General features: G+C 71.0%; 51 protein-coding genes, 2 tRNA genes and 1 pseudogene (2 of these 54 cut by a window edge). 26 read left to right on the top strand and 28 right to left on the bottom strand.

All coding sequences use genetic code 11. The annotated features are described in order from the left end of the window. Positions 1-30, top strand: partial view of an FAD-dependent monooxygenase gene (locus JIG36_RS25280; protein ID WP_203378881.1) — the 3' end only. 1,077 nt of this gene lie to the left of the window's left edge; the window shows 30 of its 1,107 coding nt (coding positions 1,078-1,107); the start codon falls outside the window, past its left edge; it ends in the stop codon at positions 28-30. 137 nt (positions 31-167) lie between these two features. Further along, a complete protein-coding gene (ctaD, locus tag JIG36_RS25275; RefSeq protein WP_203378880.1) occupies positions 168-1,922 on the top strand; it encodes an aa3-type cytochrome oxidase subunit I in 1,755 nt (584 codons plus the stop codon). A gap of 5 nt (positions 1,923-1,927) precedes the next feature. Here ctaD and JIG36_RS25270 read toward each other — a convergent pair whose 3' ends face one another. Further along, positions 1,928-2,914 (bottom strand): ArsR/SmtB family transcription factor, encoded by a 987-nt coding sequence (locus tag JIG36_RS25270; RefSeq protein WP_203378879.1) that lies wholly within the window; start codon positions 2,912-2,914, stop codon positions 1,928-1,930. A 55-nt stretch (positions 2,915-2,969) separates the two neighbouring features. Here JIG36_RS25270 and JIG36_RS25265 point away from each other — a divergent pair, with 55 nt between their 5' ends. Further along, positions 2,970-4,205 (top strand): MFS transporter, encoded by a 1,236-nt coding sequence (locus tag JIG36_RS25265; protein WP_203378878.1) that lies wholly within the window; start codon positions 2,970-2,972, stop codon positions 4,203-4,205. Here the strand turns inward: JIG36_RS25265 and JIG36_RS25260 are convergent. From JIG36_RS25260 to JIG36_RS25240, 5 genes are all read right to left on the bottom strand, one after another. Next, a complete protein-coding gene (locus JIG36_RS25260; RefSeq protein ID WP_236048207.1) occupies positions 4,195-4,875 on the bottom strand; it encodes a TetR/AcrR family transcriptional regulator in 681 nt (226 codons plus the stop codon). The genes JIG36_RS25265 and JIG36_RS25260 overlap by 11 nt on opposite strands. Then, positions 4,872-5,138 carry a DMT family transporter gene (locus JIG36_RS54805; protein WP_236048253.1) on the bottom strand — a complete coding sequence of 89 codons (267 nt, stop codon included), beginning with the start codon at positions 5,136-5,138 and terminating at the stop codon, positions 4,872-4,874. The genes JIG36_RS25260 and JIG36_RS54805 overlap by 4 nt, the downstream gene beginning before the upstream one ends. A gap of 579 nt (positions 5,139-5,717) precedes the next feature. Further along, entirely contained in the window at positions 5,718-7,142 is a 1,425-nt protein-coding gene (locus JIG36_RS25250) for an MFS transporter (protein ID WP_203378876.1), read from the bottom strand. 73 nt (positions 7,143-7,215) lie between these two features. After that, a complete protein-coding gene (locus JIG36_RS25245) occupies positions 7,216-7,794 on the bottom strand; it encodes an isochorismatase family protein (RefSeq protein ID WP_203378875.1) in 579 nt (192 codons plus the stop codon). An 11-nt stretch (positions 7,795-7,805) separates the two neighbouring features. After that, positions 7,806-9,092 (bottom strand): nicotinate phosphoribosyltransferase, encoded by a 1,287-nt coding sequence (locus JIG36_RS25240; RefSeq protein ID WP_203378874.1) that lies wholly within the window; start codon positions 9,090-9,092, stop codon positions 7,806-7,808. Positions 9,093-9,197: 105 nt separating this feature from the next. Here JIG36_RS25240 and clpS point away from each other — a divergent pair, with 105 nt between their 5' ends. The 5 genes and pseudogenes from clpS to JIG36_RS25215 all read left to right on the top strand — a co-directional run bounded on the left by clpS (position 9,198) and on the right by JIG36_RS25215 (position 11,895). Next, positions 9,198-9,488, top strand: coding sequence for an ATP-dependent Clp protease adapter ClpS (clpS, locus tag JIG36_RS25235; protein ID WP_203378873.1), 291 nt, complete (start codon positions 9,198-9,200; stop codon positions 9,486-9,488). Between the two features lie 19 nt (positions 9,489-9,507). Beyond that, the gene (locus JIG36_RS25230) at positions 9,508-10,008 is read left to right on the top strand and encodes a DUF2017 domain-containing protein (protein WP_203378872.1); all 501 of its coding nucleotides are present in this window, start codon (positions 9,508-9,510) and stop codon (positions 10,006-10,008) included. 47 nt (positions 10,009-10,055) lie between these two features. Then, positions 10,056-10,546: pseudogene (locus JIG36_RS25225) on the top strand (M67 family metallopeptidase). 63 nt (positions 10,547-10,609) lie between these two features. Further along, on the top strand, positions 10,610-10,924 hold the full coding sequence (locus JIG36_RS25220; protein WP_203378870.1) for a MoaD/ThiS family protein: 315 nt from the start codon (positions 10,610-10,612) through the stop codon (positions 10,922-10,924). A 5-nt stretch (positions 10,925-10,929) separates the two neighbouring features. Further along, the gene (locus JIG36_RS25215; RefSeq protein ID WP_203378869.1) at positions 10,930-11,895 is read left to right on the top strand and encodes a PLP-dependent cysteine synthase family protein; all 966 of its coding nucleotides are present in this window, start codon (positions 10,930-10,932) and stop codon (positions 11,893-11,895) included. Between the two features lie 5 nt (positions 11,896-11,900). Here JIG36_RS25215 and JIG36_RS25210 read toward each other — a convergent pair whose 3' ends face one another. Then, complete coding sequence (locus JIG36_RS25210) at positions 11,901-12,311, bottom strand: hypothetical protein (RefSeq protein ID WP_203378868.1); 411 nt, start codon at positions 12,309-12,311, stop codon at positions 11,901-11,903. A 261-nt stretch (positions 12,312-12,572) separates the two neighbouring features. On the opposite strand from JIG36_RS25210, the gene JIG36_RS25205 reads away from it, so the two are divergent. The 4 genes from JIG36_RS25205 (at position 12,573) to rdgB (ending at position 16,133) form a co-directional block, all read left to right on the top strand. Next, positions 12,573-13,319: an MBL fold metallo-hydrolase gene (locus JIG36_RS25205; protein WP_203378867.1), complete on the top strand. Its 747-nt coding sequence runs from the start codon at positions 12,573-12,575 to the stop codon at positions 13,317-13,319. A gap of 70 nt (positions 13,320-13,389) precedes the next feature. After that, complete coding sequence (locus JIG36_RS25200) at positions 13,390-14,595, top strand: glycosyltransferase (RefSeq protein WP_203378866.1); 1,206 nt, start codon at positions 13,390-13,392, stop codon at positions 14,593-14,595. A gap of 115 nt (positions 14,596-14,710) precedes the next feature. Then, entirely contained in the window at positions 14,711-15,436 is a 726-nt protein-coding gene (gene rph, locus JIG36_RS25195) for a ribonuclease PH (RefSeq protein WP_203378865.1), read from the top strand. 82 nt (positions 15,437-15,518) lie between these two features. Further along, positions 15,519-16,133 carry an RdgB/HAM1 family non-canonical purine NTP pyrophosphatase gene (gene rdgB, locus JIG36_RS25190; protein ID WP_203378864.1) on the top strand — a complete coding sequence of 205 codons (615 nt, stop codon included), beginning with the start codon at positions 15,519-15,521 and terminating at the stop codon, positions 16,131-16,133. A gap of 156 nt (positions 16,134-16,289) precedes the next feature. Here rdgB and JIG36_RS25185 read toward each other — a convergent pair whose 3' ends face one another. Both JIG36_RS25185 and JIG36_RS25180 read right to left on the bottom strand, forming a co-directional pair. Continuing rightward, positions 16,290-16,835, bottom strand: coding sequence for a TetR/AcrR family transcriptional regulator (locus tag JIG36_RS25185; RefSeq protein WP_203378863.1), 546 nt, complete (start codon positions 16,833-16,835; stop codon positions 16,290-16,292). Positions 16,836-16,866: 31 nt separating this feature from the next. Then, complete coding sequence (locus JIG36_RS25180; protein WP_203378862.1) at positions 16,867-17,724, bottom strand: SDR family oxidoreductase; 858 nt, start codon at positions 17,722-17,724, stop codon at positions 16,867-16,869. A 144-nt stretch (positions 17,725-17,868) separates the two neighbouring features. On the opposite strand from JIG36_RS25180, the gene JIG36_RS25175 reads away from it, so the two are divergent. Both JIG36_RS25175 and JIG36_RS25170 read left to right on the top strand, forming a co-directional pair. Further along, positions 17,869-18,051, top strand: a complete 183-nt coding sequence (locus JIG36_RS25175) for a hypothetical protein (RefSeq protein ID WP_203378861.1) — start codon at positions 17,869-17,871, stop codon at positions 18,049-18,051. A 109-nt stretch (positions 18,052-18,160) separates the two neighbouring features. Beyond that, positions 18,161-18,814 (top strand): pentapeptide repeat-containing protein, encoded by a 654-nt coding sequence (locus JIG36_RS25170; protein ID WP_203378860.1) that lies wholly within the window; start codon positions 18,161-18,163, stop codon positions 18,812-18,814. On the opposite strand, the gene leuS is transcribed toward JIG36_RS25170, so the two are convergent. The 8 genes from leuS to JIG36_RS25130 all read right to left on the bottom strand — a co-directional run bounded on the left by leuS (position 18,801) and on the right by JIG36_RS25130 (position 30,510). After that, a complete protein-coding gene (gene leuS / locus JIG36_RS25165) occupies positions 18,801-21,314 on the bottom strand; it encodes a leucine--tRNA ligase (protein ID WP_203378859.1) in 2,514 nt (837 codons plus the stop codon). The genes JIG36_RS25170 and leuS overlap by 14 nt on opposite strands. Positions 21,315-21,325: 11 nt before the next feature. Beyond that, positions 21,326-22,666 (bottom strand): NAD(P)/FAD-dependent oxidoreductase, encoded by a 1,341-nt coding sequence (locus JIG36_RS25160; protein WP_307872907.1) that lies wholly within the window; start codon positions 22,664-22,666, stop codon positions 21,326-21,328. A gap of 13 nt (positions 22,667-22,679) precedes the next feature. Beyond that, entirely contained in the window at positions 22,680-24,215 is a 1,536-nt protein-coding gene (hutH, locus tag JIG36_RS25155) for a histidine ammonia-lyase (RefSeq protein ID WP_203378858.1), read from the bottom strand. Beyond that, entirely contained in the window at positions 24,212-25,369 is a 1,158-nt protein-coding gene (gene hutI / locus JIG36_RS25150; protein WP_203378857.1) for an imidazolonepropionase, read from the bottom strand. Before hutI ends, hutH begins: the two co-directional genes overlap by 4 nt. A gap of 103 nt (positions 25,370-25,472) precedes the next feature. Continuing rightward, entirely contained in the window at positions 25,473-26,843 is a 1,371-nt protein-coding gene (locus JIG36_RS25145; protein ID WP_203378856.1) for a formimidoylglutamate deiminase, read from the bottom strand. Next, positions 26,840-28,015: an allantoate amidohydrolase gene (locus tag JIG36_RS25140; protein WP_203378855.1), complete on the bottom strand. Its 1,176-nt coding sequence runs from the start codon at positions 28,013-28,015 to the stop codon at positions 26,840-26,842. The genes JIG36_RS25145 and JIG36_RS25140 overlap by 4 nt, the downstream gene beginning before the upstream one ends. Beyond that, complete coding sequence (gene hutU, locus JIG36_RS25135) at positions 28,015-29,652, bottom strand: urocanate hydratase (RefSeq protein WP_203378854.1); 1,638 nt, start codon at positions 29,650-29,652, stop codon at positions 28,015-28,017. Before hutU ends, JIG36_RS25140 begins: the two co-directional genes overlap by 1 nt. A 12-nt stretch (positions 29,653-29,664) precedes the next feature. Next, a complete protein-coding gene (locus tag JIG36_RS25130; protein ID WP_203378853.1) occupies positions 29,665-30,510 on the bottom strand; it encodes a MurR/RpiR family transcriptional regulator in 846 nt (281 codons plus the stop codon). Positions 30,511-30,664: 154 nt separating this feature from the next. Here JIG36_RS25130 and JIG36_RS25125 point away from each other — a divergent pair, with 154 nt between their 5' ends. Together JIG36_RS25125 and JIG36_RS25120 are read left to right on the top strand one after the other, a co-directional pair. Continuing rightward, entirely contained in the window at positions 30,665-30,844 is a 180-nt protein-coding gene (locus JIG36_RS25125) for a hypothetical protein (protein ID WP_203378852.1), read from the top strand. Further along, positions 30,844-31,293 carry a hypothetical protein gene (locus JIG36_RS25120; RefSeq protein ID WP_203378851.1) on the top strand — a complete coding sequence of 150 codons (450 nt, stop codon included), beginning with the start codon at positions 30,844-30,846 and terminating at the stop codon, positions 31,291-31,293. The genes JIG36_RS25125 and JIG36_RS25120 overlap by 1 nt, the downstream gene beginning before the upstream one ends. Here JIG36_RS25120 and JIG36_RS25115 read toward each other — a convergent pair. Beyond that, positions 31,249-31,890, bottom strand: a complete 642-nt coding sequence (locus JIG36_RS25115) for a TetR/AcrR family transcriptional regulator (RefSeq protein WP_203378850.1) — start codon at positions 31,888-31,890, stop codon at positions 31,249-31,251. The genes JIG36_RS25120 and JIG36_RS25115 overlap by 45 nt on opposite strands. 65 nt (positions 31,891-31,955) lie before the next feature. On the opposite strand from JIG36_RS25115, the gene JIG36_RS25110 reads away from it, so the two are divergent. Both JIG36_RS25110 and JIG36_RS25105 read left to right on the top strand, forming a co-directional pair. Then, positions 31,956-33,401, top strand: a complete 1,446-nt coding sequence (locus tag JIG36_RS25110; RefSeq protein WP_236048206.1) for an MFS transporter — start codon at positions 31,956-31,958, stop codon at positions 33,399-33,401. Positions 33,402-33,538: 137 nt separating this feature from the next. After that, a complete protein-coding gene (locus JIG36_RS25105) occupies positions 33,539-33,745 on the top strand; it encodes a hypothetical protein (RefSeq protein WP_203378848.1) in 207 nt (68 codons plus the stop codon). Positions 33,746-33,756: 11 nt separating this feature from the next. Here JIG36_RS25105 and JIG36_RS25100 read toward each other — a convergent pair whose 3' ends face one another. The 3 genes from JIG36_RS25100 to JIG36_RS25090 form a co-directional block, all read right to left on the bottom strand. Then, the gene (locus JIG36_RS25100; RefSeq protein ID WP_203378847.1) at positions 33,757-34,452 is read right to left on the bottom strand and encodes a sulfotransferase domain-containing protein; all 696 of its coding nucleotides are present in this window, start codon (positions 34,450-34,452) and stop codon (positions 33,757-33,759) included. A gap of 7 nt (positions 34,453-34,459) precedes the next feature. Next, positions 34,460-35,632, bottom strand: coding sequence for a thioester domain-containing protein (locus tag JIG36_RS25095; protein WP_203378846.1), 1,173 nt, complete (start codon positions 35,630-35,632; stop codon positions 34,460-34,462). Positions 35,633-36,040: 408 nt separating this feature from the next. Next, on the bottom strand, positions 36,041-38,302 hold the full coding sequence (locus tag JIG36_RS25090) for an HAD-IC family P-type ATPase (protein ID WP_203378845.1): 2,262 nt from the start codon (positions 38,300-38,302) through the stop codon (positions 36,041-36,043). A 134-nt stretch (positions 38,303-38,436) separates the two neighbouring features. Here JIG36_RS25090 and JIG36_RS25085 point away from each other — a divergent pair, with 134 nt between their 5' ends. Both JIG36_RS25085 and JIG36_RS25080 read left to right on the top strand, forming a co-directional pair. After that, on the top strand, positions 38,437-39,234 hold the full coding sequence (locus JIG36_RS25085) for an MOSC domain-containing protein (protein ID WP_203378844.1): 798 nt from the start codon (positions 38,437-38,439) through the stop codon (positions 39,232-39,234). 82 nt (positions 39,235-39,316) lie between these two features. Beyond that, complete coding sequence (locus JIG36_RS25080) at positions 39,317-40,267, top strand: expansin EXLX1 family cellulose-binding protein (protein ID WP_203378843.1); 951 nt, start codon at positions 39,317-39,319, stop codon at positions 40,265-40,267. 67 nt (positions 40,268-40,334) lie between these two features. On the opposite strand, the gene JIG36_RS25075 is transcribed toward JIG36_RS25080, so the two are convergent. The 6 genes from JIG36_RS25075 to JIG36_RS25050 form a co-directional block, all read right to left on the bottom strand. Beyond that, positions 40,335-40,421: transfer RNA gene (locus tag JIG36_RS25075), tRNA-Leu, on the bottom strand. 192 nt (positions 40,422-40,613) lie between these two features. Next, positions 40,614-41,090, bottom strand: a complete 477-nt coding sequence (bcp, locus tag JIG36_RS25070) for a thioredoxin-dependent thiol peroxidase (RefSeq protein WP_203378842.1) — start codon at positions 41,088-41,090, stop codon at positions 40,614-40,616. A gap of 44 nt (positions 41,091-41,134) precedes the next feature. Beyond that, on the bottom strand, positions 41,135-42,064 hold the full coding sequence (locus JIG36_RS25065) for a hypothetical protein (RefSeq protein WP_203379003.1): 930 nt from the start codon (positions 42,062-42,064) through the stop codon (positions 41,135-41,137). Between the two features lie 17 nt (positions 42,065-42,081). Then, the gene (locus JIG36_RS25060) at positions 42,082-42,834 is read right to left on the bottom strand and encodes a DsbA family protein (protein ID WP_203378841.1); all 753 of its coding nucleotides are present in this window, start codon (positions 42,832-42,834) and stop codon (positions 42,082-42,084) included. Further along, positions 42,831-43,325, bottom strand: a complete 495-nt coding sequence (locus JIG36_RS25055; protein ID WP_203379002.1) for a MauE/DoxX family redox-associated membrane protein — start codon at positions 43,323-43,325, stop codon at positions 42,831-42,833. Before JIG36_RS25055 ends, JIG36_RS25060 begins: the two co-directional genes overlap by 4 nt. A 77-nt stretch (positions 43,326-43,402) precedes the next feature. Then, positions 43,403-43,939: a sigma-70 family RNA polymerase sigma factor gene (locus JIG36_RS25050; protein ID WP_203378840.1), complete on the bottom strand. Its 537-nt coding sequence runs from the start codon at positions 43,937-43,939 to the stop codon at positions 43,403-43,405. Between the two features lie 137 nt (positions 43,940-44,076). Here JIG36_RS25050 and JIG36_RS25045 point away from each other — a divergent pair, with 137 nt between their 5' ends. The 4 genes from JIG36_RS25045 (at position 44,077) to JIG36_RS25030 (ending at position 52,032) form a co-directional block, all read left to right on the top strand. Beyond that, on the top strand, positions 44,077-45,747 hold the full coding sequence (locus JIG36_RS25045; protein WP_203378839.1) for a copper resistance CopC/CopD family protein: 1,671 nt from the start codon (positions 44,077-44,079) through the stop codon (positions 45,745-45,747). 147 nt (positions 45,748-45,894) lie between these two features. Beyond that, positions 45,895-50,388 (top strand): hypothetical protein, encoded by a 4,494-nt coding sequence (locus tag JIG36_RS25040; protein ID WP_203378838.1) that lies wholly within the window; start codon positions 45,895-45,897, stop codon positions 50,386-50,388. 607 nt (positions 50,389-50,995) lie between these two features. Further along, on the top strand, positions 50,996-51,592 hold the full coding sequence (orn, locus tag JIG36_RS25035) for an oligoribonuclease (RefSeq protein WP_203378837.1): 597 nt from the start codon (positions 50,996-50,998) through the stop codon (positions 51,590-51,592). A gap of 364 nt (positions 51,593-51,956) precedes the next feature. Further along, a tRNA-His gene (locus JIG36_RS25030) sits at positions 51,957-52,032 on the top strand. 433 nt (positions 52,033-52,465) lie between these two features. On the opposite strand, the gene JIG36_RS54190 is transcribed toward JIG36_RS25030, so the two are convergent. After that, a complete protein-coding gene (locus JIG36_RS54190; protein ID WP_307872906.1) occupies positions 52,466-54,508 on the bottom strand; it encodes a sigma-70 family RNA polymerase sigma factor in 2,043 nt (680 codons plus the stop codon). Between the two features lie 259 nt (positions 54,509-54,767). Here JIG36_RS54190 and JIG36_RS25020 point away from each other — a divergent pair, with 259 nt between their 5' ends. Both JIG36_RS25020 and JIG36_RS25015 read left to right on the top strand, forming a co-directional pair. Then, entirely contained in the window at positions 54,768-56,189 is a 1,422-nt protein-coding gene (locus JIG36_RS25020) for a pectinesterase family protein (protein ID WP_203378836.1), read from the top strand. Positions 56,190-56,198: 9 nt separating this feature from the next. Then, a protein-coding gene (locus JIG36_RS25015; RefSeq protein WP_203378835.1) for an RICIN domain-containing protein crosses the window boundary here: on the top strand, positions 56,199-56,753 show its start. The gene runs 879 nt beyond the window's last position; 555 of the gene's 1,434 nt are visible here — the first part of the coding sequence; it begins with the start codon at positions 56,199-56,201; its stop codon lies off the right edge, out of view.

Below are 56,753 nucleotides of genomic sequence, written 5' to 3'. Positions count from 1 at the left end.
CACTACCGTCCGCTGGTCCAGCCGGTCTGAGTGCCTGCACAAACCGTTGTTGACCTCTTTGGTCACCCCCCGCCCGCGGGGGGTCGGCGGGGGACTATTCTGCCTGCGAGGTACGCCTTTCATCTCGGGCGTACTGAGTGGGACGAACGAGACAACGGAGGCTATTCGTGACGACCGTTGCGCCTAAGCCGATCGTGACCCGGCCTTACCCGGTCAGACGGCAGGTCAAGGGTTCGGCGCTAGCCCGAATTCTGCGCACGACGGACGCGAAGCAGATCGGGATCATGTACATGATCACGGCCTTCGTGTTCTACATGCTCGGCGGCCTCATGGCTCTGCTGATGCGCACCGAGCTGGCGCGGCCGGGCATGCAGTTGCTCTCGCCCGAGCAGTACAACCAGCTGTTCACGATGCACGGCACGATCATGCTGCTGTTCTTCGCGACGCCGATCGTGTTCGCCTTCGCGAACTTCGTGGTGCCGATCCAGATCGGCGCGCCCGACGTGGCGTTCCCGCGGCTGAACGCGTTCGCCTACTGGCTCTACCTGTTCGGCGGCACGATCACCATCTCCGGCTTCTTCACGCCGGGCGGTGCGGCCGACTTCGGCTGGTTCGCCTACACCCCGCTCAGCGACGGGCTGCACTCGCCCGGCGTCGGCGGCAACATGTGGGTCGTCGGCCTGGCCCTCTCGGGTCTGGGCACGATTCTCGGTGGCGTCAACATCATCACGACCGTGCTGACCCTGCGCGCGCCCGGCATGACCATGTTCCGCATGCCGATCATGACCTGGAACATCCTGGTCACGAGCCTCCTCGTGATCATGGTCTTCCCGTTCTTCGCGGCCGCGCTGTTCGCCCTCGCCGCCGACCGTGTGCTCGGTGCGCACGTCTTCGACGTCAATACCGGCGGGCCGATGCTGTGGCAGCACCTCTTCTGGTTCTTCGGCCACCCCGAGGTCTACATCGTGGCGCTGCCGTTCTTCGGCATCATCACCGAGGTCATCCCGGTCTTCAGCCGCAAGCCGGTCTTCGGCTACAAGGGCCTCGTCGCCGCCACGCTGCTGATCGCCGCGCTGTCGATGTCGGTGTGGGCGCACCACATGTTCGTCACCGGCCAGGTGCTGCTGCCGTTCTTCAGCTTCCTGAGCTTCCTCATCGCGGTGCCGACCGGCATGAAGTTCTTCGTGTGGATCGGAACGATGTGGCGCGGCCAGATCAGTTTCGAGACACCGATGATGTTCGCCATCGGCTTCCTCGTGACGTTCCTCTTCGGTGGTCTGTCCGGCGTGCTGCTGGCCTCCCCGCCGATCGACTTCCACGTGAGCGACTCCTACTTCGTCATCGCGCACTTCCACTACGTGCTCTTCGGCACGATCGTGTTCGCGGTGTTCTCCGGAATCTATTTCTGGTTCCCGAAGATGTTCGGCCGGATGCTCGACGAACGCCTCGGCAAGATTCACTTCTGGCTGACGTTCATCGGCTTCCACGCCACCTTCCTGGTGCAGCACTGGCTGGGCACGAAGGGCATGCCGCGGCGCTACGTCGACTACCTGGCCAGCGACGGGTTCACGTTCCTGAACACGTTCTCGACGATCGGCTCGTTCGTTCTGGGCCTGTCGACGCTGCCGTTCATCTACAACTGCTGGAAGTCGTACAAGGTCGGTCAGGTCGTCACGGTCGACGACCCGTGGGGTCACGGCAACTCGCTCGAGTGGGCCACCTCGTCCCCGCCGCCGCTGCGCAACTTCGACCGCATGCCGCGCATCCGGTCCGAGCGGCCCGCCTTCGACGCCAAGTTCCCCGAGCTGGCGGCCGGCGAGCAGAGCATCGCGGGCCCGCCTGAGGGCGGCGCTCGTCCGCTGACCAGGGAGTCCGACGGCGGGGCGACCTACCCCGAGGACACCAGCACCAACCGCGACTGAACGATCTAGGGAACGGCCCGCTCTCCACCGGAGGGCGGGCCGTTTCGCGTCAGTGCTTCGCCCAGGTCGCTGCGGTAGTAGAGGACGCTGCGGCCGTACCGGGTGCGGTTGAGCAGCCCGGCCCGCTCCATCACCCGCAGATGCTGGTTGACCGCGGACGTGCTCACGTCCAGGCGCAGCGCCAGCTCGGTCGAGGAGGTCGGTTCGCCGAGCGCGCCCAGGAGCCCGGCCCGTACGGCGCCGAGCAGATCCCGCACGGCGCCGGCGTCGGGATGCTCGGCCGCCGACCACATGGCGCCCTGGCCGCGCGCCGGGTAGACGATCGTCGGCGGCAGGTCGTCGTCGGCCGGGGTGGAGACGCGGGACACGAACATCGACGGCACCAGCGTCAGCCCGTCACCGCGGATCGGCCGGGGCGGAGAGCCCGCACCGCGCAGGCGCATGTCGATGTTGCGGCCGTCGAAGCTGACCGCGGGGGAGAGGCCGTCGAGCATCGCGCCGATCCCGGCCTGCGACACGATCCGGCCCCGGTGGATGATGTCGGCCTGCAACACGGCCCGCATCCGTGCCCAGTGCGGGGCGAACGCCAGCTCCCACATCGTCGCCAGGGCCTCGCACAGCCGCCCGACCACCCGCTCGTGCGGGCCGCGGAAGACCCTCGGCAGCTCCCCGTGCACGTGTTCGAGATCGTGGCGCATCCGGGCCGGGGTGAGCCGGGCCAGCTCCGCCAGCTCGTCGCCGAGGACGGTCAGCGGTGACTCCGGGCGCGGGTTGACGAAGTCGGCCACGGAACGCCGGTCGTTGACCAGGGCCAGCAGCAGTTCGAGATCGAGCAGCGGGCGGACCGGCGCGATCCGGTCGAGCCACGGGTGCTGCTGCGGGAACGCCTCGGGGACGCGCAGCGCGCGCAGGGCCAGCCCCAACTCGCTCAGCGGGGAGATGCCGAAGCGCACCGCCGACAGATCCGCCGGCTCGAGCATGTAGCGGAACATGAAGCCATACGCTACATCAGTTGGCCGGCCAGTCGATCACTGCGACAACGGACGGGTGACCATCACCTCGCTCGTGCGGGCCGACACGACCCTGCGCCGCCTGCTCACCGTGACCCTGATCGGCGCCGTCGGGCGCGGCGTGTTCCTTCCCCTGACCGCGCTCTATCTGACCACGGTGGCCGGCCTGCCGGCGCTCACCGTCGGGGTGGCGCTGACCTGCGCGGGCGCGGTCGGGGTGGGCAGCTCGCTGGTGTTCGGCCACCTCGCCGACCGGTGGAGCCCGCGCCGGCTGCTCGTGGCGCTGCAGGTGGCGCAGGGCGCCGGGATGATCGCCTACGTCGCGGTCCGGGACGTGCCGACGCTGATCCTGGTCGCCTCGCTGGTGACGCTGGCGCAGCAGGGCGGCACCTCGGTGCGGTCGGCGGCGATCGGGCGGGCGTTCCCGGGCGATGAGCGGGTGCGGGTCCGGGCGGCGATGCGGACGGTGACCAACTTCGGCATCGCGGCGGGCACGGCGGTGGCGGCGGTTCCGCTGGCCATCGGTACGGGCGCGGCCTACAGGGTCACGATGGGGTGCGCCGGGATCCTGTTCCTGGGGTCGTCGGTGCTGCTGCTCGGCCTGTCCACCGCGCGGGTATCCCCGCCGGCGGCCGCACCCGTTGAGGGCGGCCTGTCGCCGTACCGGAACCGGGTCTTTCTCCTGATGACCGCGCTCAGTGGCGTCTTCGGGCTCCAGTTCGGGCTGATCGAGGTGGCGGTGCCGCTCTGGGTGGTCGGGCACACCCGGGCGCCGCACGTGCTCGCGTCGCTGTTGCTGCTGCTCAACACGGTGGTCGTGGTGGTGTTGCAGGTCCGGATGAGCCGGGGGACGGGTGATCTGCGTGGTGCCGGGCGTGTCATGACCCGGGCCGCCTGGTTGATGGCCGGGTCGTGCCTGCTCTTCGCGGCCGGTGGGTGGATGTCGCCGTGGCTCGCGGTGGGGACGCTGGTCGCGGCCGCCCTGGCCCAGGCGTTCGCCGAGATCCTGTCCAGCGCGGCGACCTGGAACATGAGCTTCGAGCTGGCCGATCCGCGGCGTCTCGGGGCCTACCAGGGGGTCTACGGGACCGGGTATGCGCTGGCGGCCATGGTCGCGCCGACCGTGGTGACGGTGACCGCGATCGAGATGGGTACGGCCGGGTGGGTTCTTCTCGCGGTCATGTTCCTGGGGTCGGGGTTCGGGCTGGCCGTCCTGGCCCGATCCTCCGCTGCCTCCGTCGCGCCCGCTTCCCCGTCGCCGGTCAGCTCGTGAGTTTGCGGATCGTGGCGGTCAGGGCGGTCACGTCGACGTCATTGCCGGTGATCAGGGCCTGCAGGGTCACGCCGTCGAAGAGGGCCATGACGTCGCGGGTGGCGTCCGGGCCCAGGTGCGGCTCCAGGATGCCGCGCATGCCGGTGAGCCAGGCCATCGCCAGCGGCCGGAGAGCGGCGTCGCGGGCGGCGGCCACATACAGCTCGCACTCGATCTGGGCGCGGCGGCGGTCGCTCAGATACTCGACGATCAGACCGGCGACGGCGGCCGGGATGTCGTCAGTGTCGCCCAGGCGCCCGGCCCAGCGCTCGAAGTCGGTCTGCAGGTCGGCCGCGGCCAGCTGAAGCCCGGCGGCGATCAGGTCGTCCAGCGTCGGGTAGTAATAGGTCGTCGCGCCGAGCGGCAGGTCGGCCTTGGCCGCCACGGCCCGGTGCGACGTGCGGGCCAGACCCGACTCCGAGATCACCTCGAGCGCGGCCGCGGCCAGGGCGGCCCGGCGGGCCTCGGGATCACGGGCGCGCTGGGGGCGGCGTGCGGTTTCCGAGTCCGTACGCCTCCGGGCCGGTCGGCCGGGCCCCGGAGTGTCGTCGTGCGTGGGGTCGCGGTCGCTGCGCCGTCGCCGAGTGTCGGCCCGGCGGCGGGCGGGGGTCTCTTCGATGGGATTGCTCAATGGGCACCGCCCAGGTTCACGGTCACTACGCCGGCGATGATGAGGCTGACGCCGACGACCTTAACCGTCGTGAGCGGCTCACCGAGGAAGACCGCGCCGATGGCCACGATCGCGGCGGTGCCGAGGGCCGACCAGACGGCGTAGACGACGCCCACCGGCAGATCCTTGACGACAACCGACAGGGCGGCGAACGAGATCGCATATCCGGCCAGGCACGCCACGGTGGGCCACAGCTTCGTGAAGCCGTCCGTGAACTTCAGCATGCTCGTGGCCGCCACTTCACAGGCGATGGCAACAAGCAGAAACACGTACGGCACGGCGTTCCTTCTCTCAACTTGTACGGCTGTACAAGTACGACCGTACAAGAAGCTTTCACGTTCGCCCTCGTGATCTACGCCACCCCAGCTCAGGAACGCTGCCAAGCTGCCACCCAGCCCTGCCGTCCACGCCCTCGAAGGTCATCGGTGCGGTTGCGGTTGCGGTCGCGAGTCGAGATGGGTTCGCGAAGGGCCGATGCGTGACCGGCCCGGATGCCGCGGTCGCATGGCGAGATGTGGAGCGAAGCCGACGATCAGCGGCGCGCTCAGTGGTGAAGGTGCCCGTCGGGCCGGGTTGCCGGAGGCGCTAGGGGAGTGACTGGATTCGACGTTCGGCCAGGTCGGGAAGGTGTCGTGCGGCCGTCACAAAGTCGTTGTCGTCGTGCAGGATCACGAGTCCGCGGATGGCGGCACAGGCGCAGATCAGCAGATAGCGCCGACGATCGGGTCCGGTCCGAACGGCCTCCCATCGACGCATGGCTCGCCACGCTCGGCCAGACGGATCTTCCTAGGCCAGGTCTTTGGTCAGGGGCGGCCGGCAGGCAGTGTGTCGTCGTAGCCGACTGGCTCCGTGCCGCCGGGAGCGCGTTGATCGGGCATGGTGGACGTGCCATTTGTGCCGCGGCCGGCATTGGTCCCGCTCGTGGCACGGTCGGCGTCGGTCTCGTTCGTGGGGTGGGCAGATGTGGTGGAAGCGGCCACTGCGGCACCCGGGACGGCGGCGGTCGGCTCGGGAAGGCCCGGGACGGCTACGGGTGTCTCGGAAACGGCAGGGAGGGCGGCGCGGCGGCGGCGTAGCTCGGTGGGGAGGACCAGCAAGGCGATCAGGACGCCCGCTCCGCCGACGGTGACGAAACCCCAGGGCGGGGAGAGGGTGTCGGCCGCGACACCGGCCAGCGGGCCGCCCAGGGCGACGCCGACGGTCAGGGCCGAGTTGTGCAGACCCATGGCCTCGCCGCGAGCGGCGGCCGGGATCATGCGGCTGATGGCGTCGGCCGTTGAGGTGATCAAGGGGGCGCAGAGGGCGCCGGCCGGGATGAGCAGCACGGCGATCAGCCACCAGTGGGCGCCGCCCAGGCTCACCAGCATCGTGGCCACGGCCAAGGGGGCGAGGATCAGCACGGGTGGGAACGAGCGGTGGATCGTGCCGTAGACGAAGCCGCCCAGCAGCGAATAGAACGCCCACATCGACATGACCAGGCCGCTCCAGCCCAGCTCGCCGTTGTCGCGCAGCACGGCCACCAGGGCCACGTCGGTGCCCGAGAGCACCAGCGTCGCGGCCATCGTGACGAGCAGGACGGCGACGAAGCGCGGGCCCAGCCAGCTGCGCCGCGGCACACGCTCGCCGGCGGTGATGGGGGCCTCGTGCGCGGCCCGGACCGGCGGGTTGAGCAGCCACAGGCCGACCCCGGAGAGCAGGATGCCGGCGGCCAGCATGAGCATGGCCCAGCGCGGGCCGGCCGTGGTGGCGACCAGCACGCCGAGCGCGGGGCCGGCCATGAAACTGAGCTCGGTGGAGATCGAGTCGAGGGCGAACGCGGGCAGGCGCTGGGCCTCGGGCGTGAGGGCGCTGATCGACTGGCGGGCGACCGAGAACGCCGGCAGCGCCAGGAAGCCGCCGATCAGGGCCATGACCAGCAGGCTCCAATAGGGCACGGCCTGCGCCAGCGACCAGAACAGCACCTCGGCCACCGTGGTCAGGACCAGCACCAGCCGCAACCCGCGCCGGTCGATCAGGCGGCCCATGACCGGCGCGCCGACCGAACCGCCGATCGTGAACGCGGCCCCGATCAGGCCGGCCGCGCCGTAGCCCCGCCCGAGGTCGGTGACCACGTGCAGGGTGAGCACGACGGCGCCGGCCGCGATCGGGATGCGCGCGAGCGTCGCCACGGCCAGCAACGACTTGATGCCGGGCAGGGCGAGCGTGTCACGGTAAGGCTTGAGAAGCATGTGGATCCTGACCTCCGGGGCTCATCCTGCCCCGGGGGTACGACAAAAAACCAACTACTTGATCGCGCCGAAATCAGGACGCAACGACCGGTGAACCCGTCGTCTCGACCGACGCCGAGCGGAGCTGCTCGAGCGCGGCCTCGGTCGTCGCGGCCGCCACACCCGCGGTGAGCTCCAGCAACACCGTCGTCGCGAAGCCCTCGGCCCGGGCGTCGAGCGCGGTCGCCCGTACGCAGTGGTCGGTCGCGATGCCGACCACTTCGACTTCCGTCACACCCTTGTCACGCAGCCACGCCGCGAGGGTCTCGCCCGTCTCGGTCCGGCCCTCGAAGCCGGAGTATGCGGCCTTGTACTCGCCCTTGTGGAAGACCGCCTCGACCCGGTCGGTCACCAGCTCGGGGTGGAAATCGGCGCCCGAGGTGCCGACCACGCAGTGCCGGGGCCAGGAGTCGAGATAGTCGGGGTTGTCGCTGAAGTGCGCGCCCGGGTCGATGTGCCAGTCCTTCGTGGCGACCACGTGGTCCCACCGGCCGGCCGCCTTGTCGAGCACCAGCGAGATGCCGGCGGCCACCGCGGCCCCGCCGGCGACCGCCAGCGAGCCGCCCTCACAGAAGTCGTTCTGGACGTCGACGATGATCAGCGCTCGTGTCACGGAACTAACCCCTAAACGGTCGGGACGATGGTGACGGGGATGGCCGGGTCACCGGCCGAGAGCTTGAGGCCCTCCCACGGTATCGAGATCAGGCACTGGCGCAGGTGTTCCCGCGAGTCGGCCAGGCTGGGCTGCTCGACCGCCTCGCCGCCGACGAAGAACGAGCGCTGCAGCAGCCGGTCGTTGGCGGAGTGGTCGGGCACCCCCTGCGACACGATGATCTCTTCGGTCGCTGTGCCGGTGGGCTTGTGCCGGCGTACGGCCGTCTTGCGCCCGCCCACCGTGGCCTTGTTCTCCGAGCGCTTGACCACCGGGCGCCCCTCGACCTCGACCAGCTTGTAGACCAGGCCCGCGGTGGGCGCGCCCGACCCGGTGACCACCGCGGTGCCGGCGCCGTACATGTCGACCGGCTCGGCGGCCAGCGTGGCGATCGCGTATTCGTCCATGTCGCCCGAGACCACGATCTTGGTCTCGGTGGCGCCGAGCGAGTCGAGCAGTTCGCGCGAGTGCTGCGCCAGCACCGACAGGTCGCCCGAGTCGATGCGGACGGCCCGCAGGTCGGGCCCGGCCACCGCGATCGCGTTGCGGATGCCCTGGCCGATGTCGTAGGTGTCGACCAGCAGGGTGGTGTTCTTGCCGAGCGCGGCCACCTGGGAGGCGAACGCGGCCGGCTCGTCGTCATGCAGAAGGGTGAACGCGTGCGCCGAGGTGCCGGTCGTCGGGATGCCGTAGAGCGCTCCCGCGGCCAGGTTGGAGGTCGACGCGAACCCGGCCAGATAGGCGGCCCGGGCGGCGGCGACGGCCGAGTCCTCGTGCGTACGGCGGGAGCCCATCTCGATGATCGGCCGGCCCCGCGCCGCGGTCACCATGCGGGCCGCCCCCGCCGCGACCGCGCTGTCGTGGTTGAGCACCGACAGGATCAGCGTCTCGAGCACCACGCACTCGGCGAACGTGCCGCTGACGGTCAGGATCGGGGAGCCCGGGAAGAAGAGCTCTCCCTCGGCGTACCCGTCGATGTCGCCCGTGAAGCGGTAACCCTCGAGCCATTTGGCGGTCGTCTCGTCGACGATGCCGGCCTCGCGCAGGAACCGGACCTCGGCCTCGCCGAACCGGAAGTTCTTGATCAGCTCGACCAGCCGGCCCGGCCCGGCCACCACGCCGTAGCGCCGGCCGCCGGGCAGGCGGCGGGCGAAGACCTCGAAGACGCACGGCCGGTCGGCGGTGCCGTCCTGGAGAGCGGCGCTGATCATGGTCAGCTCGTACTGATCGGTCATCAGCGCGGGGGCGAAGGTGTTCACCAGCCCACCCTATTGCGCCCGACGGCCCCTTACGAACCGCGTCCTGACCTGCGGATCGGCGTTCCGGTTCACCGATGCGGCGGAACCGGTGGCACCATGGTGGGCATGGCGCTGCCACAGGTCGCTCCCGTCGAGAGCCCCGAGATCGAGGAGGCACCCGCTGACGATCGGCCTTGGGTGACCATCGTCTGGGATGATCCGGTCAACCTCATGTCGTACGTGACCTGGGTGTTTCAGAAAATATTCGGCTTCTCCAAGGAGAAGGCGGAAGCGTTGATGCTCGACGTGCACAACAAGGGTCGAGCGGTGGTCAGCTCCGGCGCGCGCGAGCGCATGGAGATGGACGCCAACCAGCTGCACGGATACGGTCTCTGGGCGACGGTGGACCGGGACTGAACACCGCGGGAGAGAGCAGATGTTCCGACGCAACGGCAGCCAGTGCGTGGCCACCTTCGCGGTCGACGAGGTGCGCGTCTTGCGCAAGGTCGCCGGCGAAGTGGTCGGCCTGCTGACCGACGGCATGGATCACACCGATCCGGTCGTCAGCCGGCTCTTCCCGGACATCTATCCGGAGAAGCCGGACGACTCGGCCGAGTTCCGCCTCTACACCGAGGGGGATCTCAAGACCGGCAAGATCGATCAGGCCGGCGCGATCCTGGCCGCCCTGCCCGACGAGGGCGAGGGCGAGGTGCGGCTCGACGGCGAGGCGGCCGAGGCCTGGCTGCGGGCGATCAACGACGCCCGCCTGGCCATGGGCACCCGCCTCGACATCCAGGCCGACACCGATCTGGGCGAGGAGCTCGACGAGGCCGTGCTGCGCGACCCCGGATCGAGCCGGGTGTTCCAGCTCAGCGTGTACGCCTACCTGGGCTACCTGCAGGAGTCGCTGCTCAACGCGCTGCCCGAGATCGAGTGAGCGTCGCCACGCTGGGCGACGGGAAATCTCACGGTAATGTGAAGAGCGTGCTGACCATCGACAGCGCGATCGTCGACGCGATCGTCGCCCACGCCCGCCGGGACCACCCCGATGAGGCCTGCGGTGTCGTCGCCGGCCCGATCGGCAGCGACCTGCCGACCCGGCTCATCGAGATGGACAACGCGGCCCGGTCGATGACGTTCTACGAGTTCGACTCCATGGAGCAGCTGCGGGTCTGGCGCGAGATGGACGACAACGACGAGGAGCCGGTGGTCATCTACCACTCGCACACGGCCACCGAGGCATACCCGTCGCGCACCGACATCTCGTTCGCCGGTGAGCCCGGGGCGCACTACGTGCTCGTCTCCACACGTGAGCCCGACTCGGAAGAGATCCGGTCGTTCCGCATAGTGGACGGCGTGGTGACCGAAGAAGAGATCAACATCGTGGATGCGACGGTGGACGCGTGATTGCGAGCGCTGTGCAGTCGTACATGTTCGGGCAGAGCCCCGTCTCGGTCTTCTACGAGTGTCGCTGACGACACCCGTTCCCCAGACGACCCTGCCCTCAGTTCGACCTTCCTTTTGGAGCATTCACAGCCATGGCTATCGAAGTTCGCGTCCCCACCATCCTGCGCAGCTACACCGGCGGTGCCAAGATCGTTGAAGGGTCCGGCGAATCGCTGAGCGCCCTGATCGACGACCTGGACGCCAAGCACAACGGCTTCAAGGGCCGGCTGATCACCCCCGAGGGCGGTCTGCACAAGTTCGTCAACATCTACGTCAACGACGAAGACGTCCGCTTCCTCGGCGCGCTCGACGCCAAGCTCAGCGACGGTGACTCGATCACCATCCTCCCGGCCGTGGCCGGTGGCGCTCTGGGCTTCGTGGCGGCGGCCGCCCTTCTCGGGCGCTAATCGTCATGGCTCGCTACGAGAGCCTTCTGGACGCGTGCGGGGGCACGCCGCTCGTCGGCCTGCCCCGCCTGTCACCGACGGTGCCCGAAGGGGCACCGCCGGTGCGTCTCTGGGCCAAGCTCGAGGACAGAAACCCGACCGGCAGCATCAAGGACCGGGCCGCCCTGTTCATGGTGCGCGAGGCCGAGGAATCCGGTCACCTGCACCCGGGCGACACCATCCTCGAACCGACCAGCGGCAACACCGGCATCGCCCTGGCCATGGTGGCCAAGCTGCGCGGTTACCGCCTGGTCTGCGTCATGCCCGAGAACGTCTCGGCCGAGCGGATCCAACTGCTGCGCATGTACGGGGCTGAGATCATCTTCTCGCCGGCGGCGGGCGGCTCCAACCAGGCCGTCGCCACCGCGAAGCAGATCGCCGCGGAACACCCCGACTGGAAGATGCTGTTCCAGTACGGCAACCCGGCCAACGCCCGCGCGCACTACGAGACCACCGGTCCCGAGCTGCTGCACGACCTGCCCACGATCACGCACTTCGTGGCCGGTCTGGGCACCACCGGCACGCTGATGGGCACCGGCCGCTTCCTCAAGGAGAAGGTCGACGGCATCCAGATCGTCGCCGCCGAGCCGCGTTACGGCGAGCTGGTGTACGGGCTGCGCAACATCGACGAGGGCTACGTGCCCGAGCTGTACGACGCCAGCGTGCTCGACCGCCGCTTCTCGGTGGGCACGCGCGACGCCGTGCTCCGCACCCGCCAGCTCGTCGAGGTCGAGGGCATCTTCGCCGGGTTCTCCAGCGGCGCGATCCTGCACGCCGCGCTGGCCGTGGCCCATGAGGCGGTCAAGGCCGGCAAGGGGGCCGACGTGGCCTTCGTGATCGCCGACGGCGGTTGGAAATACCTTTCCACCGGCGCTTACGGCGGCACCCTCAACGACGCCGAAGAGGCCCTCGAAGGGCAACTCTGGGCATAAGGCCCCTAATAAAGCACGGCTATCAGAATGTCGACTGCCAACGGCCCGGTCGCGCACGTGAGCAACAGCCACGGCAGGACCGGCCGGTGGATCGACAGGAAAGACGCCGCCGCCATCACCACGCTCAACAGCCCGAAAAAAGCGAGTGTCGGCACGTACCAGAAGGCCGCGCCGCCCAGCACGTCGGCCATCGCGAGCGCTCCCGCGCCGAGGGCGGAGAACCCGAGCCCAGCCGCCCAGAGGGCCAGCGTGAGCAGCCTGGCCGTGCTCGGGGCCGGATCATCGGGCGCCGGAAAACGGAAAAGAACTTCGTCGTCGGCCGATGCCGTGCCTGTCGGTGTACTCTCCCAGCCACCGAACGGCATGATCGCTGCCGCTTCGGTGCGCGTGGTGCGGTCCTTCTCGACCGTGGTCACGCTGCCTCCGCCTGTTCCGTCCTCGAAAGTCCTCACTTTGTGCAACGCAAACGACTCACCGGACGTAACGGGAATTGCGTTAATGGCCGAGGTCACGGGCGGTGTGATGTACGTTGTCGATTTAGCGACAAATCGATCAGACGTTTACATGGCGCGCAGGTCCCGGCGTACGCTTCGCTCCGTGATTGACTGGTCTGAGGGAGTCAGCACGGACCGGTCGGGCGGGGCGTGTTCGACCCAGCGTGAGCCAAAGGGACCCGCATGCGACTGACCGTTCTCGGCTGTGCCGGCAGTTTTCCCGGCCCCGAGTCGGCTTGTTCCGCCTATCTCGTCGAGGCTGAGGGCTTCCGGCTGCTGATCGATTTCGGCTCGGGTTCGTTGTCCGCTCTGCAGCGCTACTCGGACATGAACAAGATCGACGCGATCATCCTCACGCATCTGCACTGCGACCACATGCTCGACGCCTGCACCTACATCGTGGTCCGTCGCTACGACCCGTCCGGCCCGCTGCCGCCCCTGCCGGTCTATGCCCCGCTGGGCGCCGCCGAGCGCATCTCCGCCGCGTACAGCCAGGACAGCGAGCCGGTGGACGACGTCTACACGTTCTACGGCCTGCAGCCGGGGACGTTCCCGATCGGTCCCTTCTCGATCACCGTCGACCGGGTCAACCATCCGATCGAGACCTACGGCGTACGCATCGAGCAGGGTGGGCGGGTTCTCGCCTACTCCTCGGACACGGCGCCCTGCGAACCGTTACTGCGACTCGCCGCCGGCGCGGATTTGTTTCTGTGTGAGGCCAGTTACCTCGACGGCGCCGACAACCCCCCTGGCCTGCACCTTACGGGCGGTGAGGCGGGCGAGGCGGCCACCAAGGCGGACGTCGGGAAGCTGTTGCTGACCCATCTCGTCCCCGCGTGGGTGAGTGAGGCATCTATTGTGGATGCCGCCGTGGCCGCGTTTGCGGGACCGGTTGAGGTCGTGCGCCCAGGTGCCCGCTACGATCTCTAGGCCCTTGACCGGGGCGGGGGCACGGTCGGAGCGCGAGAGCACCAGCGGATCGTGATCTTGGAGTTGTTGGATGCGCATTGTTCGCCTGGCCAACTTCGTGACGACCCATTCGGGTGGCCTGCGGACAGCTCTTCGTAACCTCGGCGAGGGCTATCAGCGCGCCGGTCACGAAGCTGTGCTGATCGTTCCCGGACGCGAACGCTCCGACAAGATGACCTCGCAGGGGCGCGTCATCACGCTTCCCAGCGCTCCCCTCCCGCGTACGGGGGGATATCGGGTCATGACCGGACGCCGTGAGCTCACCCAGCTGCTCGATGAGCTGGAGCCCGACCGTCTCGAGGTCTCCGACCGCACCAGCCTGCGCTGGACCGGCGGCTGGGCCCGCAACCGCGGTGTCGCCTCGGTGATGGTGTCGCACGAGAGCCTGGCCGGCCTGCTCGGCGTCTGGGGTGTGCCCAAGCGCGACGCCGTGGCCGACAAGTTCAATCTGCGGACGGCCGAGTTCTTCGACCAGATCATCTGCACCACCTCGTTCGCCGCGGCCGAGTTCCGCCGCCTGGGCGTGCCCAACCTGACCGAGGTGCCGCTCGGCGTCGACCTCGACGAGTTCCACCCCGGCCGGCGTGACGAGAGCGTCCGCGAGCGCTATGCCCGCGAAGGTGAGCTGCTGATCGCGTTCGCCAGCCGGCTCTCCGGCCAGAAACGCCCTGAGTTGGCCGTGGACACGATCGGCGTCCTGCGCAACGACAAGGTGCCCGCCGTGCTCGCTGTGGCCGGAGACGGCGTGAGGCGGGCCGCGCTGGCCTATCGTGCGGCGCGTCTGCCCGTGCGCTTCACCGGGCACATCGCCGGGCGCCCGGCCGTGGCCGCCCTGCTCGCCAGTGCCGACGTCGTGCTGGCGCCCGGCCCGGTCGAGACGTTCGGCATGACCGCGCTCGAGGCCCTCGCCTGCGGCACCCCGGTGGTCGTCAACGAGAGCAGTGCCCTGCCCGAGGTGGTGGGTGACGCCGGCGTGGCGGTTCCCGGCACGGCGGAGGGCTTCGCCGCGGGCGTACGGAATCTGATGGAACGCCCCGAGCCCGAGCGTCGCGCCGCTGCTCGCGCCCGGGCCGAGCGCTTCGGCTGGCCGCAGGCGGTCGACGGCTTCCTGCGGGCCCACGGCGCGCTGCCCGAGGTCGCGGTGGCGGGCGCGCGGCAGCGGCCCGGTGCGGTGCTTCGGCCCGCGGTGCCCCGGCCGGCCGGGACGCCCGACGCGGCGACCGGCTGGTTCGGCTGAGTCGTCCTGGGAGTGGTCCGCCGGGACGGGCGCGGAGTTATCCACATTTCTTTGTTGTCCACAGGGTGGCGGGGCGGGCGCAGCGGGGTGGTCGCGGGCCTAATAAGGTTTGGGCATGGCACGCCCTGACGGCCGTTCGGCCGACCAACTGCGACCGGTGACCCTCACTCGGCACTGGAGCATCCACCCCGAGGGGTCGGTGCTCGTCGAGTTCGGCAACACGCGAGTGCTCTGCACGGCGAGCGTCACCGAGGGCGTCCCGCGCTGGCGCAAGGGCTCCGGGCTCGGCTGGGTGACCGCCGAATACGCGATGCTGCCCCGCGCCACCAACACCCGGGGCGACCGCGAGAGCGTCAAGGGCAAGGTCGGCGGGCGCACGCAGGAGATCTCCCGCCTGATCGGGCGCAGCCTGCGGGCCTGCATCGACCTCAAGGCGCTGGGGGAGAACTCGGTCGTCCTCGACTGCGACGTGCTGCAGGCCGACGGCGGCACCCGCACGGCCGCCATCACGGGGGCCTATGTCGCGCTCTACGACGCGGTCAACTGGCTGGCCGACCGCAAGTCGCTGGCCGGCAAGGTCGAGAAGGTCATGCACCGCTCGATCCAGGCGGTCAGCGTGGGCATCATCGAGGGTGAGCCCCGGCTCGACCTGAACTATCTCGAAGACGTCGCGGCCGAGGTCGACATGAACGTGGTCTGCACCGGCGACGGCGACTTCGTCGAGGTGCAGGGCACGGGGGAGAACGGCGTCTTCCGCCGCGACCAGATGGACGCGCTGCTCGACCTGGCTCTGGCCGGTTGCGCCGACCTCTCGGCCGCCCAGCAGAAGGCCCTGGCGTGACCGGCCGTCTGGCCGGAGGTGCCCTCGTGACCGGCCGCGTCGGCGCCGGTGTCGCGACCGCAGAACCGGGAGGGTGTTGCGCATGAGCGCGAAACTGCTGCTCGCCACGGCGAACCAGAAGAAGCTGGTCGAGCTTCAGCGCATTCTCGACTCGTCGCTCGGCGCCAACCGCATCCAGCTGGTCGGGCTGGCCGACTTCGAGGGTTATCCCGACGTGCCCGAGACCGGCCTCACGTTCGGCGAAAACGCGCTGATCAAGGCCCGTGAGGGCGCCAAGCGCACCGGGCTGCCCACGGTGGCCGACGACTCCGGCCTCGCGGTCGACGCGCTCAACGGCATGCCGGGCGTGCTCAGCGCCCGGTGGGCCGGCGGCCACGGCGACGACCAGGCCAATCTCGACCTCGTGCTGGCCCAGATCTCCGACGTGCCCGACGAGCACCGCGGTGGCGCCTTCGTGTGTGCGGCCGCGCTGGTGCTGCCCAACGGGCGCGAGCACCTGGTCGAGGGCCGGCAGGCGGGTCGCATCCTGCGGGCGCGCCGGGGCGAGGGCGGGTTCGGCTACGACCCGATCTTCCTGGGCGACGGTCAGGAACGCACCAACGCCGAGCTGTCACCGGCCGAGAAAGACGCGATCAGCCACCGGGGCAAGGCGTTCCGCGAGCTCTCGAAGGTCATCGCCCGCGAGGTCACCAACTAGTCGCGCCGCGCCCGCTCGCCCGCCGCGCCCGCTCGCCCGCCGCGCCCGCTCGCCACGCCCGCTCGCCCGCCGCGCTCGCCCGCCGCGCTCGCTCGCGAGTTGGCGAGGTGAGGGTCGCCGCGGCGGTGCATGTCGCGTCGCGGGCGTGTTGACGGGTCAGTCGCGGGGGCGGACGCCGTCGAGGGCCAGGGTCACCAGGCGGGCGGCCTCCGCGCCGGCGTCGGGGCTGCCCTCGGTGGCCAGCGAGACGGCGTTGACCAGGGTGAGCAGGTCGACGATGGTCACCTCGGGGCGGACCGCGCCCGCCGCCCGGGCCGGGCGCAGCAGGGCGTCGCCGGCCTCGAGCAGCATGGTTTCGCAGGTGCCGGCGGTCGGGTTCTGGGTGCCGCCCAACAGGGAGCGGGCCAGGCCCCGGGTGACCGCGCCGTAGGAGGCGAGCGAGCGCAGCCAGTCGGTCAGGGCCGGGCCGGCGTCGCCCCCTGCGGCCAGCTCGCGGGCCCGGTCGCAGAGCGCGACGACCCGGTCGTGGAAGACGGCCTCGAGCAGGGCCTGCCGGGACGGGAAGTGCCGGTGCAGCGTGGCCGAACCCACCCCGGCCCGGCGGGCGATCTCTTCCAGCGAGGCGTCGGCGCCGGCGCGGGCCACCTCGGCCTCGGCCGCGGCGAGGATCTGCTCGTAGTTACGTCTGGCGTCGGCACGCATCGGTCGCGCGGCTGCTCCCACGCGGGGGAGCCTAGCGGGTCATGAACGCCGCCACGCCCATGGCGGCGCCCACGCGTTCGGACGTCTCGGCCGACACCCGGTCGAGGGTCCGCAACGGCTCGAGCTGGCTGGCCGGGGCGACCAGCTTCCGCAGCTGGTGGCCGGTGCCCTCGACCAGCTCGACGACGGCCTCGGCGACCTCGCCGGCGTCGCCGCCGACCTCGGCCGAGCGGGCGACGATCGCGTTGGTGAAGCCGGCGAACGCCTCGCCGTAGACCGCCAGCCGGGCCGAGTCGGCCGGCATCGCGGCGTTGAGACCGATGTTGGTGGGGTACGACGCGGCGTCGACGATCACCGATTCGATTCCGTACGGGGCCAGCTCGTGCCGCCAGGCCGCGGTCAGGCTTTCCAGGGCCGCCTTGCTCGCCGCGTAGAGGCCGGTGAACGGCGTCGTCACCAGGCCGCCGACCGAGCCGATCTGGATCAGCCGGCCGCTGCCCTGTGCGCGCAGGTGGGGGAGGGCGGCCCGGTTGACGCGGAGGGCGCCGAGCACGTTCACGTCGAACTGCCGCTGCCCCTCCTCGGCGGTGAACGCCTCGAGCGGCCCGGGGAAGATCATCCCGGCGTTGTTCACGACGACGTCGATCCGGCCCGCGGCGTCGATGATCTCGCGCACCGCCCGGTCGGCCGAATCCTGATCGGTGACGTCGATCTCCACCACGTGAAGCGACCCGGCGACCTCGGCCAGTTCGGCCGCGGCCTTGGCGTTGCGACCGGTCACGTCACGCAGGCCGGCGAAGACGGTGTGCCCCCGCCGGGCCAGGGCCTCGACCGTCAGCCGCCCGAACCCACTGCTGGCGCCGGTCACCAGCACGACACGCTTGCTCATCTTGCCCTCCGAACTGAAGTGGGGCGGCACCCCGTTTGTCGGAGTCACCATAACTGGAGGGGTGCCCCACTTGTCAACGAGCGGGTCTTTGTTGAAAGTGGGAGTATTGGGGGCCGGAGACTCCGACAGCACCTGGGGGAAGTCATGCAGCTGAGGTTCGCCGCGCTCTTCGCGGCCACGGTGCTCGTCGCGTTGTCCGTCGTGTTCGCGGTCAAGCCGATCGGCGGCAGCGGGGGTGCCGTCGCCACCTCGGCCGAGGCCGCGACCTACGTCGTGATCGAGCCGCACGTCAGCGACTGCCCGTGGGAGACGTCCTCCGACGCATAAGTGGTCCGTCGCGTGCCGGAGTGAGAAGACGAAGCGACCGCCGTCGGTGTCAGCTACGGGTCGGGAGACCGGCGCCGGGGTGGCTCGGTGCGAGGAGGAGAATCCGCGCATGCCTGTGGTCCGAGAGCTCTCCTCCCTCCCGTACGCCGAATATCTGCAGCCCTGGAACGAGGAGCTGGAACGCGACGGCGACTACACGGAGGTCCACCTCGACGACGCCGAGCTCGACGCCGCCGAGGTCAGCGGCTCCCGCTTCTCCGAGAGCGCGATCACCTCGGTCACCTTCACGGGCGGAGACTTCGGCCGCGTACGGCTCGACGACGTCTGGATCTCACGGAGCCGCTGGATCGGCGGGGTCTGGGCCGAGGCCGACCTGATGAACGTCTCGATCCTCGACGGCGTGCTGGCCGGGGTGCAGGCGTACGGGTCGCAGTGGCGCCGGGTGGTGGTGCAGGACTGCAAGATTGACAGCTTGAACCTGCGGGGCGCCCGGCTGCAGGACGTGGAGTTCCGTGACTGCGATCTGTCCGAGGTGGATTTCGGCTCGGCCACGCTGGCCGGTGTGACGTTCCCGGGCTCGTCGATCCGGCGGGCGCGGTTCGGCCGGGCCACCGTCAAGAAGCTCGACTTCCGGGGCGCCCGTACGCTCGACATCGCCGAGGGGTGGGACAGCCTGCGCGGCGCGGTCATCGACAGCAATCAGCTGATGGAGTCCGCGGCCGCGTTCGCCCACACCCTCGGCATCGCCGTCAAGGACCGCTGACCACCAGGTTCACCACGTGGGGCGGCCGTACGACCAGCCGGGTCACCGTGCGCCCGGCGGCGACCGGAGAGGCCAGCGCCAGCGCGGTCAGGTCGTCGGTCGTGATGTCGGCCGGCACCTCGAGCCGGTCGCGCAGCTTGCCGTTCACCTGCAGCGCGCAGATCACCGTGGTCTCGGCCACCAACGCGGGATCGGCCCGGGGCCAACCGGCCCGCGCGACACCCGGCGGATGACCCAGGCGTGCCCACATCTCCTCGGCCGTGTACGGAGTGAACAGCGACAACACCACCGCCAGCACCTCGGCCGCCTCGCGCGCGGCGGGGTCGCCCGCGGGCAGCCCGCCGTCGATCGCCCGGCGGACCGCGTTGGCCAGCTCCATCGCGCGGGCCACGGCGACGTTGAGACGCTGCTCCTCCATGAGCTCGGTGATCGCCGCCAGCAGCCGATGGGTGGTCCGGCGCAACCCGGGATCGCCGGAAGTTATCCACAATTCCCGGCTGTCCACAGGGTGGGCGCTGGGCGGCTCCGAAGATCTGCTCAGCTCGGTAAAATGGCTGGTGGCGGGGGACCCCCGGTGGAGGGTGGGCCCTGGTGTTGATCTCTGTGCATGATCAGCGGCGGCGGGCGAGGCGGCGCCGATCTCGGAGGCCAGGCGCAGCACCCGGCCCAGAAAGCGGACCGACCCCGCCGGCGACACGTCGGCCCAGTCGATGTCCTCCTCCGGCGGCCCGGCGAACACCATGGTCAGGCGAACCGCGTCCACCCCGTACGTGTCGATCTGCTCGCCCAGGTCGACCATGTTGCCCTTGGACTTGCTCATCGCCGCGCCGTTCAGCACGACCTGGCCCTGCGTCATCAGTCGCCGGAACGGCTCCGCGAAGTCGACCAGCCCCAGGTCGCGCAGCACCTTCGTGAAGAACCGCACGTAGAGCAGGTGCATGACCGCATGTTCGGCCCCACCCACGTACTGGTCGACCGGCATCCACCTGCCCACGGCGTCCGGATCAAAAGGCCCTTTCCCGTACGCCGGTGAGCAGTACCGCAGGAAGTACCAGGACGAATCGACGAACGTGTCCATCGTGTCCGTGTCCCGTTCGGCCGGTCCGCCACACCGGGGGCAGTCGACCTCGACCCAGTCCCGGACGGTGGCCAGCGGCGACACGTCTTGCGGGGCCAGGGCCTCGCCACGCAGATCGGGCAGCACCACCGGCAGCTGGTCGTCCGGCACGGGCACGATCCCGCAGTTCGCGCAGTGCACGACCGGGATCGGGCAGCCCCAGAACCGCTGTCGTGACACCAGCCAGTCCCGCAGCCGGTACGTGACGCCGGCCCGCCCGACCCCACGGGCCTCGGCCTCGGCGATCAGTCGGGCGGTGGCCGCCTCCCGATCCATCCCGGCCAGGAAGTCCGGTGACGCGTCGGTGTCCCGGGTGCCGGCCACCGGCCGTACGGGCAGATCGAAGGTTTGCGCGAACGCCAGGTCACGCTCGTCGTGCGCGGGAACGGCCATGATCGCGCCGGTGCCGTGGCCGGGCAGCACATAGTCGGCGGCCCAGATCGGCAGCGGCTCGCCGGTGAACGGGTGCCGGCCGTGGGCGCCCAGGAAGACACCCGTCGGGGCGCGTCCGGCGGCCGTGCGGGTGATGTCGGACTCCCCGCGTACGCGGGAAACGTAGGCGTCGAAGGCGGGACGCTGCCCGGCCGAGCACAGCGACCCGGCCAGCGCAGAATCGGGCGCCACCACCAGGAACGTCGCCCCGAAAACGGTGTCGGGCCTGGTCGTGAACACCTCGAACGGGCCGAAGTCGAGGTAGGCGCCGGCCGACCGGCCGATCCAGTTGCGCTGCATCGTCAGCACCGGCGCCGGCCAGTGACCCTCCAGCTCGGCCATGTCGTCCAGCAGCTGTTCCGCGTACGCCGTGATGGTCAGGAACCACTGGGTCAGCTCGCGCTTCGTCACCGCCGAGCCGCATCGCTCACACCGGCCCGCGACAACCTGTTCGTTGGCCAGCACCGTGCGGTCGACCGGACACCAGTTGACCGCCGCCCGCTTCCGGACCGCCAGGCCCCGCTCGAGGAAGCGCAGGAACAGCCACTGGGTCCAGCGGTAGTAGGACGGGTCGCTGGTGTGCAGCCGGGTGCGCCAGTCGATCGAGGTCGCATAGCGGCGGAACGACTCGGCCTGCGTCCCGATGTTCGCGTAGGTCCATTCGGCCGGATGCGCGCCCCGCCGGATCGCCGCGTTCTCGGCCGGCAGCCCGAACGCGTCCCACCCGACCGGGTGCAGCACGTCGTAGCCCTGCTGGATCCAGAACCGGGCGACGGCGTCACCCAGCGCGTACGCCTCGGCGTGCCCCATGTGCAGGTCACCCGAGGGGTAGGCGAACATGTCGACCAGCGAGCGACGTGGCTTGCCCGACCCGTCGGCGGTGAAGAGGCCGAGCGACTCCCAGACCGGTTGCCACCGCCGCTGCATCGCCTCGAAGTCGTAGTCGCTCATACCGCCGGAAGCTAACGCACCGGACCGGATCCGCGCCTGCGTTTTCCCGCCATGCGCAGCACGCGCACCACGAACGCGGGCCGCATGAGTGTGGACGGTGGATCGACCAGATGCTGCACCCGCGCGAACGTGGCGTTGACACCCGAGTCGATCTGCGAGGCCCAGGCGATCCGACGTGAATACCACCGGCGCACCGCGAACCCGCGCGGCCGCGGCCCGGTCGTCTGCGGGAACGAGAAGTCGCCGCCGACCGCGAACGACCACGGCACGTCCAGGATCCGGGCCACGGCCGCGTAATAGGGCCGTGCCGCCTGCCGCCCGTGTTCGTCGAGCGCCCGGCCGAGCGCGATCGCCGACATGGCCGCGCAGGTCATGCCCTGGCCATAGACCGGGTTGAAGCTGCAGACGGCGTCGCCGAGCGCCACGTATCCGGCCGGCGGTTCGGGCAGCTGCTCGAACAGCCGGCGCCGGCTGGACGGGAACCGCGTGGTGACCAGGTCGCTGACCGGTTCCGCGCGGTCGAGCAGTTCGCTCAGGATCGGGTCGGGCAGCCCGTGCGCATGCCCCTCGAACGACTCGGCGTCGGCCGGCGGCTCGGTCACGTGCCAGCCGCCGATCCCGGCCAGCCAGCGGTCGCCCTCGACGGGCAGGGCCAGGCCGCTCAGGTGCTCGCCGGGCGGCGTGGGCAGGATGAAGATCGCCGACCAGCCGGTCAGGTCGCCGGGGCGGCGGCGGTAGTAGCGGGACGTGTACGACACGCCGACCTTGACCTCGAGCAGGCCCGGCGTGGGCAGCCCGAGCGCGGCCAGCCACCGGTCGGAACGCGCGCCCCGGCCGGAGCAGTCGACTACCAGGTCGGCCCGGATCTCCTCGCCGTCGTCGAGCACCACCCCGGTCACCGTGGTCGCCTTCCTCGCCGCGGTCGCCGAGCCGAGCAGCTTGGAGACGGCCACACGGTCGCGGATCGTCACGGTGGGCCGGGCGTCCACCCGCGACCGGACGATCGCTTCGATGCACGGACGGGTGGCCGAGACCAGCGACACCCCGGTCGGCGCGGACGGCCATCGGCGGCCCATCCGATAGCTGCACAGGCCGAGGCCGGTGTCGAACCTGGTGCCGCCCGCGGCGATCAGCTCGTCCTCGAAGCCGGGGAACAGCTCGTTGAACGTCCGCATGCCGCCGGCCAGCAGGATGTGCGGCTGGTGGCCCTGCGGAACGCCACGCCGGGGCACGGGTTCGCTCGGCAGAACGTCACGATCGAGCACGACCACCTGCGCGAACCGCTCACTCAGCACGCGGGCGGCGGCCAGACCGGCTATTCCGGCCCCGATCACCACCGCGCGCCGTTCCACAGTGGCTAGTTAACTACAGCAGGGCTCCCGTGGCGGATTCGATCTCGGCGCGCAGGGCCCGACCGGCGACCACCTCGCGCGCCGCCTCGAGGGCCGGGGCCAGGAACAGGTCGGGGCCGGGACGACCGGCGGCGGGTTCCAGGGCCTCGATCGCGGCCCGGCCGGCCGGGGAAGGCGTCAGGGGCGCGCGCAGCTGCAGACCCCGTACGGCGGAGATCAGCTCCACCGCGAGCAGGCTGGTCAGGTTGTCCAGCACCGTCCGCAGCTTCTTGGTCGCGGCCCAGCCCATCGAGACGTGGTCCTCCTGCATGCCGCTCGTGGGCAGCGAGTCGACACTGGCCGGGGCCGCGAGGCGGCGGTTCTCGGCCACGATGCCGGCCGCCGTGTACTGGGCGATCATCAGGCCCGAGTTGACGCCGGCGTCGGGGGAGAGGAACGGTGGCAGGTCGCGGTTGCGGGTCACGTCGAGCAGCCGGTCGACGCGGCGTTCGGCGATCGCGCCCACCTCGGCGGCGGCGATGGCCAGGAAGTCGGCGGCGAAACCGAGCGGGGCGCCGTGGAAGTTGCCGGTCGACTCGACCCGGCCGTCCGGCAGCACCACCGGGTTGTCCACGACGGACACCAGTTCCCGGGCGGCGGTCGTACGGACAAAATCCAGCGTGTCGCGGGCGGCGCCGGCCACCTGCGGGGCGCAGCGCATCGAGTACGCGTCCTGCACGGCGTGGGCCAGGTCGTCGCGGTGCGAGTCCATGACCGCCGAATCCTGCAGCAGCTTGCGGATGTTGGCGGCCGACGCCGACTGGCCCGGGTGCGGCCGGATCTCGTGCAGCTCGGGCAGGAACGGCCGCTCCGAGCCGAGCATCGCCTCGATGGCCAGGGCCGCGGTCACGTCGGCCATCGCGAACAGGTGGGCGGCGTCGTCGATCGCCAGCAGCAACATGCCGAGCATGCCGTCGGTGCCGTTGATCAGCGCCAGGCCCTCCTTGGCGGCCAGTTCGAGGGGTTCCAGCCCGGCCGTGTGCAGGGCCTCGGCGGCGGCGATCCGGGCGCCGTCCTTGCCGAGCACCCAGCCCTCGCCCAGCAGCACGATCGCGCAGTGGGCGAGCGGGGCGAGGTCGCCCGACGCGCCCAGCGAACCGTGCTCGGGCACCCACGGCGTGATGTCGTGGTTGAGCAGGTCGGCCAGGCCCTGCGCGAGCACCGGGCGCACGCCCGACCGTCCGAGTGCGAGCGAACGCAGCCGGAGGAGCATCATCGCGCGCACGACTTCGCGCGGCATGGGCGCACCGATGCCGGCCGCATGCGAGCGAATGAGCGCGTGTTGCAGCTCCGCTCGGCGCTCGGGGGCGATCGAGGTGTTGGCGAGGGCGCCGAAACCGGTCGAGACGCCGTACACGGGCTTGCCGGAGGCTTCGATGTTGTCGACGATCGCGCGGCTGGTGGCCATGGCGGTGACGGTCTCGGGGGCGATCTCGACGCGGGCGTTGCCGCGGGCGACCGCGATCACATCGGCGGGGGTGACGCCGGTGGGCTGGACGGTGACGATCATTGAGGCACTCCGTTGTGCAGAACATTCTGGATCAGGGGTACGCCGGGCCGGTAGGCCAGGTGCAGGTGAGAGGGCGCGTCGAGCACGATCAGGTCGGCCCGGGCGCCCGGTCGCAACACGCCGATGTCGTCCCGCCGCAACGCCCGCGCGCCGCCGGCCGTCGCCGCGTGCACGGCCTCGGCCGGGGTCATCCGCATGTCGCGGACGGCCAGCGCGAGGCAGAACGGCATCGACGACGTGTACGACGAGCCGGGGTTGCAGTCGGTGGCCAGCGCGACCGTGACACCGGCGTCGATCATCCGGCGCGCGTCCGGCCAGGGCGAGCGGGTCGAGAACTCGGCGCCCGGCAGCAGCGTGGCCACGGTGTCCGACCCGGACAGGGCGGAGATGTCGGCGTCGCTCAGATGTGTGCAGTGGTCGGCGCTGGCCGCACCGAGTTCCACCGCCAGCCGTACGCCCGGGCCCTCGGTCAGCTGGTTGGCGTGCACCCGCAGCTGGAGGCCCTTCTTGGCGCCGGCCTCGAGGATCGCGCGCGTCTGATCCCCGTCGAACGCCCCGCGTTCACAGAAGACATCGACCCATTTCGCGTACGGGGCACAGGCGTCCAGCATCTCGGTCCGGACCAGTTCGACGTACGCGTCGGGGTCGCTTCCGGCCGGAACCACGTGCGCGCCCAGGAACGTCGTCTCGGTCGTCAGCTCGCCGGCCAGGCGCAGCGAGCGGGCCTCGTCGGCCACGTTCAGCCCGTACCCGCTCTTGATCTCGATCGTGGTCGTGCCCTGCCGCCGCGCCTCGTCCACCAGCCGTTTCGCGTTGCGCCGCAGCTCGTCGTCGCTCGCGGCCCGGGTTGCGGCCACCGTCGTGCGGATGCCGCCGCCGGTGTACGGCTCCCCGGCCATGCGGGCACCGAACTCGGCCGCGCGGTCGCCCGCGAACACCAGATGAGCGTGGCTGTCCACAAAGCCCGGCAGCACCGCGCGGTGCTGCGCGTCGATGCGCGTGTCGGCCGGCGGTTTCTGCGCGTTCGGGCCGATCCACGCGATCCGGTCACCTTCGAGCACCATCGCAACGTCGCGGCGGATGCCGAGCAGCCCGTCGCCCTCGTGCTCGTCGTTGGTGACGAGTTCGCCGATGTTGTCGATCAGAACGCTCATGCCGCACCCGTCCCACTGTTCGTTTGTGGCGTCGCGGCGGTCCGAACGCTCATGCCGTACCCCGTCCCACTGTTCGTTTGTGGCGTCGCGTCGGTCCGAACGCTCATGCCGCACCCGTTCCGCTGTTCGTTTCTGGCGTCGCGTCGGTTAGCGCGGCGATCGTTTCGGACAATGCGCCAGGCACGTCGATGCTCGTATGACGGCCGTTCTCCACGATCAGGCGGCCGTCCGCGATCACGTGGGTGATGTCGGCCGCGGTCGCCGCGAGCACGGCCTGCGCGGGGTCGGCTCCGGCCGTACGGACGCTGTCGAGCGACACGCACACGAGGTCGGCCCGCTTGCCCACGGCGATCTCGCCGGCGTCGAACCAGCCGATCGACTCGTGGTTGGCGGCCGCCGCGATCAGGTCGCCCGGGGCGAACCGGCCGCGCTGCTCGGTGGCGAGACGGTCGTTCATCTCGAGCCCGCGCAGCTCCTCGAACTGGTCGATCACGGCGTGGCTGTCGCTGCCCAGACTGAGCCGTGAACCGGCGTCGGCCAGGCGGCGGGCCGGGCCGATGCCGTCGGCCAGATCCCGCTCGGTGGTCGGGCAGAAGCACACGTGGTGGTCGCCGAGGATGTCGATGTCACGGTCGGTGAGGTGGGTCGCGTGAACGGCCACGGTCATCGGCTGCCACACGCCGTGCGCTTCGAGCAGTTCAGCCGGCGTGCACCCGTGCACCGCCTGACATTGCTCGTTCTCGGCCCGCTGCTCGGCGAGGTGCACATGAACGGGCAGTCCGTCCGTGCGATGAGCGAACGTCGACATGTACGCGGCCGGGACCGCGCGCACCGAGTGCAGCGCCGCGCCGATCTTCGAGTGCGGCGCGGCCTTGAGCAGGTCGGTGCGAGTGGACCAGCCGTCGAGGTCGCCGTCGCCGAAGCGCCGCTGCACGCCCTCGAGCGGTTTCCCGTCCACGCCGGCCGTCAGATAGAGCGTGTCGAGCAGCGTGATCCGGATCCCGGCGTCGGCCGCGGCGGCGACGAGCGCGTGGCCCATCGCGTTCGGGTCGTCGTAGGGGGTGCCGTCGGGGCCGTGGTGCAGGTAGTGGAACTCGCCCACCGCCGTGATCCCGGCCAGCGCCATCTCGCCGTAGACGGCCCGGGCCAGGGCGTAGTAGCGGTCCGGGTCGAGGTTGCCCGCGACCTGGTACATCAGGTCGCGCCAGGTCCAGAAGCTGCCGCCGCCCGCGTGGGTGCGGCCGCGCAGGGCCCGGTGGAACGCGTGCGAGTGGGCGTTGGCGAAGCCCGGCAGGACAAGGCCGTCGAGCTTCACAACCGGCTCGTCGGCCCCACTTCCGGTGGCGGACTCGCCTTTGCCGCCGCCCCCGTCGGGGATGGAGACGGCGGTGATCACGCCGTCCGCCACCTCGATGTGGACATTTCGGGCCAGCGTCCCGCCCGTCCAGGCGTACGGGGCGAAATAAACCGTCATGTGAGGTCGCCCAGCACCCTCGCGAGCGCGCCGATGCCTTCCACGCAGTCGGCCTCGTCGGCGTGCTCGGCCGGCGAGTGCGACACACCCGTCGGGTTGCGGACGAACAGCATGGCGGTCGGTACGTGCGCGGACAGCACACCCGCGTCGTGCCCGGCCCCCGTCGGCAGGATCGGCGCGTCGCCCAGCAGCGACGAGATGCGGGCCGCGAGCGAGGTCTCGAACGTCACCTCGGCGCTGAACGACTCCGACGTCACCGAGATCTCCGTCCCGTCGCGTCCGGCCCGCTCGTGGGCCCGCTTCAGGATCGCCTCGACCATCGTGTCGAGCGTGCCGGTCTCGGCCGCACGGGCGTCGAGCCACCCCCGTACGAGGGAAGGAATGGCATTGGTGGCGTTCGGCTCGACCTCGACCCGGGCCATGGTCGCGTGCGCGCCGTTGAGGCGGGCCTCCTTGTTGGCCGCGAGCACGGTGTAGGCGAAGGTCAGCATCGGGTCGCGCCGGTCGGCCATCCGGGTCGTGCCCGCGTGGTCGCCGTGGCCGGTGAAGTCGAACCGCCAGCGTCCGTGCGGCCAGATCGCGCTGGCCACGCCGACCGGCACCTCGAGCGCGCGTCCCTGCTCGATGTGCAGCTCCACGAGCGCGCCGATCCGGCTGGTCAGCCCGGGCAGCCGGCCCGCCGGGGTGTCGCCCAGAGCCTCACCGAACGTGATGCCCTCACGGTCGGTCAGCGCGGCCGCCTGCGAGGGCTCGATCGCCCCGGACAGAAGGCGGGAGCCCAGGCACGGTACGCCGAACCGGCCGCCCTCCTCCTCGACGAAGGCGACCACGGCGATCGGCTTGCTGGGCACGTGCCCGCGGCGGCGCAACTCGTCGACGGCCAGGAACCCGCTGACGATGCCGAGCGGCCCGTCGAACCCGCCGCCGTGCGGCACCGAGTCGAAGTGCGAGCCGGTGAGCACCGCGTCGTGGCCCCACTGGTCGCCCCACCAGGCGAACAGGTTGCCGTTGCCGTCGTCGGTGACCGGCATGTCGCGGCGCGCGGCCTGGTTGCGGAACCAGTCGCGCAGCACCAGCTCGGGTTCCTCCAGCGCGTACCGCAGGTAACCGCCGTTGGCCGCCCGCCCGATCGGCGCGATCCCGTTCCAGAGCTCGGAGAAGGTGGCCGCCACTACGCGTCCCGCCGCATCGGGATGTGCACGCCGGCCGCTGCCGCCGAGTCGTAGCCCGCGTCGACGTGCCGGATCACGCCCGTACCGGGGTCGTTGGTCAGCACCCGCTCGATCTTCTGCCCGGCCAGCGCGGTGCCGTCGGCCACGCAGACCTGACCGGCGTGGATCGAGCGCCCGATGCCCACGCCACCACCGTGGTGGATCGACACCCAGCTCGCGCCGCTGGCCGTGTTGAGCAGCGCGTTCAGCAGCGGCCAGTCGGCGATCGCGTCCGAGCCGTCGAGCATCGATTCGGTTTCCCGGTACGGGGATGCGACCGAACCCGAGTCGAGGTGGTCGCGGCCGATCACGACCGGCGCCTTGAGCTCGCCCTTCGCCACCATGTCGTTGAACCGCACGCCGGCCTTGTCCCGCTCGCCGTAGCCGAGCCAGCAGATGCGCGCGGGCAGGCCCTGGAACGCCACCCGCTCCTCGGCCATCTTGATCCAGCGGGCCAGCGACTCGTTCTCGGGGAAGAGATCGAGCACGGCCTTGTCGGTGGCGGCGATGTCGGCCGGGTCGCCGCTCAGAGCCGCCCAGCGGAACGGTCCCTTGCCCTCGGCGAAGAGCGGCCGGATGTACGCCGGCACGAAGCCCGGGAACTCGAACGCGCGCTCGAAGCCGGCCAGTTTGGCCTCGCCGCGGATCGAGTTGCCGTAGTCGAACACCTCGGCGCCCGCGTCCATGAACCCGACCATGGCCGCGACCTGCTTGGCCATGCTGGCCCGGGACCGGTCGGTGAACTCCTCGGGCTTCTTGGCGGCGTAGTCCTTCGCGTCCGCGAGATCAACACCGACCGGCAGGTACGAGAGCGGGTCGTGGGCGCTGGTCTGGTCGGTGACGATGTCGACCTCGACGCCGCGGGTCAGGATCTCGCCGAACACCAGGGCCGCGTTGCCGACGACGCCGATGGAGACGGCGCGCTTCTCCCGTTTCGCGGCCTCCGCGCGGGCCAGCGCGTCGTCCAGATCGTCGGCGATCTCGTCGAGGTAGCGGGTGTCGACCCGGCGCCGCAGACGGGTCTCGTCGACATCGACGATCAGGCAGACGCCGCCGTTCATGGTGACCGCGAGGGGCTGGGCGCCACCCATGCCGCCGCAGCCGCCGGTGAGGGTCAGCGTGCCGGCGAGGGTGCCGTTGAACCGCTTCTCGGCAACCGCGGCGAACGTCTCGTACGTGCCCTGGAGGATGCCCTGGGTGCCGATGTAGATCCAGGAACCGGCGGTCATCTGGCCGTACATGGTCAGACCGAGGTTCTCCAAGCGGCGGAACTCGGGCCAGGTCGCCCAGTCGCCGACGAGGTTGGAGTTGGCGATCAGCACCCGCGGCGCCCACTCGTGGGTCTGGAACACGCCGACCGGGCGGCCCGACTGCACCAGCAGCGTCTCGTCACCCTTGAGCTCGTCCAGCTCGCGCACGATCGCGTGGTAGGACGGCCAGTCCCGCGCGGCCCGGCCCGTGCCGCCATAGACCACCAGGTCTTCGGGGCGCTCGGCCACGTCGGGGTCGAGATTGTTCATCAGCATCCGCTTGGCGGCTTCCTGCGGCCAGCCCTTCGCGGTGTACGCCGCCCCACGAGGCGCCCGGATCTCCGACATGGTTGCCCTTCCCTACGCTTGAAAAATGTTCCGGCGCGCGGCCGTGGCCTCGAACGCCTCGAGTTTCTGCTGCACCGGCTCGGGGTCGGCGTCGCACATCGCCTGCAGCAGCACCATGGCCATCGCCATCGGCCCGGTGTGCAGGTCGAACACCAGCCGCGTGCCGACCGCGGCCGGCAGCACGACGTCACAGTGCTCGGCGGCCGGGCTCACCGCCGAATCGGTGATCGCGACGACCGCGTACCCCATCGCCCTGGCCTCCCGCAGCGCGTCGAGCGACTCCCGCGGATAACGCGGCAGCACCAGCGCCAGCATCGCACCGGCGCCGGCCGTACGGGCCTGATCGAGCCGGTCGAGCAGTGAGGTGCCACCCGAGTCGAGCACCCGGACGTCCGGGTGCACCTTGCCGGCGAAGTACCCGAAATACCCCGCCAGGGGCCCCGCCGACCGCAGCCCGAGCACCGGGAGAGGCCGGCTCGAAATCAGAAGATCAGCCGCCCGCCGTACGTCGTCCAGCCGTTCCAGCTGATCCCGGAGGCGCCCCAGATGCTCCGCCTCGGCCGCGACCGCCGCCTGCATGGCGTTCTGCTCGGCACCGGGACCGGCGTCCCCGCCACCGAGCTCACGCAGCACCCGCCGCAGAGCCGGATACCCCTCATACCCGAGAGCGATGGCGAACCGGGTCACGGAGGGCTGGCTGACACCCGCAAGATCGGCCACCTCGGCCGCCGACAGGTAGGCGGCCTTGCCGGCGTGCTCGACGAGGCAGTGGGCGATCCGCCGCTGGGTCGGCGTGAGCCGCACCCCGGCGAACAGATCGAGCACCCGCTCGCCGACCTTGACCCCTCCTTCATTCACACAAGCACTCTATGCATAAAAACTTTCAGAGCGCTAGGCCCAGCCGGGCGCCTTGTCGGATCAGGGACCGAGCCGCGCCGCCGCGGCGGGCGCGAGTCGATGCTGGTGTTCGTTGCCGTGCCGGCTTTGCCGGCCGTGAACCCGGGAGGTCGCAGTGTCCGCTGATGCCTCGAACGAGCCGCCCGCGCTGAGGAACGACGACATTCCCGTGCGCGCCGGAGAGCACCGGTCCTCCGACGATGCGGATGCGGATGCGGTCCCGCTCCCGCCCGATTTCCCGGACGACGGCATTCCGGTCCGCGCCGGTGAGCGCCCTTCCGCCGAGGAGGAGTGATGCCTTTCCTGAAAGTCGAGGGCGTGCGCACGGTCAATCAGTCCGGGCAGAACGCCACTCTGTTCGACCCGTTCAGCGACGCCCTCGCGCTCGTCCTGGACCTTTCCGCCTCGGCCGATCTGCTCGCCCTGCCGCAGGCCTCGTTCAGTGCGACGTTCCAGATCTTCGACCCGCACGGAAACCGGGTGGCGGTCAGCACGGCGTACGGCAGCGCTTTCAACTGGGGTCCGCGTTTCTGGATCAGCAAGGGCAACAACTGGGGTCCCCCGACGGCCTACCAGACGGCCGAGAAGTGGGGCCTGTCCTGGTCGGCGAACAGCATCTTCGGCCTGCGCGGACTGGTCAAAGCTCAGTACATTCCCTCGCCGGGCAGTGGCTGGGCCGCGGTCGACGCCTTCGACGTGTCACCGATGCGGTGGTTCCGGGTCAAGGAGAAGTTCCGGCTCTGAGTGCCGGCCGGCCGCGGCGGCCGCGTCGAGGGTGTGTGTCAGGCGGGCCCTCAGCTCCGGCAGCGAGAGGGTGCCGGCGGCCAGGGCGTGGGCGGCGTCGCGCAGGCAGACCCGGAAGGCGGCCGCCATCAGGGCCGCCGTCATGCGGGGGGCGGGGGCGCCGGCCTCGGTCAGCAAGTCGGTCACCAGGCTCTCGGTCTCTTCGGCGATCTCGCGGGCTCGGGCCCGCAGGGCGGGGGAGTCGGCTGCCACCTGCCAGAACGCCAGCAGCTGGTCGGGGTAGCCGGGGAGTGGGTGGTCCGGGTCGGCGATCTTCAGGGCCAGGTCGCGCAGGGCGGTCTGGGGGGTCTGGGACTCGGGGCGGTTGCGGACGGCGGCGGTGATCAGGTCGCGGATCAGGGGGACCCGGTCGTAGAACATGTCTTCCTTGCGCGGGAAGTAGTTGAAGACCGTCATGCGGGAGACGCCCGCCCGTTCGGCGATCTCGGTGACGCTCACCGCGTCGAAGCCGCGCTCGATGATCAGCGTGGTGGCGGCGTGGGAGATCTGGAGGCGTACCTGCTGTTTTTTGCGTTCGCGGAGTCCGGGCTCGGGCATGGTGCTCATCATATACCGAGTAAAAGCATTGACTCGGTATAAGTTTTGGGCGCATGCTCGATGGCATGACTTCTCCGCTCACCTCGCTGCGGGGCGCCTGGCTGGCACTGGCCGGGCTCTCGGCGGTCTTCCTCTTCGAGATGCTCGACAACTCGATCCTCAACGTCGCGCTGCCCACCATCGGCCACGACCTGCACGCCTCGACCGTCGCCCTGCAGTGGGTGACCGGCGCGTACGGGGTGGTCTTCGGTGGGCTGATGCTCGGCTTCGGCGCGGTCGCCGACCGGTTCGGCCGGCGCCGGGTCATGCTCGCCGGGCTCGTGCTGCTCGGGCTCGCGAGCCTGGCCACGGTCTTCGTCACCACCGCGGGGCAGCTCATCGCCGTACGGGCCGTGATGGGGGTCGCCGCCGCCATGACCACCCCGGGCTCGATCGCGCTGGCCTTCCGGCTCTTCACCGACGACCGCCTGCGGGTCCGCGCCATGACCCTGATCTCCACCGTCGGCCTGGTCGGGCTCGCGGTCGGCCCCACCGCGGGCGGCTTTGTGCTCGCCGTCGCGCCGTGGCAATTCCTGCTGCTGGTGAACGTGCCGATCGCTGCGCTCGCGTTCGCCGGCATCCGGGCCGGTATCGCCGCCGACGACCCGGCCGACCTGCACCACGACCCGATCGACGTCGCCGGGGTGGTGCTGGGCACGGCCACGGTCGTGCTCGCGCTCGTCGCGCCGACCCTGTTCGTGAACGAGGGCGCCGGTTCCTGGGCGCCGTGGGCCGCGACCGCCGCGGCCGTGCTGGGCGCAGTGCTGTTCGTCGCGCGGCAGCGCTCGGCCGCGCATCCGCTGCTCGACCTGAGCCTCGTCGCCCGTCCGCTGGTCTCGGCCGGGCTGGCCTTCAAGGCCGCGACCGGGCTGGCCGTCGCCGGTCTCGGCTACATGGTCACCCTGCAGCTCCAGCTGGCCTGGGGCTGGTCGCCCGCGCTGGCCGCCGTGGGCATGCTGCCGCAGGTGGTCGTGCTGGTCTTCGCCGGGCCGTTCGTCAACCGGTTCGTCGACCGGGTCGGCCTCGACCGAGCAGCCTGGCTCAGCTCGGCGACGGTCGTGGGCGGGCTCGCCGTCTACGGGCTGTTCGGCCGCTTCGGCTACGCGTGGGTCGCGCTCGCGCTGGTGCTCGTGGCGGCCGCGATCCGGGTCGTCGGCGCCGTCGCCGGGGTCAACGTGCTGCGCGGCCTGCCCCAGAACCGGACCTCGATCGGGGCCGCCCTGGTCGACACCGCGAGCGAGGTCTCTTCCGGCGCCGGCCTGGCCGTCACCGGAACGATCCTGGCCGCGATCTTCACCGGCAGCCTGGCCGGCTCGGACTGGACCGCACGGCAGGCCGCTGAGTTCGGTTCCGCCGTGACAACGGCCGGCCTGGTTCTGACCGCCGTGGCCGCAGCGCTGGTCGGCTGGGGCATTCTCCGCACCCGCAGCGCCACCCCGTCCCCGGCCGAGCCCGTCGCGGTCGGTTCCTGACGGTGGCTTCGCGACGCCGCCCCGGCCCCGGCCGAGCCCGTCGCGGTCGCTTCCTGACGGCGGACCCGCAACGTCAACCCGGTCGACACCATCCACGAGTTCTCCTCCGGCGTTGGCGCTGCGACCCATCGACCGGCTTGGGCTGTGATGCGACTGGTCTCACCGCCGTCGCCGCAGCGATCGTCGGCTGGGGCATCTTCCGTATCCGCGACGCCGCCACCCGGGCCTTGTACGACGGCTGGGCATGCCCGCTGCCGACCGAGCGGTGGCGCACCTTCGCCCACGAGAGCAGCACCGCCGACCGCGTCCGTAACGCCGCCCGGCCGCTGTCTTTCTCCGCCTGACGCGCGGAAAGTCACCCTCCGGGCTGGCGCGGGCGCTGCTGCAGGCTTCTGAGCAGGACCATCGCCTCGGTGTTTTCGGGGCGGGACCAGAACAGCTCGTGCAGGTCGTCCGGCATCTCGTCGCGGTGGGTGCCGGTGTGGCCGCGGCGGAAGAAGGCGGGATCGGCGGCGTGCAGTTCGGCGAAGGACGGGACCGTCGCCCCGGGCACCCGTTGCAACGGCAGGCCGAGCGACTCGACGGCGGCCTCCGGGTCGCGGACGAGGTCGTCGTAGAGCAGCACCACCCGCTGCGGCGCGGGCGGTCGCAGCCAGCTCAGCACGTTGACGCCCCAGCTTCGGGAACCCCGCTCACCGTTGATCAGCGAACGTAACGCCGTACGGGAAACGCGGTCTGGACTTTCGCTTTCCTGGCGGGCCCATGAGACGAGCGCGTCGCGGCCGTCGCGGACGAGGCAGATCGCCCGGTCTTCCTCGTGGACGTCGGCGTCGCGGGGACGGTGCGTCTTGACCAGGTGCAGTTCGTCGGAGGCGCGCAGGTCGTCGAGCGAGCCGGGCCGGTCGAGGCCACCCACGAAGTCGCGGCCCAGCCGGTCGGCGACGCCGTCGAAGTCGTAGATGACGGACGCCCGCACCCCGTAGAGGCGGTACAGGACGATCCGCAGAAACGTGTTGCCCGATCGCGGGTAGGACGCCACCCAGACCAGCATGGCCGGGTCAGGACGAGAAGCTGAGACGCCGGCGCCGGACCAGGAAGAGGAGCACCGCACCCGCGACCAGCAGGGCGGCACCGCCGGTCAGCGCGGCGCCGGTCGGAGCGCCGGTCACCGGGAGACCGCCACCCTCGCCGCCTTCGCCACCTTCGCCGCCCGCGGCGGTCGTCGCGGGCGCGGCCGGTGAGGACGAGGTGGGCGGCGTGGTCGGGCCCGCGGCGGGGGCAGTCGGGGACGGGGTCGGGGCCGGCCCGCTCCAGACGCCGTATTGCTTCTCGAACGTCGCGGAGACCGGTTCCCCGTACGCCACCGCGGGCGTGAGCGGCTGAGCCGACCCACCCTCGGCGACGAAGACCTGGCCCGGCGTCACGGCGTGCGGGGCGGTGGCGGTGACCTTGGCCGGCACACCCCGCTCGGTCGACGCCATCAGGAAACCGCCGCCGTTGCGCACCTGGGTGACCAGCCAGGTGCCACCTTCGAACCGGCCGTCGGTGATCGCGTAGCCGTCCTCGACCTCGATCTTGATCAGGCCGCCGGGACCGTTCACCGCCAGGTCGGGGCCGTCGGCATAGCCGGGCTCGATGATCGTGACGGTGCGCTGCGGCTGGAACAAGGCGATGTCGACGCGGGTCAGATAGTCGTACACCTTCTTGATTACGGCGTATTGGTTCTCGGCGCCCAGACCGGCACCGGCGCGCCACGCGTTCAGGGTGACGTTGTTGGTCTGGTGCCAGACGGCGGCCTGCGTGCCCAGCCGCAGCAGCTGGTCGACGGTGGCCTTGGAGACGCCCGGCGGAACGCGGACACCGGCGGCGGCGATCAGGTCGGCCCGGTTGCCGGACGGGAAACCGTGTTCGAGGATCCACTGCACATTGGAGATGTTGCCGACGCCGCTCTCGGCCCACGTGGCGTCCGAGTAGTCGATCTCGCCGGTGAACGCCGGTCGGAAGGACAGCGAGAAGGCGGGCACGACCTGGCCGCCGTCGACGGTCATCTCGAGCCCGCGGACCGTCGTCGCCTTGCCGCCGAGCATCAGCGTGCGCGAGGTGCCGTCGGGTCGTGCGGTCGCGGTCAGTTCGTCGTCTTCGGCGGCGGTCGCCGGCAGTGCCGAGCCGAGCAGCAAACCGGCCCCGGCGACAACCATCGGGATGATGCGGCCCCACAGTCGATTTCTCATGTTCCTCTTTCCCCGTGTTTCCCCCGTGAGCATTGCCGTGCGGCGGAAGTATTGCCGATGCGGCCGCGTCGCACAGCCCCCGAAAGTAGGGGCTCGGGAAGTTCTCAGACTGCGGCCTGCGACCTCGTGGCCATGCGTCGATCAGGGCCTGGCCGAGGTCAGCGGGGGTTGGGTCGCGGCGGTCCGGGGCGAGGTGCCGGGCCGGTCGGCGGGGGCGTGACGCTCGACTGAAACAGGCTCGTCGGATCCGGTGTTTTGGATCACGCCACTGGGCGGGCAGTAGGCGACGGCCTGACCGGGCTGGCGGGCCGGCCGCGCATGAAGCAGATCCGCGAGCTCGATGTCGTCGAACGCGGTGTACCCGGGGCCATGCGCCTGGCCCCCGTTCGGGGTCCGTCGTGGCGGCGGCTACTGGTCGGTCGGGTTCAAATGGAGCCGGCGCAGCAGTTGGGCGTTCAGGGCGACCACGATCGTTGAGGCGCTCATCAGGATGGCGCCTACGGCGGGGCTCAGGGTGAAACCGGCCCACGCCAGCACGCCGGCGGCCAGCGGGATGGCGATGACGTTGTAACCGGCGGCCCAGGCCAGGTTCTGGATCATTTTGCGGTACGAGGCGTTCGACAGCTTGATCACGCTGGTCACGGCTCGAGGGTCGGAGGAGGCCAGGACCACCCCCGCGGATTCGATCGCTACGTCGGTGCCGGCTCCGATGGCCAGGCCCACGTCGGCTCGGGCCAGGGCGGGGGCGTCGTTCACGCCGTCGCCGACCATGGCTACGGTCAAGCCCCGGGACTGCAGGTCGGCTACCGCCTTGTCCTTGTCGGCCGGCAGCACCTCGGCGAAGACCTCGTCCAGGCCCAGGTCGGCGGCTACGGCCTCGGCCACCGGGCGGGCGTCGCCGGTGATCATCACGATCTTCTTGATGCCGTGGCGGCGGAGCTGTTCGATGGCCTGCCGGGCCTCGGGGCGCACCTCGTCCTCCAGCGCGAACGAGCCGAGAATCGACGCCGACGAGCCGACTGACGCCAACGAATCGGCCGACGCGGACGAACTGGCCGACGCCAGCGAACCGGCCGACGCGGGCGAGCCGACTGACGCCATTGAGCCAGCCGACGAGTCGACCGAAGCGGACGAGCCGGTCGACGTCGACGAATCGGTCGACGCCGAGGAACCGGCCGACGCGGGCGAGCCGACGGGCGCGGGCGAGGGCAGCTGTATGAGGTGCAGGACGGCGGCCCCACGGCGGGACTCGTCGGCCAGGGCGTCGGGAGCGGCGATGCCCAGCTCGCGGAGCAGAGCGGGACCCCCGACCGCGTGCGTCGTCCCGTCGACCACGGCCTGCACCCCGCGCCCGGTCAGGGATCGGAAGTCGGTGGCCGTGGCCTGCGCGGGGGACGCCGCGACGATCGCTCGGGCCAACGGGTGTTCACTGTCGCTCTCGACGGCGGCCGCGATTCGCAGCACCGACGCCTCGGTCTGGCCGGGAGCGGCGGCGACGGCCGTCACGGTGTGCGCGCCCTTGGTCAGGGTGCCGGTCTTGTCGAAGAGAACCGCGTTCACCGTACGCATCCTCTCCAGCGCCAGCCTGTCCTTGACGAGGATGCCGGCGCGGGCCGACAGGGCCGTGGACAACGCGATGACCAGCGGAATGGCGAGGCCGAGGGCGTGCGGGCAGGCGATCACCAGGACGGTCACCGTGCGTACGACGGACTGGTCGAGATCGCCGAGAACCCACCACGTCACGAAGGTGATCAGGCCGGCGAGCGTCGCCACGTAGAACAGCCACGCCGCGAAACGGTCGGCCAAGGCCTGGGCGCGGCCGCTCGACGCCTGCGCCTGTGCGACCAGGCGGCCGATCCCGGCCAGGGCGGTGTCCTCACCCACGGCGTCGACCTCGACCCGTACGGCGGAATCGGTGGCCACCGTGCCCGCCACGACGCGGTCTCCCTGCGTACGGGAAACCGGTCTGGACTCTCCGGTGATCATCGACTCGTCCATCTCGGCCGAACCGTCGACGATGCGGCCGTCGGCGGGGACGCGGGCGCCGGAGCGTACGAGAACGCGGTCGCCGACCCGCAGATGCGCGACCGGCACCTCCTCGGTCGAGCCGTCGTCGCGGATCAGCGTGGCCTCGTCGGGCAGCAGGGTGGCCAGCGCGGCCAAGGCGCCCTGGGCCTGACCGATCGCCTTCATCTCCTGCCAGTGGCCCAGCAGCATGATCGTGACCAGCGCGGCCAGCTCCCACCAGAAGTCGAGCTCGAACAGGCCGGCCGTGGTGGCGATAGAGGCCCCGTACGCCACCGTGATCGCCATCGCGATGAGCAGCATCATGCCGGGGGCCCGTCCGCGGATCTCGGCGACCGCGCCGGTGAGGAACGGCCACCCGCCGTAGAAGAAGACGCCCGTGCCCAGCACCGGGCCGATCCACCTGATGCCGGGGAAGTCCAGCGAGTAGCCGAACCACTCCATGACCATCTCGCTGGTCAGCACGATCGGGACGGTGAGGGCGAGGCTCAGCCAGAACTTGCGCCGGAAGATCGCCGGATCGTGCCCCGCATGCCCGCCGTGCCCCGCATGCCCGCCGTGGCTGTCATGGCCCGCCCGGCCGCCGTGACCCGAGTGTGCGTGGTCGCCGTGAACCAGCGATGCCTGTCGCTGCGCCTCCGTCATAGGGTGAACATATACCCCCTGGGGGTATCCGCCAAGGCCTGAGAAGATGCCGTCCGCATGGCGTGGACCACACATGTGCGCGCAGCGCGACTCAGTGACGGACGAGAAGCCGGCCCGGCGTGCGAGGCTGGGGCATGCGGATCACGGCCCTGTACACGTACCCGGTCAAGGGTTGTCATCGCATCGAGCACGAGAGCACGCCGGTCGAACCGTGGGGCCTGGCCGGCGACCGCCGATGGCTGATGGTCGACGCCGAGGGGATCGGCATCACCCAGCGCGACACCCCCGAGCTCACCCAGCTGACCGTCACCCCGCGCCCCGGCGGCCTGGAACTCAGCGCCCCCGGCATGCCCACGATCTCGGTGGACGAACCGGTCGACGGCCCCGCGGAACACGTGCGCGTCTTCCGCAGCAAAGGCCCGGTTCCCGGGCGGGTGGCCGAGAAGGAGTGGAGCAGCCGTTTCCTGGGCCGCGACGCCCGGCTGGTGTGGCAGGCCGACCCGACCGGCCGCACGATCGAGTCGCACGCGCGGCCGGACGACCGGGTGAGCTTCGCCGACGGCTTCCCGGTGCTGCTGGCGAACGAAGGCTCGCTCTCGGCGCTCAACGACTGGCTGGTCGAGGCGGGGGAGGAGCCGGTGCCGATGACCCGGTTCCGGCCCAACCTCGTGGTCGCCGGCGCTCCCGCCTGGGCCGAGGACGACTGGCTGGGGCAGCGGTTGCGGATCGGCGACGTGACGTTCCGGGCGGCCAAGTCGTGCGCCCGCTGCCTGGTGACCACCATCGATCAGGAGACCGGTGAGAAGGGGCGCCAGCCGCTCCGGATCCTGGGCCGGCACCGGCGCTTCGACGACGGGCTGCTGTTCGCCATCAACCTGATTCCGGACATGTCCGGCGTAGTGCGCCTCGGTGACCCGGTCGTGGTCAGGTGAACGGGTGAAGCCGGTCGCTGGAAGCTTAGGAGTGTCTTAGGAAAGTTGCCGCCGCGCTCGTGCGGCGGCAGGGTTCCTCTGCGTGACCGGATCTCGCCTGTTCTCGCCCCGCTGGCTCGCTGCCGGAGGCGCCGTCGTTCTCGCCGCCGTTCTCGGAGTCACGCTCGTGCTCCAGAACAGCGGCGCCGCCTGCGCCGCCCCGCCGTCCACCACGGCCAAGAAGGGCAAGGCGACGTACTTCTTCCTCGAGGGCACGCTCGGCAACTGCTCGTTCCCCAGCCCGCCCGCCGACGACCTGTACGTGGCCCTGGGGCAGCACAACCAATACTCGAACGGCGCCGCCTGCGGCACGTACATCGACGTCGCCGGCCCCAAGGGCAAGACCCGTGTCAAGGTCATCGACTCGTGCCCGGAGTGCCCGGCCGGTCACCTCGACCTGAGCCTCACGGCGTTCAAGAAGATCGGCGCCCAGTCGGCCGGCATCATCCCGATCACGTACAGGACCGTTCCCGGGGCGGCGGTTCCGGGGCCCATTTCCGTACGGGTGAAGGAAGGCTCGTCGCAGTACTGGCTGAGTGTGCTGATCGACAACCACAGCAACCAGCTGTCCTCGGTCAAGGTCGCCGGTAAGGGCGGCAGCTTCAAGAACGCGTCGCGCGAGGACTTCAACTACTGGACGCTCCCGAGCGGCGCCGGCAACGGCCCGTTCAAGGTCAAGATCACCGATGTGTACGGGAATTCGGTGACCGTCTCGAACATCAAGCTGTCGATCGGCAAGACCCAGAAGACGACGGCCAAGCTCGGGGGCAGTGTGGTGCGGCAGCAGCCCGAGTCGGCCGCCACGCCCGAGAAGAAGAAGCCGGCCACGAAGAAGGCCACACCCAAGCCGTCGAAGACGAGCGCGAAGCCGCAGCCGGTGGCCACCACCACCGCGGCCGCTGTCCCGCTGCTGGAGTCGGCCACCGTGGCCCCCACGACCCAGCCCGCCCAGTTGGACGCGAACCTGGCGGCCGACACCCCACGCTGTTCCTGAGTAGTTCCCCACCCGGCCCGGCCGGATGCGTTCCCCCGACGCGTCCGGTCGGGCTGAGCTTTGCCGTTGGTGCGGAAGGGGGGACTTGAACCCCCACGCCCTTTCGGGCACGGGCACCTAAAACCCGCGCGGCTGCCGATTACGCCACTCCCGCCCGGCCTGCCCCGCAGGGCAGCACGTTGAAGGCAGTCTAGACGCAAGCCCGCGAAAACGACCTGCTGGGACGGCGCACAGCACGGCGGCCGCCTCGCGGATCGAGCCGCGTGACAGCCGCCGTGGGTCCGAGAGCCCCCTTTGCCGGGTCTTGCCAGAAGGATCGGCCCGCCGAAGGTAAGACTTTAGGGATTCAGTCGATGCCGAGGTCGCGGCGCAGCTTGGCGACATGACCGGCGGCCTTGACGTTGTAGAGCGCGTGCTCGATCAGGCCGTTCTCGTCGATGACGAAGGTCGATCGGATGACGCCCATGTACGTCTTGCCGTAGTTCTTCTTCTCGCCGAACGCCCCGTACGCGTTGAGCACGCTCTTGTCCTCGTCGCTGACCAGCGGGAAGGTGATCGCGTCGTGCTCGCGGAACTTGGCCAGCTTGGCCGGGGTGTCGGGGGAGATGCCGACGACCTCGTAGCCGGCGGCCTGCAGCGAGGCCAGCGAGTCGCGGAAGTCACATGCCTGAGTGGTGCAGCCGGGGGTCATGGCGGACGGGTACGCGTACAGCACGACCTTGCGTCCGCGCAGGTCCTTGAGGGTGAGCCGGTCGCCGTTGTCGGTCGGCAGGCTGAAGTCGGGCGCCGGGTCGCCGGCGGAGAGTCGGACGGTCTCAGTCATGCCGATGACGATAGACCGCCCGGATGAAACAGCGCCGAAAGGTGTTACAAAGCGGTCGACCGCATCCGCAGCACCCCGGTCAGCGCCAGCCCGGCCCCGAGGCCCAGGGCCAGCGTCACGGCCAGCCGTGCGACCGAGCCCGGCCCGACCGTCGGGGGCACGGCGGCAAAGAAGATCCGGGTCTCGTTGAAGCCGGCGAACAGCGCGACCACGGCCCCGGACAGCGCCAGGAAGAACGGCGGATGCCGGTAGACCGCGGCCAGCCCCAGCAACCCGGCCAGGACCAGCACGGGCGGCGGGGTCTCACCGTCCAGGGTGCGCAGCAGCGCGTACGTGAGAGGCGCCAGCCCCGCGACGAGCGCGACGGCCCGCACCGAACCCGGCCACCGATAGGCCAGCGCCGCGGCGGCCAGACCCGCGAGCGCCGCGCCGGCCCACCACATCCACGCGAGCGGCGGCGGTTCCCAGTCGAGGGTGCCGCGGATCTCGTACGCCGTGGTCTGCACCCGCAGCGGCAGGGTCCAGTCGCGCAGGTGGTGGCTGCGGGACGGGTCGGCGACGGCCTGCGGGGGCTTGCCGGTGCTCATCCACTGGGTCCGCTGGTCGTGCCAGCGCACCGAGCGCGAGTCCGAGATCTTGCGCCAGGAGGGCGGCGCGGTGGCGTCGGCGTTCGCGGGCAGCGGGCTGTCGAAGGCGAGCGTCTCGTTCAGGTAGGTGGATGGCGAGTTGACGTTCTGCCAGGTGCCGTCGGGTCGCATTTCCAGGTACGGCTCCCCGGCGTACCCGAGGATCTCGACCGGCTGTTCGCTGTGGCTGGTGAGCTCGACCCGCGCCCCGGCCTCGACCATGCGCGCCTCCACGCCGTCGAGGGTGGCCGAGGTCACGGTTGTCCGATAGGCGGTGGCGCCCGGGATGTCACCGCCGTGCGCGAACGCAGGGGTGGCCGGGACCAGCACGGCCCCGGCCACCGCCACGATCAACGCGAGACATCTCACCCCGCGGCCGCCGTGACCGCCTGGGTGAAGACCTCGGTGGTGGGCAGCGTGTTGTTCGGCCCCTCGACCTGCTTGCCGTTCACGACGATGGTCGGCGTGCCGTTGTAGCCGCGCGACGCGAACGTCTCGGTGACCTTGGTGGCCCACGAGTCGTACGTCTTGTCGTTGACCGCCGTGGCGAAGGTGTCGCCGAGCCCGACACTCTGCCCGAGCTCGATCAGCTTCTCGTTGCTCAGCCCGTCGCTGTTCTCCTCGGGCTGGTTGTCGAACAGGACCTTGTGGTACTCGAGGAACTTGCCGTCGACAGCGGCGGCCGCCGCGGCCCCGGCCGAGCGCGTCGAGTACTGCGTGCCGTTCGAGGCCCGGTCCAGGATGGACACCGGGTGGTAGCGCACGGTGATCTTCTTGTCGGCGACCATCTGCGTGATCGTCGGGCCGGTCTGGTCTTCGAACGAGTGGCAGATCGGGCACATGAAGTCTTCGTAGATGTCGACCGTCACCGGGCCGGTGCCGACCGCGAACGCCGTGCCGTCGTCGACCGCCACGCTGGGCGTGTTCACCTTCGACGCGTCGGTGCTCTTCTCCTGGTTGGCCAGCACGCCCCAGCCGATCAGGCCGGCGATCAGCAGGACGGCGACGACGCCGACCGAGGTCCAGATCGTCACCCGGCGGCGGCGCTCGGCCGCCTTCTGCTGTTCGACGATCCGCTTCGCGGCCGCGCGGTCACGCCCCCTGTTGCCCTTGCTCATCGATCCCCCATCAGAAGCCCGTCGACCGAGAACTTCGAGCGCGGCTTCCACACCAGAATGCCCGCCAGCGCGAGAAAGCCCACGTCGCGCAGGATGTCCAGGCCGTACTGTGCGGTGCGTCCGCCGGTCAGTTCCCCGCCCTTGCTGAAACAGCCACAGTCGATCTGCAGCCCGCGCGCCCACGCCGAGACGATGCCGGCGATGAAGATCACCAGCAGTACGGCGGCGATGGCCGCGCTGAGCCGGGTCGCTATGCCGATCAGCAGCAGGAGGCCCAGTGCGATCTCCAGGAACGGCTGCACGGCCCCGATCACCTTGGCGGTGTCGTAGGACATCAGGTCGTACGCGTTCACCGCGCGCGCCGAGGCGGCCAGGTCGGTCACCTTGAGACCGCCGGCGATCAGGAAGACCGCCGCCAGCCCCAGACGCGCGAGGGTGGAGATCCACGGCCAGGCCGCCGCGAGCCGGGATGGCTGCTGCCTCAAGTCCATGGTCACGCCCAGTTAGTCGACGCCACTGTCCCGCCGGTTCCCTCTAGTGTGCTGTGGTTTGGCTGGGAAGTGGCTGATTACACCGCGCGCGCCTGGGCGACCGCGGTCACCAGTTCGTCGCGGGCACGCGCGACCCGGGACCGGATTGTCCCGACCGGAACATCCTCCACCTCGGCCGCCTCGGCGTAGGAGAGTCCAAGGACCTGAGTCAGCACAAAAGCCGTACGCCGTTCCTCGCTCAGCCGGGACAGCAGGTCGGCGGTGGTCAGACGCTGCGCCGGGTCGGGGGAGGGTGACGCCGTCCACGCCTCGGCGGCCAGGCGGGCGTCGAGACGGCGGCGGCGGACCACCGAGCGCAGGTGGTCGGCGCAGGTGCGGCGGGCGATGCCGAGCAGCCAGGTGCGGGCCGTCGAGCGGGCCTCGAACGCGGGCAGGGCCTTGAAGGCGCGCAGATAGGTGTCTTGCGTGAGGTCGTCGGCCGAGCCCGGGTCGACCAGGGCGGCGGTGAAGCGCCAGACCTCGGCCTGGGTGGCACGGATGAACGCCGCCGTCGCGGCCGCGTCCCCCGCGCGGGCGGCGAGGGCGAGCGAGGTCGTTTCGTCCAGGCCGTCCATGGGCCAGCATCGTACGCCCTCAGGTCGGCGGAACCGGAGAGGCCGCCGTGCGGACTACCCGCAGTGGGCATTTCGGAACCTGAGGGGCCGTCGTGCCGACTACCCGCGGTGGGCAGGAGCGAACCCGATCGGGCAGCATGACGAGCATGATTGTTGACCGTCGCCGGGTTTGTCGCGCTATAGCGACACTTGCCGGGCTGTTCGTCGGCTTCTTGGCGGTGCTCCTCGGTCCCGCCGCCCCGGCCAGCGCCCACGCCGTTCTGGTCAACAGCGACCCCGGCAACGGCACGATCGTGCCCGACGCGCCGAACAAGATCACGCTGAACTTCAGCGAGTCGGTGCAGCTGCTCTCCGGCAAGATCCAGGTGCTGGCGCCGGACGGCTCCCGCGCCGACCAGGGCGATCCCACCGCCGACGGCGGCACAGTGACGATCCCGCTGCGTTCGGGCGGCGGCCGGGGGACATACCTGCTCAGCTACCGGGTGATCTCGGCCGACAGCCACCCCGTCGCGGGCAGCCTCACCTACTCGGTCGGCGCGGCGTCGGCCACCCCCACCGGGACGATCGACGACACCACGGTCGACCCGGTGGTGCGCGCGCTCATCCCGGTCGGCAAATACCTCGGGTACGCCGGCCTGGTGCTGCTGGTCGGGCCGGTGCTGGTGCTGGCGCTGCTCTGGCCGCACCGGCTGAGCCGCCGCGGCCCGGGCCGGGTCGTCTGGACGGGCGTGGGCCTGGTCATCGGCAGCACGCTGCTCGCGATCTGGCTCCAGGCGCCCTACTCGACCGGGTCCGGGCTCTTCGACGTGCGGGTGGGGGACCTCCGGGACGTCATCGGCAGCACGTTCGGCGCGATCATGCTGGTGCGCCTGGGCGTGATCTGCGCCTCGGCCCTGCTGCTGCGGCCCATGCTGCGCGGCACCGGCGCCGACTCCAAGACCGACCTGGCCCTGCTCGGCGTGCTCGGGGTGGCGGCGATCGCGACCTGGCCGCTGACCGGGCACCCGACGGCCTCCCCGGTGGCGGGCGTGTCGGTGGTGGTCGACGCGATCCACGTCGCGGCCATGGCGGTGTGGCTGGGCGGGCTGGTCATGCTGGTCGGCTTCCTGCTGCGCCAGGCCGATCAACGCGAGCTCGGGGCGATCCTGCCGATCTGGTCGCGCTGGGCCGCCACGGCGGTCGCGGCGCTGATCGTGGCCGGTGTCATCCAGGCGCTGATCGAGGTCGCGTCGCTCGACGGGCTCTTCAATACGACGTACGGGCGTCTGATCCTGACCAAGGTGGGACTGGTCGCGATCGTGCTGGGCGTCGCCTGGTACTCGCGGCGGCTGGTGAAGTCGAAGGCGGCCGAGGAGTCGCCGCGCGGGCTGCGCCGGGTGGTCTGGGCCGAGCTGGCGGTCACGGCGGTGGTGATCGGCGTGACCTCGGCGCTCGTGCAGATCGCGCCCCCGCGCTCGTCCGAGGCGTCGCAGACGGCGGCCGCCTCGACCACGGTCACCAAGACGCTCACCGACAAGAAGATGGCGCTGCAGATCGACATCTTCCCGGCCGCGGTCGGCAACAATTCGATCCACCTGTACGCGTACACGCCCGACAACAAGCCTCTGACGGTGGTCGAGTGGAGCGCGACGGCGGCGCTGCCCTCGAAGGGGATCGAGCCGATCGAGATCCCGCTGCTGCGCATCACGGACTTCCACGCCGTGGGCGACATCGCGCTGCCGGCCGCGGGGGAGTGGACGTTCAAGGTCACCGCGCGGATCAGCGACATCGATCAGTCGACGCTCTCGACGACGGCGACGATCAACTAACTGCGTCCTTCAACGGCCGGTTTCCCCGTACGGGAATCCGGCCGTTGTCATATCTATCAGCGATTTGGCGCTGGTTTGACCACTTTGGGGTTATTTGGATCTGTATGGTCACCGCAGTACCGCCCGAGCTTTGAGGGGGAGAAGCTGATGCGGGTGTTCCGCACCATCCTGGGAATGCTGGCGCTGACCATCGGTCTGCCGTCGCTGCTGGCGGGCGCCGGTCTGTGGGCCGCCATGCAGCACCGCGACCAGGGTGGCGCGTTCAGCGGGCAGCTCCAGCAGCTGTCCACGCCCGGATACGCGTTCGTGGTCGAGGACGTCGACCAGTTGCTGCGCTCGGACGCGCCGTTCACCCGGATCGGCGACACCCAGCTCGGCCTGGACGCGATCGTGCAGGACGGGCCCGCGTTCGTCGGCCTCGCGCCCACCAACGCCGTCCGTGGCTACCTGGCCGGGGTGCAGCACAGCACCGTCCGTACGGTCGACATCGGCACCGGCGCCCTTCCGGTCGCGACCACGGTCGTCGAGGGCATCCAGGCGCCGCGGTCGCTGCCCGGGCGTGAGGCGTTCTGGACCCGCACCGACAGCGCCGGCAAGATCTCCTGGACCCCTTCCGACGTACGGGGTGGTCCCTACAGCCTCGTCGTGATGAGCCAGTCCGCGCGGTCGAGCCTGCAGTTGCGCGCCGTGGCCGAACTGCGCCCCGGCTGGCTCAACTCGAGCGCGTGGGGCCTGCTCACGATGGGCACGCTGCTGGTGATGGTCGGCATGGTCGTGCTGGCCTGGCCCGGGCGCCGTCGCGAGATCGTCTACGTGGTCGAACCCAGCCAGGTGCCCGAGCTGATGCGTGCCATCGGGGCGCCGATGCCGATGCTGCCGTCGACCGGGCGGCCGGTCGGGGCCCACCGGCCGCGCTCGCTGGCGGACGCCCGTCCCGGGTCGGGGCCCGTTCCGGCCGTGCTGGCCTGGCCGCCTACGCCGACGCCGGCTTTGGCGGCTGCGGTGTCGTCGCCGGCGGCCGGTCCCGGGATGCCGCCGGACCCGGAGGAGTACGCGGCGGCGACCGCCATTCCTGTCCGGCAGGCGCCGGCGCCGGGGGAGCCGTTGGAGTTCATCGGCGCCACGGGAACGTCGTTGCCGCTCGGGGATGCGCCGTCGGCTCCCGCTCCGGCCCCGGTTTCCGCTGCCCCGGCTCCCGCCCCGGCCTCGCCGCAGCGGCGGCCGGAGAGGGCCGCCAAGCGGCGCAGCACCGTGTCGGACGACATTCCGATGTTCCAGGCCTCGGCCGTGGACGCCTGGGTCGCGGAGACCGCGCCGGTGCGTGCCCGCGAGACCGAGGCGCAGGCCGCCGCCCGGATGGCCGAGGCGGCCCGGCGTCGTGCGGTCGCCTCCGAGCCGGCCGCTTCTTCCGCTGCCGGTGCCGGCGCTTCCGACGCGGATGTGTCCTCCGCGTCGTCCGCGGTCTCCGCGTCGTCCGTGTCGGCCTCCGAGGAGGAGACGGTCGACTCGATCGACGCGGTGGCCGCCGCGTACGCCGCCGGTGCGGCCGACGCCCGCGCCGTCCGGGGCGAGATCGACGAGATGGACCGCGATCCCCGGATGGCCAACCAGAAGGTGTCGGTGGTCACCGGTCCCCGGGCCACCGACTGGACCGCGATGGGGATGCCGCGGGGAGGCCGACAGGCACCCACCGCCGACCGCCCCGCTCCCGCTGGTCGTCAGGCGGCCCCGGCCGATCGCGCTTCCGGGGGTCGTCCCGCGGCTGCTCCGGCCGGTCGTCCGTCTGAGGGCGCGGGTCGTCCGTCGCCTTCCGGTCGGCCTTCGCCGGCCGGGCGTTCCGGTCGTCCGTCGCCGGGTGGTCGTGGTGGCCGGCCTGGCGCGCCCGTCGGTCCCGGCGTTTCCCCGGTGTCCGCTTCGCCGTCCGGTCCCGCCGCTCCCGCTTCCGGGTCTGCCGGTTCCACGGCTGCTCCCAGTTCCGGCGCTGCGGCTGCTTCCGGTGGTCCCGGTGTTTCCGCTGCTTCGAGCGCTCCGGCTGCTCCTGCTTCGGGCGCTGCGGCCGCTTCGGGTGCTGCGGCGCCTGCTGTTTCTGCCACTTCGGGTGCTCCGGCCGCTTCGGGTGCTGCGGCGCCTGCGGCTCCTCCCGCTTCGGGCGCTGCGGCTGCTCACGGTGCCTCCGCCGCGTCGGGCGCTCCGGTTGTGACAGGCGGCACGAATGGTTCGTCGCCGCGTCCTGGTTCCGGGGCGCCGAGGCCGGGTACCGTCCGGAACGCGCCCGCCGGGCCCGCGAACGCCGCCCGCCCGGCCAGCCTGGCCGACACCCGGCCCACCGTCCGCGCCGGTGCTCCCGCACCGACGCCCGCCAAGACCCGCACCGAGCCGGCCACCTCATCCGCCAGTGGGGTCCGCCCGGCAATGGGAGCCGACACCGATACCGGCACTGACAACAGCCGCCCGGTGTCGGCTCCCGAGCCGTCGCCCACCTCCACGGAGGCGCGGGCCACCACGGCTCCGGTCGCTGCCTCTTCGGAAGCGTCCGCCGCGCCCCGGTCCGCCGCCGCTGTTTCGGGGCCGCCCGCTGGGGATTCTGTGGGTTCCGTCGCTGATCCGGATGCGTCGGCCGGGCCTTCGGCCGCCGCTTCGTCGGCGCCGGCCGCCGCGAGTTCCAGCGACTCTTCGGACGCACCGATCGCCGCCTCCGGGTCGGCCTCGGGTGCGTCGACCGTCGCCTCCGGGTCCGCCTCGGATGCCTCGACCGCTGCCACCGGGTCTACCTCGGATGCGCCGATCGCCGCCACCAGGGTCGCCTTGGAAGCAGCCGCCGGAAATTCCGCGGCGAGCGATGACCGGGCCCCGGCCGTGGACGGCGAGCCGGCGGAGAACATCACCGGTTCCGATGAGCGGCACCCGGAAGCGGGTGGCCGCGAGCCTGATTCGGCTTCGGCTGGGCGGCGTCCGGAAGCGGGCGGCGAGCAGCCGGGCGCGGCTTCGGCCACCACCGCTCCGGCCCCGCCTCGTCCGACGGTCCCGCGTCCGCCGGCGCCGTCGCGTCCGATCGTGCCGTCGCCGTCGCGCCCGGGGAACGGTGCCCAGCCTTCCTCCGCACCGGCCGTCCGGCCCGGTTCCGGGCCCACGCCGAACGGCACCGACCGCTCGGCCTCCGGCCCGGTCCCGGCCACGGCCTCCGCGGCGGCCCAGTCCGCACCGGCCGGCCCCGCTCGTGTCAACGGCCAGGCCCTCACGACCGACGCCGCACAGCTTCGCGCGGCCGGGGTCACCGCCGCGAACGGCCACGGACCAAATGGACAGTCCCCGGCCGTCGGGGCGAACCCCGGAGGCGCGGCCGCGCCGGAGCGGGCCGAACTCGCACCCACCCGGCCCAGCGCTCCGGTCGCCGCTGGCACGTTCGCATCGTCCTTCGCCGGAGCAGAGGCGTGGTCCCAGGCCGTAGGCCCGCTGGCCCAGCCCGCCGCGCGATCGCAGCCGGCAGGATCACGCCCCGAGCCACAGTCACCGGGCGCGACGCTGTCCGAGGCGCGTTCACAGGGTGTGGCTCTGTCCGAGGCGCCGTCCCAGGTTGCTGAGCCGGCCGGGTCCGAGGCGCAGTCCCGGGGTGCCGAGTCGGTGGCCCGAGCCGAGGTGCAGCCCCGGGATATGCAGCAGTCGGTGGCGCAGATCCAGCGCGCCGAGTCGGTGGCCGTTGCCGAGGGGCTGTCCCAGGGCTCGGAGCCGTCGGCGTCGCAGATCCAGGGCGCTGAGACAGTGGCCGGGGCCGAGGGGCTGTCGCAGGGTCCGGAGCAGTTCCACGGCACCGAATCCGATGGGCATGTCTCGGCGGCCGATGAGGGTGTGGCCGAGTCGGGGCCCACGGCCGGGGCGGGCGATGAAGACGGGTCGCTCGCGGCCGACCAGGAACGGCCGGCCTCGGGTTCTCGTGGGGCGTCGCGTGACCTCATGGCCGAGGCCCAGGGGCGGGTTGATGGCAGCGGGGCGACGTCGGCGTTCTCCGGGCGCTTGCCAGGATCGGGGCGTGCCCCGGCGGCCTGGCGCAAGGCGGCCGAGACGGTAGCGGCCCGAGCGGCCGAAGCCGCCGCCGTCGGCTCCGAACCGGCCGCCGACATGATCGAGGACGAGGCCGACGCCGCCGAGGCCAAGCCCGTGGCCAAGCCGAGGGCGAAGTCGACCCGTACGCGGGCCACGAAGCCCAAGCCCGACGCGGCCGGCGCCGACGCGGAGAAGCCGGCTCGGACCACCCGCACCACGGCGGCCAAGGCGAAGGCCGCGGCCGCGAAGCCCGCAGCGAGCAAAGCTGCCGCCAAGCCGGCCACCAAGGCCCCGGCCAAGTCGGCCACTCCCGCCAAGGCGACTCCGGCCAAGGCCGCTCCGGCCAAGGCGGCTCCGGCCAAAGCGAGTCCGGCCAAGGCCGCGCCCGACGCCCGGACCGCCACGCCGAGGCCGACCCGCCAGGCCCAGGACGTCCCGCTGCGCACCAGCACCGGTGCCATCCCGGCCGCGAGCGGCACCCCAGCCGGTTGGCTGGCGGCCTACCAGCAGGAAGCGGCCGACCTGCTGGCCGGCAGCACCCAGCAGCGCCGACGCCGCCGGACCACCTCGACGCCGATCGACCAGCCCGACGAATCCTGACCCCGACCACGACGAATGCCGCCCACCCGGGCGGCCTTTTTCGTCCCCCGCCAAACGCCGAGCCGAGCCAGCGCCGCCGAGCCAAGCGCCGAGCCGAGCCAGCGCCGCCGAGCCAAGCGCCGAGCCGAGCCAGCGCCGCCGAGCCAGGCCGAGCTCCGCCGCGAGCCGAGCCCAGCCGAGCTGCGCCGGGTCGAGCCCAGCCGAGCTCCGTCGAGCTGCGCCGGGCCGAGCCCAGCCGAGCTGCGCGGGAACGAGCCCAGCCAAGCTCTGCCGGGCCGAGCCGACTTCCGCCGAGCCAAGCCCGCCGAGCCGATCCCAGGCTCCCGGGCCGTGCGCCTCTCGTCGGAGCCGGAGCCGGAGCCGGAGCCGGTCGCGAACGCCGAAAGGGCCCTCCACGCTGCCGACGCGGAGGGCCCTTTACCGGGGGAACGGAGTAACCGAAGGGGGGCTTCGTCCGTTAAGACCAGTTTAGCCCCTTGCGGGCATAAGTGGGAGTTCATCGCCCGAAAGCGGACAAACGGCCACCCTGCGACGGTCGTGCCTTGACGGGCCCGGACGGGTGGCTCGGGACGAGGTGACAGCGGTCCATGCCGTCGCGGCGTAGGCTGTGCCCGTGGCTGATCATTTGGTGTGGATCGACTGTGAGATGACGGGCCTCGACCTGGGCAAGGACAAGCTCATCGAGGTCGCCGCGCTGGTCACCGATGCCGATCTCAACGTTCTGGGTGAGGGCGTCGACCTGGTCATCCACGCCGACGACGCCGCGCTCGACGCCATGCCGCCCGTCGTACGCGACATGCACGCCAAATCGGGACTGACCGAAGAGGTGCGCGCCTCGGCGATCACCATGGCCGAGGCCGAGGAGGCGGTCCTGGCGTACGTCCGTCAGTACGTCACGAACCCCCGCACCGCCCCCCTCTGCGGCAACTCGATCGCCACCGACCGGGGCTTCCTGGCCAGGGACATGCCGGCGCTCGACTCGTTCCTGCACTACCGCATGATCGACGTCTCCTCGATCAAGGAACTGTGCCGCCGCTGGTACCCCCGCGTTTACTTCGGCCAGCCCGCCAAGGGTCTGGCCCACCGCGCGCTCGCCGACATCCGCGAGAGCATCCGCGAGCTGGAGTACTACCGCCGCGCGATCTTCGTCCCGCTCCCCGGCCCCGACATCGAGGCCGCCAAGGTGATCGCCGCCGAGCTCTGACGAACCGGGCTGAGTGGCCAGGTCGAGCGACCGGACTGAGCAGCCAGGTCGAGCGGCCGGGCCGAGCTGCCAGGTCGAGCGGCCGGGCCGAGCTGCCAAGGTCGAGCTGCCAGGTCGAGCGGCCAGGTCGAGCGGCCGGACCGAGCTGCCAGGTCGAGCGGCCGGGCCGCCAGGACGCGTGGGCCGGGCAGGTGGTCGCCGGCGAGGCACTGCTGTCGGGTGCCGTCGCGCATGAGCAGCCGCTGAGCTCCGGGTCCGCGTGTAAACAGCGTCACCCGACCGAGCCGGGAACCCGCTCGACAGGCCCCGCCGTGATGCGGCTATGATTGTCCAGCACCACGGGGATGCGTCCTCGTGCGCGATGGTGGTCGTAGCTCAGCTGGTAGAGCACCTGGTTGTGGTCCAGGGGGTCGCGGGTTCAAGTCCCGTCGATCACCCCAACATCGCACGGCACGCAAAGGCTCGGTCCAAGTGACCGGGCCTTCGCTGTATCCACGCATGATCCGCGGAGTTATCCACAGTTCTCGGCTGTCCACAGGGCGGGCACCGGGCGGCTCCGAAGATCTGTTCAGCTCGGTAAAATGGCTGGTGGCGGGGGACCCCCGGTGGAGGGCGGGCCCTGTTGTTGATCTCCACGCGTGATCAACAAGGCCGAGCCGTGCCGAGAACGATCGCGCCGGCGTCGTGCAAGAGCAGCCGCGCGCAAGCCGTGTGCCGAGAACTGCCTGTGCCGCCGTCACGCGAGAGCGACCGCGCAGGCTGCGTGGCCGGGAACAATCGCGCCGGCGGCACGTGAGAGCGACCGTGCAAGCCGCGCGGGCCGAGAGCAACCGTCGGCCCCACGTCCAGAGCAACCACGCCAGCCGTACGGAATCAGGACCCCGACTTCATCGAGGCGCCGAGATTTGAGCCCGTGACCAGGAAGTCTGTGCTCGGCAGGCGCCCCGCGGGCGTACGGGAACCCTCGGCGACCGACGGCGAGACCGACCGGAACCGCGACACCGACCAACCCCCGATCTGCCAACTGTTGCCCGACGCGACCGAGCCCGCCGCCAAGCCGGCCGGATCGCCCGCATTGGCCACGGCGACGTTCGCCCGCAGGGTCGCCTCGCCGCCGGGTAGGGCGAAACCCGACCCGCGGTTCCGGAAAGCCGTGTTGTTGGTCAGGGTCAGGCCAAGGGTGGCGCCGCCGTCGTCGGTGAAACCGTGGTTGCCGTTGTTCCAAGCCGCATTGTGCCTCAGCCGGTGCGACGCGGGGGCGCCGGTCAGGACAAAACCGTTGCCGCCGTTGTCGTACGACCAGTTGTGCTCGACCAGCACGGGACTGTCGAACTTCAGGTCCAGCCCGGACTCGCCGTTGCCCGCGAAACGGTTGCCACGCACCACGTTGCCCGCGCCCGAGCCGAACTGGACGCCCAGCCCGATCCCGTCGGAGCCGGTGAAATCGCTGTCGAGCACCTGGTTGCCGGTCGTGCCGGGGTCGCGCAGCATCATCCCGGCCCGCACGTTGTCGCGCAGGGTGAGCCGCTGGAACACGTTCGAATGGCAGCCCGAGCACACGTACGCATGGCTGGGCGCGTTCCTGATCTCCAGACCCCGCACGGTCCAGTACGACGACGTCTGGTCGATGGCCCAGTCGGTGGCGGGCAGGGCGGCGGCGTCGATCACCGGCCGCTCGTCGCGGTAGTTGCTCACCGTGATTCGCCGCGACGCCGTCCCGTCGACGGCGATCTCGATCTCGGAGGTCAGCCGGTACACGCCGCCCCGCATCGCGATCGTCTGCCCGGGTTTCACCTGGGAGACAGCCTTTTCGAGCGTCCCGTACGGCTTCCCGACCGACCCGTTCCCCGCGCGGTCCGATCCGGAGGGCGCCACGTACAGGTCGGCCCGCTGCACACCCGTGCCGATCACCGCGGGTCGTGGGGCGGCCGCGGCCCGGCTGCGGACGACGGTTCCCGGCGCCGAGGGCCGCACCACGGCCGGCGGCGGCGCCACCGCGATCTCCCGTTCCTCCAGCGGCGACTGGTGGACGGCGTAGACGATGCCGCCGCCGACCGCCACCGATGCCGCGGCCGCGACGGCGAGCAGCTTGTGGGAGAGGAACGTCGACGTGGTCTTGGCCGACGTGAGGATGCCGGCGGCGAGGGCGGCCGGCACCGGCAGCGCGGCGATCCCGAGCAGCAGCTCCTCGGGGGCGACCAGGCCGTGCGCGCCGAGGGTGCACTGCGGACATTCCCGTACGTGGCGGACCAGCCGTTTACGCCAGAGCGGGTCGGCAACCCCGTCCCACCGCTTCACCTGCGTGATCAGCGCCGGGCAGCGGGGTCGCGCGCGCAACGCCCGCACCACGCCCCGGGCCGCGTCGAGCTGCGCCTTCATCCGCTGGACGCGCACGGCCGCGTGTTTGGGCTGGACCTCGAGCGCGGCGGCCAGCTCGGTGCGGGTCAGCTCGCCCGCCGCCTCCTGCCACCACAGACCGAGCAGCCGCCGGTCCTGATCGTCCAGCCACCTCGTGGCCTCGATCAGTTCGCGCCGCTGGTCGGCGACGACCAGTTCGGCGGTGGCGCGTTCGGCGAAGTCGGCGCCGGGGTCGGGCACGTCGAGCGGGGACGGCAGGGGCCGCACCCGGGTGGTGCGGCGCGCCCGCAGGTGCAGGTGGATCTGCCGGTACGCGATGGCGATCAGCCAGGACCGGAAGCGCTCGGGTTCGCGGAGTCCGTCGAGGCCGCGGACGGCCCGCAGCATCGTCTCCTGCACGAGGTCGTCGACGTCGGGGTGGCCGTCGAGGGCGCGTCCGACGATGTTGTAGATGAGCGGCAGGTGCTCGGCGATGAGCGTGTCACGGGCCGCGAGGTCGCCGCTCTGGGCCTTGTGGACGAGACGCGTGACATCCCAAGCGATCTTACTCTGGGTCACGTCCGCCTCCCGGGCTCACATCTAAGATCATCCATCGGATACGCGCCCGAAATGGCCGGCCCGATGCTGACACGGGCGCTCGGAGCTGTAAAGAGAAGAAAGTTCGGCGATTTCTGTTGTCGTCGGCCGGTCAGCGCATCTACCAGGGTGCCGCCGTTTCCCCGCGTCGGCGACAGCACAGCGTGACCTTTCGGGAGCGCTCCCACAATCCGAGACGATCGTCCCGCGTCTCGGGTGACTCCAGTGAGAGGACAAGAGGTTGTCCCGATCACCCCTCAGAAGGCGCCTCCTCGTCGCCGCCCTGACGATCGCGGTCCCCACCGCCGCGATCGTCGTGAGTGTCCTGCCGTCCATTGCGGCGACCCTGCCCGCGGCCGGCGGCACCTATCAGCTCAAGGTGACCAAGAGCGGCATGTGCATCGACGTCCCCGGTGCCTCGTCCGCCAACGGCGCCCTGCTCCAGCAGTGGGGCTGCACCAGCGGCGCCGCCTGGCAGCAGTTCAAGCTGGTCGCCGCCGGTTCGAACTACCTGCTGCAGAACGTCAGCAGCGGCAAGTGTGTCGACGTGCCCGGCGCGAGCACGACCAGCGGCGTGCAGCTGCAGCAGTGGGGCTGCGCGAGCGCGCAGACCAACCAGCAGTGGCGGCTGGCCGCCAGCGGCACCGACACGTTCCAGATCATCAACGTCGGCAACGGCCTGTGTGTCAGCGACAAGGACGCCTCCACCTCGTCCGGCGCCGCGATCATCCAGGAGACGTGCACCGCCAACTCCAACAAGCAATGGGCGTTCACGCCGGTCGGCAGCACGGGCCCGGCCACGGTGGCCAAGGACGGCACCGGTCAGTACACGACCGTCCAGGCCGCCATCGACGCCGTCCCGGCGAACAACACCACGCGGCGCGTCATCACGATCAAGGCGGGCACGTATCGCGAGATCGTCACCGTGCCGTCGAACAAGCCGTACGTGACGCTCCAGGGTCTCGGCGGCAGCGCGAGCCAGACCGTGATCGTCAACAACCACAGCTCGGCCGGCGGTTACGGCACCTCGGGCAGCGCCACCGCGTTCCTCGACGGGCACGACTTCGCCGCGACGAACCTGACGTTCAGCAACGACTACGGCGAGGGCAGCCAGGCCGTCGCCGTGAATCTGAACGCCGACCGGTCCGTCTTCGACAACGTGCGGTTCCTCGGCAACCAGGACACGTTCCTGGTCAACAACAACCGGTCGTACGTCAAGAACTCGTACGTGGAGGGCACGGTCGACTTCATCTTCGGCGGGGCCACCACCGTCTTCCACAACACCTCGGTCTACGAGAAGCGCAGCAGCGGCGGACCGATCACCGCGGCCAGCACCGATGCCGCCAAGACGTACGGGCTGCTCTTCTACAAATGCACGATCACCGGCGCGGCGAACAACGTCACGCAACTCGGCCGTCCCTGGCGCCCGAACGCCCAGGTTCTTTACCGCGAGTCGAGCCTGAGCGCCACGATCAAGACCGCCCAGCCGTGGACCGACATGTCCGGCAACACGTGGCAGAACGCGCGCTTCCTCGAGTACAAGAACACCGGCTCCGGCGCCGGCACGAACAGCAACCGGCCGCAGCTCAGCGACTCGCAGGCCGCCAATTACACCCCGCAGAAATATCTGGCCGGCAGTGACGGCTGGAACCCGGTCGGCTGAAGGAGACCCGTGAAGAAAATCAGCATCGCGGCGCTGGTGACGACCACCATTGCCGCCCTCATCGGTATCTCCGTGCTGCCCTCGGACGCGGCGGTGACCCCGGCCGCCGGTGGCACCTATTACCTGGCCGTCACCAAGAGCGGGAAGTGCATCGACGTGCCCGGTGCGAGCAGCGCCAACGGTGCGCTGCTCCAGCAGTGGGGCTGCACGGACGGCGCCAACTGGCAGCAGTTCAAGGTGGTCGCCGCCGGCTCGAACTATCTGTTGCAGAACGTCAGCAGTGGCAAGTGCATCGACGTCCCGGGGGCGAGCACGACCAGCGGCGTGCAGTTGCAGCAGTGGGGTTGCGCGAGCGGGCAGACCAACCAGCAGTGGCGGTTCGCGGCCAGCGGCTCGGGCACCTTCCAGATCATCAACGTCGGCAACGGCTTGTGCATCAGCGACAAGGACGCGTCGACCGCTTCGGGTGCGGCGATCATCCAGGAAACGTGCACCGCGAACAGCAACAAGCAGTGGGCGTTCAATACGGCGGCCACCAATCAAAGAACCTGGCCGAACGCCCCC

The sequence above is a fragment of the Paractinoplanes ovalisporus genome, from assembly GCF_016834655.1.
Lineage (GTDB): Bacteria > Actinomycetota > Actinomycetes > Mycobacteriales > Micromonosporaceae > Actinoplanes > Actinoplanes ovalisporus.
This window is presented reverse-complemented; position numbering and strand designations above follow the sequence as displayed.

Coding starts and splice junctions, on each gene's coding strand:
- JIG36_RS25270 (WP_203378879.1), bottom strand. CDS start 2,914: ATGTTCCGCTACATGCTCGAGCCGGCGGATCTGTCGGCGGTGCGCTTC.
- JIG36_RS54805 (WP_236048253.1), bottom strand. CDS start 5,138: ATGCTGAAGTTCACGGACGGCTTCACGAAGCTGTGGCCCACCGTGGCG.
- JIG36_RS25250 (WP_203378876.1), bottom strand. CDS start 7,142: ATGCTTCTCAAGCCTTACCGTGACACGCTCGCCCTGCCCGGCATCAAG.
- clpS (WP_203378873.1), top strand. CDS start 9,198: ATGGCGCTGCCACAGGTCGCTCCCGTCGAGAGCCCCGAGATCGAGGAG.
- JIG36_RS25230 (WP_203378872.1), top strand. CDS start 9,508: ATGTTCCGACGCAACGGCAGCCAGTGCGTGGCCACCTTCGCGGTCGAC.
- JIG36_RS25220 (WP_203378870.1), top strand. CDS start 10,610: ATGGCTATCGAAGTTCGCGTCCCCACCATCCTGCGCAGCTACACCGGC.
- JIG36_RS25215 (WP_203378869.1), top strand. CDS start 10,930: ATGGCTCGCTACGAGAGCCTTCTGGACGCGTGCGGGGGCACGCCGCTC.
- JIG36_RS25205 (WP_203378867.1), top strand. CDS start 12,573: ATGCGACTGACCGTTCTCGGCTGTGCCGGCAGTTTTCCCGGCCCCGAG.
- JIG36_RS25200 (WP_203378866.1), top strand. CDS start 13,390: ATGCGCATTGTTCGCCTGGCCAACTTCGTGACGACCCATTCGGGTGGC.
- rph (WP_203378865.1), top strand. CDS start 14,711: ATGGCACGCCCTGACGGCCGTTCGGCCGACCAACTGCGACCGGTGACC.
- rdgB (WP_203378864.1), top strand. CDS start 15,519: ATGAGCGCGAAACTGCTGCTCGCCACGGCGAACCAGAAGAAGCTGGTC.
- JIG36_RS25185 (WP_203378863.1), bottom strand. CDS start 16,835: ATGCGTGCCGACGCCAGACGTAACTACGAGCAGATCCTCGCCGCGGCC.
- JIG36_RS25180 (WP_203378862.1), bottom strand. CDS start 17,724: ATGAGCAAGCGTGTCGTGCTGGTGACCGGCGCCAGCAGTGGGTTCGGG.
- JIG36_RS25175 (WP_203378861.1), top strand. CDS start 17,869: ATGCAGCTGAGGTTCGCCGCGCTCTTCGCGGCCACGGTGCTCGTCGCG.
- JIG36_RS25170 (WP_203378860.1), top strand. CDS start 18,161: ATGCCTGTGGTCCGAGAGCTCTCCTCCCTCCCGTACGCCGAATATCTG.
- leuS (WP_203378859.1), bottom strand. CDS start 21,314: ATGAGCGACTACGACTTCGAGGCGATGCAGCGGCGGTGGCAACCGGTC.
- hutH (WP_203378858.1), bottom strand. CDS start 24,215: ATGATCGTCACCGTCCAGCCCACCGGCGTCACCCCCGCCGATGTGATC.
- hutI (WP_203378857.1), bottom strand. CDS start 25,369: ATGAGCGTTCTGATCGACAACATCGGCGAACTCGTCACCAACGACGAG.
- JIG36_RS25145 (WP_203378856.1), bottom strand. CDS start 26,843: ATGACGGTTTATTTCGCCCCGTACGCCTGGACGGGCGGGACGCTGGCC.
- hutU (WP_203378854.1), bottom strand. CDS start 29,652: ATGTCGGAGATCCGGGCGCCTCGTGGGGCGGCGTACACCGCGAAGGGC.
- JIG36_RS25120 (WP_203378851.1), top strand. CDS start 30,844: ATGCCTTTCCTGAAAGTCGAGGGCGTGCGCACGGTCAATCAGTCCGGG.
- JIG36_RS25115 (WP_203378850.1), bottom strand. CDS start 31,890: ATGCCCGAGCCCGGACTCCGCGAACGCAAAAAACAGCAGGTACGCCTC.
- JIG36_RS25110 (WP_236048206.1), top strand. CDS start 31,956: ATGACTTCTCCGCTCACCTCGCTGCGGGGCGCCTGGCTGGCACTGGCC.
- JIG36_RS25100 (WP_203378847.1), bottom strand. CDS start 34,452: ATGCTGGTCTGGGTGGCGTCCTACCCGCGATCGGGCAACACGTTTCTG.
- JIG36_RS25095 (WP_203378846.1), bottom strand. CDS start 35,632: ATGAGAAATCGACTGTGGGGCCGCATCATCCCGATGGTTGTCGCCGGG.
- JIG36_RS25090 (WP_203378845.1), bottom strand. CDS start 38,302: ATGACGGAGGCGCAGCGACAGGCATCGCTGGTTCACGGCGACCACGCA.
- JIG36_RS25085 (WP_203378844.1), top strand. CDS start 38,437: ATGCGGATCACGGCCCTGTACACGTACCCGGTCAAGGGTTGTCATCGC.
- bcp (WP_203378842.1), bottom strand. CDS start 41,090: ATGACTGAGACCGTCCGACTCTCCGCCGGCGACCCGGCGCCCGACTTC.
- JIG36_RS25060 (WP_203378841.1), bottom strand. CDS start 42,834: ATGAGCAAGGGCAACAGGGGGCGTGACCGCGCGGCCGCGAAGCGGATC.
- JIG36_RS25055 (WP_203379002.1), bottom strand. CDS start 43,325: ATGGACTTGAGGCAGCAGCCATCCCGGCTCGCGGCGGCCTGGCCGTGG.
- JIG36_RS25050 (WP_203378840.1), bottom strand. CDS start 43,939: ATGGACGGCCTGGACGAAACGACCTCGCTCGCCCTCGCCGCCCGCGCG.
- JIG36_RS25045 (WP_203378839.1), top strand. CDS start 44,077: ATGACGAGCATGATTGTTGACCGTCGCCGGGTTTGTCGCGCTATAGCG.
- JIG36_RS25040 (WP_203378838.1), top strand. CDS start 45,895: ATGCGGGTGTTCCGCACCATCCTGGGAATGCTGGCGCTGACCATCGGT.